We start from the raw sequence: 54,153 nt of genomic DNA, 5'->3' as shown, positions 1-54,153 counted from the left end.
TCTCGGTGATGATGCCGAAGAACGGCAGCGCGATGATGTAGACCTCGGGATGCCCGAAGAACCAGAACAGGTGTTGCCACAGCAACGGCCCGCCGTTCGCGGCGTCGAAGACGTGAGCCCCCAGGGCCCGATCCGCCTCCAGCATCAGCAGGGTTGCGGCGAGAATCGGGAAGGCGATCAGGACCAGGATCGAGGTCACCAGGATGTTCCAGGTGAAGATCGGCATCCGGAACATCGTCATACCGGGCGCCCGCATCGTGATGATCGTGGTGACGAAGTTGACCGCACCGAGGATGGTGCCCAGGCCGGCCATCCACAGGCCCATCACCCACAGGTCACCACCGACACCCGGTGAGCGCGTACCACCGGACAGTGGGGCATAGCCGGTCCAGCCGAAGTCCGCGGCCCCGCCGGGCGTCATGAAGCCGGACAGCGTGATCAGGCCGCCGAAGAGGAACAGCCAGTAGCTGAACATGTTGAGCCGTGGGAACGCGACGTCGGGGGCGCCGATCTGGACCGGCATGATCTCGTTGGCGAAGCCGACGAACAGCGGGGTCGCGAACAGCAGCAGCATGATCGTGCCGTGCATGGTGAAGAGCTGGTTGTAGACCTCTTCGTCGACGATCTGCAACCCCGGCTTGGCCAGCTCGGCCCGGATCAGCAGCGCCATCACGCCACCGATCAGGAAGAACGCGAACGAGGTCATCAGGTAGAGATGCCCGATCAGCTTGTGGTCGGTGGTGGACACCCACTTGCCGACCACACTGCCCAGGCTTCGTCTGCGCGGGAGCGTAGTCGTCGTCCCAGCGCCGATCCGTTCCACCAAGTCAGCCATCAACGTCTCCACTTGCACGATCCCTCCCAGCGCGCGAAGTGTCCAGTCGCAGCACGCAGGAAGACGGGACAGGTAGCAGCAGTGCTCCACCTGCCCGGCCCGTGGACGTGACAGCCGGCCTCGCTGAGAACGTGATGAACCTGGTTAATCTCGAAAGAAGAGTCTGGTTGATAGGCAAGACGGTGTCTTCTTGCTACCTTGACGACACATTGATCTGATTCATTCGTCGGAAAGAGTTCATGAAGATCACCCATGTCGAGACCCACCGAGTCCGGATTCCCGCCGCGAGTCCGCCGTTCAGCTGGCGTGCGGGTCTCGGCGGGAGCGCGCCGGACGCCGACGGCGCCGTGCTCCGGATCGGTACCGACGAGGGCGCTGAGGGGGTGGCGCTGTTCGCCCGTCCCGGTGGCGCCGCGCAGCTGGAGGAGCTCGTCGATCGGGTGTTCCGGGACGAGCTGGTCGGCCAGGATCCGTACCAGCGGGAGTGGCTCTGGCACCGGATCTGGGAGCTCGACCGGATCGAGGAGCTCCCGCTGCCCACGCTCGGCCTGATCGACGTCGCGCTGTGGGATCTCGCCGGCCGCGTCGCCGGGCAGCCGGTCTGGCAGTTGCTCGGTGGTCACCGGCGCTCGATCCCGGCGTACGCGTCGACCTCGACCTTCGCCACGACCGCGGAGTTCCTCGATGTGGCGACCCAGTGCCTCGAGGCCGGGTATGCGGCGATCAAGTTGCACGCCTGGGGCGATGCACGTCGCGATGCGAAGTTGTGCGCGGCCCTGCGCGAGCATGTCGGCGACGACGTGCCGCTGATGTACGACGGCTCAGCCGGCTTCGACCTGCCCGATGCGATCCGGCTCGGCCGCGCACTCACGGACCTGGACTACCTCTGGTACGAGGAGCCGATGCGTGAGTTCAGCGTCACGGCGTACGGGCTCCTGGCTCGGTCGGTCGGCGTCCCGCTGCTGGTCGCCGAGACCTCGGACGGCGCGCATCTGAACGCCGCCGACTTCATCAACTCGGGCGCGGCGACCTTCGGCGTACGGGCGAGCACAACCCTGCGCGGCGGGATCACCGGCGCGATGCGGATCGCTCACCTGGCCGATGCCTATCGGCTCCGCGCCGAGGTCCACGGCTCCGACATCCCCAACCAGCACCTCTGCATGGCCATCTCGAACACCACGTACTACGAGTCGCTGGTGACCTCGACCGACGTCCGCCGCGAGGCCTGTGTCGATTCCGATGGACTGGTCCACGCACCCCTTGCGCCCGGCATCGCCCTGCCCGCGCACCTCGCATACCCGGCAGCACTCCGCCATCTCGTCGCCGCGCCGTGACGACACCGATCCCCAAGGGCTGACGCCGCGCGGCCCTCGCGTCGGAACACGTGGGTAGCACCAGGGGAAGGCACTGGTGTGAGTGGTTCCCGGGCGACGAACAGTGGGGTCAGTGGATCCCGCCAGGGAATCCCTCGAGGAAACGGAACGTACATGTCCACCATCCATCTCACCGAGATCACCACCTCGACACCCGAGCAGTTCGTCGCCGGGCTGACCGACTTCGGGCCGGGCCGGTCGAAGCTGTTCGTCAACAGCTCCGACGACCACCTCTTGGTCCATGCCCAGGGCCCCGGGTACGCCGAGGTGACCGAAGGCAACGACAGCGCCTGGGAACGGCTGCGCTACGACTGGTCGAACCCGGACCACATTGTCCTCAAGACCATCGACTCCAACCTGTGGGGCGGAGCGTCCGGTCACACCTACACCCTGCGCCGCCGGACGGACGGCACGACCACGATCGACGCGTCGATCGTGCGCCAGGGCAAGAACTTCAAGGGCCGGATGCTCGGGATCGTGCTCGGCCTGTTCGGCAAGAGTGTGCTCGGCAAGCCGTTCCACGACTCCGTCAAGGCCATCGAGGCCCGCAACCTCCAAGCACCCACCACTGGCAACACAAAGGCGTGAACACGATGAACAAGCTGATCCAGTCCGTACGAAACCTGAGCCGCACCGTCGTCCTGACCGCACTCGGCGGCACCCTGCTGCTGGCCGGCACGACCACCGCACAAGCCACGATGGGAACACAAACCCCACCTAAACCGACGATCGTCCTGCTCCACGGGGCGTTCGCCGATGGGAACAGCTGGTCGGAGGTGACGGGCCGGTTGCAGCGGGACGGCTATCAGGTCGTCGCTCCGGCCGTCCAGCTGCGAGGCATCGCAGCCGATACGTCGTACCTGAGCGGGGTACTGGCGACCATCCCCGGTCCTAAGGTACTGGTCGGGCATTCGTACGGTGGCGCGCTCGTGAGTGAGCTGGCCGGTACCGAGGGCGTGAAGTCGCTCGTCTACGTCAACGCTTTCATTCCGCAGGCCGGTGAGACGCTGGGCGCGCTGAACTCGCAGTTCCCCGGCAGCGACCTGGGCTCGGCGACCACCCCGATCGCCTACCCCGGTGGACTCGATCTCGCGATCAAGCCCGACAACGCTCGCGCGGTCTTCGCCGCCGACCTCCCGGCCCGCCAGGCGTCCGCGTTCGTGGCCGCTCAGCGCCCGGTCGCCGCGGCTGCCTTCGGTGAGCCGATCGAGCGGACGGCCCCGGCGGCGCTGCCGAAGTACGCGGTCGTCTCGACCGGTGACCACGCGATCGCTCCGGCGGCCGAGCGCTTCATGGCCAATCGCGCCGGCGCGAGGATCGTCGAGGTCGACGGCGCCTCCCACCTGGTCATGCTCTCGCAACCCGACACGGTGACCAATGTGATCGAACGGGCCGCGCGCTGAGTGCGACGCCAGCCATCCCAGCAGGCCGGAGCCAACCGCTCCGGCCTGGCTCGCCCTCAGGGATGGATGTAGAGGCCTTCGCCGAGGTCCAGGCGCAGGGATTCGAGGATGACGAAGACGGTGCTGGTGATGAAGACGTCGGCGGCGCCGAGAACGCCGGAGTACTTCTCGACCACTGGCGCGGCGGCTTGGGCGGAGGCTGTGTCGAGGTAGGCCTTGACGGCCGCCCACACGTTGTCGCCGTACCTGGCGTAGAAGGGCATCGGGTCGACGGTGGCCAGCGCGGTGCGGACGTTGTCGACGATGTCGGCCAGGTAGTGCTGGTGCAGGGTGAGATCGTCGCGGGTGCCCAGCCGGCCCAGGTGGCCACCGATGAAGTGCTTCCACGGATAGTCGAGAGCGTTGTCCGGTGCGGCGATGGAGCCGGGTACGTCGACGTTGACGTTGAAGGCGGCGAACGACGCCCAGCCCGGAACCACCACGTCGATCAGCATCAGCGTCTCGTGGCCGGGCAGGTGGATGTAGATGTTGTCCGGCGTGTGGTTGGAACCGTGCCAGGCGAGATTGACGGTCTCGCCGCCGACCTCCAGAGCGTGCTTGGTGTCGAAGGTCAGGTCGGGCGCAGGCCGTGCAGGGTCGCCGGTGCGGGCCAGCAGCCGCTTGGTCTCGGCATGGCCGATCCGCACCACGTCCGGGCCGAACAGCGACGAGGCGCCGATATGGTCGGCGTGATGGTGTGAGTAGACGAGGTGGGTGACCTTGTTCGGTACGCCGTTCGCCGCCGCGATCTCGTCGATGGCGCGCTGCAGGTTGTGGCCGATGGTGGGTGGTGCGTCGAACAGGACGACACCGTCGGCGGTGGTCAGGAAGGCCGCCTGGTACCCGCCGTCGGTGACCCAGTAGAGATTCCTCTCCACCCGGCCGACGTAGTAGCCGTGTTCGTTGAGTGCGGGGCCTGTTGCGGATTGCGGTACCGGAGCATATTCGGGCAGTTCGATAGTGGACATGAAGCCAGGATCGGCACGGACCAGGTGACCGGCCATCACCGGAATCAGGTGATCGGGCAACTATCATTGCGGTGTGCCTGCGCTGATCGACCGCCATGACCTGGTCGTCGCGCTGGATCGTGCGGCGGCCAAGCGGGTAACGATCATCTCGGCGCCGGCCGGGAGCGGCAAGACCTCGCTGCTGCGGCTTTGGGCCGGGCAGCAGCAGCGTCCGCTCGCGTTCGTGACGGTGCGGCCCGACCAGCGGTTCTGGTTCGACGTACTGCGCGGAATCCACGCGGCGTGTGGATCCGACCCGCCGGTCGCGACACCGGGCGGCGGCGAGCGCGAGAAGGCTCTGTCCGAGCTCGCGACGATCGAGGGATCGTTCGTGCTGGTCGTCGACGACGCGCACGAACTCGAATCGCCCGGCGAGTTGGCCACCCTGCTGAGTGAACTCCCGCCTCTCGCGCACGCGGTCGTCGCCACCCGCGGCGAGCTGCCGCTCCAGCTGCACAAGCTTCGGCTCGCCGGTGAGCTGGCCGAGATTCGCGGTCCGGAGCTGCGATTCACGGTCGAGGAGACCGGGAAGCTGGTCGCGGCGGCAGGTCTCGCGCTGTCCGGCCAGGCTGTCGAAGTACTGCAGCAGCGCACTGAAGGCTGGGCGGCCGGGCTGCGGCTCGCAGTGCTGTCGCTGGCTGGGAATCCGGATCCGGAACGATTCGTCGCCGAGTTCTCCGGCAGCGATCGGACCGTGGCCGAGTACCTGCTGGCCGAGATGCTGGAGCGGCAGAGCCCCGAAGTACAGGATCTGTTGTTGCGCACCTCGCTGCTGGACAAGGTCAACGGCGAGCTGGCCGACGTGCTCACGGGCGGATCCGGTGCCGAGAGGGTCCTGCTGGAGCTGGAGCGGGCGAACGCCTTCGTCACGTCGCTGGACGTCGAGCGCACGTGGTTCCGCTACCACCAGATGTTCGCGGGCCTGTTGCGCCTGGAACTTCGGCGTACTCAGCCGGACAGCATCTCCGCTCTGCATCGGACCGCCGCCCAGTGGTTCGCGGAACATGCTCAACCCGCCGCCGCGATCCGGCATCTGCAGCGGGCAGGCGACTGGGCGGAGGCCGGACGGCTGCTGACCGGGCACGCGCTCAGTCTGACCCTCGATGGGGAGGCAGGGACGGTACGAACGCTCCTCCACGCCTTCCCGGCTCCCGGCGACTCACTCGCGCTGGTCCATGCCATCGACGAACTGAACCGGATGCGGCTCGACGAAGCGGCAGCGCACCTCGAGATCGCTCGATCGGCCGGCGAGCATCCGATGGTCGTCGCCGTCCTGGATCTGCAACTCGCCAGGCTACGGGGCGAGTACGACCGTGTCGTTGCGCAGGACAACAACCTTCCGGACGCCGATCTGCGCGCTGTCCTGCTTCAGAACCTCGGTGCGACCGAGGCATGGTCGCGGCGGCCGGCAGACGCGGAGCGCCATCTGTCCGAGGGCGCGGTCCTCGCCCGCGATCTCAACCGCCCGTACCTCGAAGTGGCCTGCCTGGCCTATCTGAGCTTCGTGGCCACCCTTCGGTCCCTTCCGCTGGCCCGCCGGCATGCCGAGGACGCGATCGCGCTGGCGAACCGGCACGGGTTGGACGACGAACCGGTGGTTGCGCCTGCCTACGCCACGCTCGCCTGGGTGCTGGTGTGGACGGGGGAGTTCGACCATGCCGAACGCTGGCTAGATCGCGCCGTACGCACGGTCAGCGAACCCGGCATCCAGTTGCTCACGCATGTCGTCGCCGGGATGATCGCGGCCGCCCGTGAGCGTCACCAGGAGGCGCTGGCCGAGTTCGGCGAGGCGGGCGGCGACCACGCGTTCTCGGGTCAGGTGGCCGCCTGGACGATCGCCACGCTGGCCCGCGCCGGAATGATCGACGAGGCACGGACGATGCTCGCCGCGACGGGTGACTTACGCACCGCCGCCGCGGCGATCCACCTGGCTGACCATGACGCGGCGGCTGCCCGCCGCGTACTCGAGTCCGACGCCGTTCTGGGGCTCGAGGGAAGCCTGATGATGGCGCTTGCCTGTTGCGACCTCGGCGACAAGGGCGCCGCCGTAGCCGCGATCGAGCACGCGCTCGACCTCGCCGAGCAGGATCGGCTGATCCTGCCGTTCGCGATGACCGGTGCGTGGCGGGTTTTGGAGGTTCTGCCGGCTTGGCAGACCCGGCACGCGGCGCTCGTGGCCGATGTCCTCGACGCTGTCCGCAGCGGTACGCCGCCGGCCCGTGGGCCGGTCGAAAGCCTCAGCCCTGGTGAGCTTCGGGTCCTCCGCTACCTGCCCACGAACCTGACCCGGCCGGAGATCGCCGCCGAACTGCTGCTCTCGCTGAACACTGTCAACACCCACATTCGCAGGATCTACGCCAAGCTCGGCGCCACGGATCGCAGTACCGCCGTCCAGCGCGGTCGCGAACTCGGTCTGATCTCCGGCACGCGTTGAGACCTGCGGCTCAGAGGCTGTGGACCAAGCCGCCGTCGCATCGGACGGCCGTTCCCGTCACGTACGACGACAGGTCGCTGCACAGGAAGGCGGCTACGGCAGCGAACTCGTGTACGGCGCCGAAGCGGCGCATCGGGACCTCGGCGGCCTCTTCGGCCTGGATCTCGGCTGCGGGCCGGCCGGTCCGGGCGGCCTTGGTTGCTTCGACGGCATCGCGGCGGGCGGTACGGAAGCCACCGGCCAGTAGGAGGTTCACGGTGACGCCCTCGGGTGCGACCTGGGTTGCGAGGGTTTTGAGGTAGCCGGCGAGGGCGGGACGGGCGATGTTCGACAACGCCAGCGCGGGCAGGGGCTCCACGATGTTCGTGGCCGAGACCGCGAGGATCCTGCCCCAGCCGCGTTCGCGCATTCCGTCGAGTACGAGGGACACCAGTCGCTGCTGTGGCTGGATCACCGACGCCATCGCCGTACCGATGTCCTCCGTTGTGACGTCCAGGGCGGTGGCCGGCCTGGGGCCGGGACCGTTGAGGACCAGGATGTCCACCGATCCGAACGCCTCGGTGGCGGCCTGGATGATCTGTTCGGGCCCGCCGTCGCTCATCATGTCCACGCCGACACCGATTGCCGACGGCAACTGTGCGGCGATCGACCTGGCCAACTCCGCCCGGCGGCCGGTCACCACGACGTTCGCGCCTTCCGCGGCGAGCGCCCTGGCAACACCTTCGCCCAGTCCGGAGGTGGACGCGCAAACCACCGCGGTCCGGCCGGCAATCTTCAGATCCATGAACCTGCTCCTTCGATCGTGCGGGTTGGAGGCGAGAAATGCAGCGGAGAACAAGCCCGCTGTCACAAGCCGGCGGTCGGCTCGGTCATAGCTGAGTACTGGTCGTCTACGTAGTGGGAGTGATCTGTGTGACCGTGTTCGAGGACGAGTCGGTAGTGGATGACGCCGCGCTGGCGTCGGCGCTGCCAGGCGACTTCCGTAGTGCCTTCGCCGAGGTGAACGGGACGACGTTGCACTACGTCGCCGGCGGCCAGGGGGAACCGCTGGTCCTGTTGCCTGGCTGGCCGGTGACGTGGCGGGAGTTCCGCCACGTGATGCCTCTGCTGGCCGAGCGGTACCGGGTGATCGCGGTCGATCTGCGGGGGATGAACCTGTCGGCCAAGCCGGACTCCGGCTACGACAAGCGGACGATGGCGCGCGACATCCTCGAGCTCGTTCACCACCTCGGCTACTCGAAGGCCGCCATCGCCGGGCACGACATCGGCTCGATGGTTGCCTTCAGCTACGCGATCAATCATCCCGAGGCCGTCACCGAACTGGCCGTCATGGAGGTCGGCCATCCGGATCCCAGCCTGTACGAGCTGAAGCTGCTGCCGTCGGAGGGTGCGCCGAATCTGTGGTGGTTCCCGCTCAACCAGATCCGTGGTCTGCCCGAGCAGCTGCTGGCAGGACGGATGCGGTTCGTCGTCGACTACGTGTTCGACAGCCATCTCGTCGATCGGAGCAAGGTCGGCGAAGGCGATCGGCAGGCGTATGCCCGTGCCTACGACAGTGCCGATGCCGTCCGGGCCGGGAACGGCTGGTTCCAGGCCTTCGACCAAGACGTTGCCGACTTCAGGACCTACGGCAAGGTGACGGTACCGATGCTCGGTCTCGCCTCGCCGGCGAACTTCGCGGGGATCCGGCAAACCTTGCCGCAGTCGGGTACTGACGTCCGGCTGGCGATGATCGACGGCTCCGGTCACTTCCTCCCGATCGAACAACCAGAGGCTGTGGCGCAGGCACTCATCGACTTCTTCGGCTGACAGTCCCAGGGTGCGCTTCTCCGCGTGTGCGTTCACACCTGCAAAGACAGAACACCACCACAACCTGTGACACCGTCGGCTCAGGGATCCTTGCCGGTCAGGTCTTGCCGGCCTTCTCCAGGCTGTTCGGTTCCGGGCGGCCGGGGTCCTCGGTGGTCGGTGTGTTGCCGGCGAAGTAGAAGCGGGAGAGGGCGGCGCGGATCCGGCGGCGATGGCGGTGCGGGCGGTCGACTCCGTTTGCGTCCGTGTCGTCGCCGCGGGCCACGGGGTGCCGGCTCTCGTGGGCGGTCAGTGCGTAGGCCTCGTACCGGGTGATGGGGTCGTGCTTCTCGTAGTACCGGCCGTCGGGGGAGCGGACGATGATGCCGGACTCGCGGCCGTGCAGCACGCGGTCGAGATCGGCGCGTTGCAGTGAGATGGCGATCCGGCGGGTGATCCAGAACGCCAGCACCGGGCCGAGGAAGATCAGCACGCGGCAGACCCAGGTGATCGTATTGATCGACAGCTGGAAGTGGGTTGCGACGAGGTCGTTGCCGCTGTTGAGCCACAGCACGCCGTAGAAGGTGATGATCGCGACACCGATGCCGGTGCGGGTCGGCTGGTTGCGTGGGCGGTCGAGCAGATGGTGTTCGCGGCGATCGCCGGTGACGAAGTTCTCGATGAACGGGTAGAGCGCGACGAACCCGATGAACAGCGGCGGCATCAGGAGCGCCGGTACTACGACATTCCAGCTGATCGTGATGCCCCAGAAGTGCGATTCGACTCCGGGCATCAGGCGGACGGCGCCGTCGAGCCAGGCCATGTACCAGTCGGGCTGGGAACCGGCGGTGACCTCCGCGGGGTTGTACGGGCCGTACAGCCAGACCGGGTTGATCTGCAGCAGCGCGCCCATCACTGCGAGCACTCCGAAGACGACGAAGAAGAAGCCGCCGGCCTTGGCCATGTAGACCGGCATCAGCGGGTAGCCGACGACGTTCTTCTCGGTCCGGCCGGGCCCTGGGTACTGCGTGTGCTTGTGGTAGACGACGAGGACCAGGTGGACCGTGATCAGGCCGAGCAGGATGCCTGGGATCAGGAGCACGTGCACGGTGAAGAACCGGGAGACGAACTCGTCACCGGGGAACTGGCCGCCGAAGATGAAGAACGACATGTACGTGCCGACGACGGGAGCGGCGAGGACCAGCCCTTCGGTGATCCGCAGCCCGGTGCCGGATAGCAGGTCGTCGGGCAGGCCGTAGCCGATGAAGCCCTCGATGATGCCGAGGAACAGCATCACGATCCCGATCAGCCAGTTGAGCTCACGCGGCTTGCGGAACGCGCCGGTGAAGAAGACGCGCAGCAGGTGCACGCTCATCGAGGCGACGAAGAGCACTGCGGCCCAGTGGTGGATCTGCCGCATCAGCAGGCCGCCGCGGATGTCGAAGGAGATCCGCAGTGTCGACTCGTAGGCCTCGGACATGTGCAGGCCCTTGAGCAGGCTGTACGAGCCCTGGTAGGTGACGTCGGCCATCGACGGCTTGAACCACAGGGTGAGGAAGATGCCGGTCAGGATCAGGATGACGAAGCTGTAGAGCGCGATCTCGCCGAGCATGAAGGACCAGTGGTCGGGGAAGACCTTGCGCAGGTTCTTCTTGCCGAGCTTGGCGATCCCCGTCCGGTCGTCGACCCAGCGCACCGCGGTGGGCAGATCCTGTCCCGCCATCGTCACCTCGTCCGGAGACCGAATGAAACTTATGCGTAAGTTATGCACGCGGTCAGCCGGCCTGTAAAGGTTCAGGCGTGGCTTGCACAAGTTCGACGCGGTCTCGCTGCTGGATTCGCGGTCGTGCGAGTTCAGTCGTGGGTGGCTGTCACGTGGTAGACGCGGCCACCCCAGCCGTCGTCGGGGAACGAGTCGGAGATCCGGACGTAGGCTGCTTTGTCCGGGCCGAGATGAGCGCTGAGGTCGAACGTCCTGGCCAGCTTGTTCTCACCGTCGTGGAAGGGCTGTGTCTCGGTGGCCACCGTGGTCCACTGCTGCCCGTCGCCGCTGACCTGTACGACGAACTCGTTGTCGATCGTCAGTGTCGCGGAGGCCGTGGTGGTGTCGGCCGGGAACGGGAAGCGGTAGACGAAGTACGAGTGCCCGTCGGCGAACCGGTTCTGGACGCCGTTGCTCTGTGAGCCGTCCGCGTCCCACAGCCAGGGGGTCTCGGCCGCCGTACCGGTGTCGAAGTCGGCGGTGTTCGCGATCAGGATGTCGGCTCGGGTGCTGAACGACAGTTGTGAGCCGGAGGTCGCGGTCGCGCTCACCGGGTAGCGGCCGTCCGGCGTACCGGCGGGGATCGTCACATCGAGCTGGACCGACGAGTGCACCGGTACGGCGTTGCCGTGCGGGCGAAGGAGCACCGTCGAGCGTGGGGGAGTGACGGCCCATCCCGACGGGGCAGTTGCCCGTACGGCGACCTGGAGCGGCTCACGTCCCGTGGCCTGGACGTCGACTGTCAGCTTCACGTGGGTGGCGGCGCCGGTCGACGGCATCACCACCGGCAGGGCCGGATCGGTGGTGGCCGACAGCGACCGCGTCGGCGGCGTGGACGGCACGGCAGCGATCAGCGCGCTGAGGGCACTGGCCTGGGTCCGCCAGTCGAAGACGTTCGGCTCGGCGCCTGACCAGCGCTCGCCCAGCCGATCGGCGGCGTCGCGGTCGTTGCCCCAGACCGTTGCGGCCTGCTGAGCAACGAAAGCGGTGTAGCGGTGATCGTGCGTGGTGTCGGCGAGGTCCATCCAGTAGCGCATGAAGATGCCCTTGAACTGCTTGCCGTTGTCGTCGCACGTGCGGCCGGGCGCATCGCAGTACTCCGTCAGGACACCGCCGGTCACCAGTCCGCCGGGAGCGATGGCCGCGTCGGCCAAGCGTCGTACCGTGGTCAGCAGCTTCGGATCATGGGTCGCTCGCCACAGTTCGAGGCCGGCCCCGATGGCCAGGCCCTGGTTGTAGCTCCAGACGGTGTCGCCGTTGCTGCTGCAGTCGTCCCTCAAACCGTCGTTGACCAGACCGGCGGAGTTGATCATGCCGCTGGCGGTGAACCAGTTCCAGCCCTCCTTCGCGCGACCGAGCCAGTGCTTGTCGCGCGGCAGGCGGTTGTGGAGTTCGGCGGTGAGGCGGATCCACAGGCCGTTGGTGACGGCGTTCTTGTAGGTACGTTCCCCGTTCCACCAGACGCCGCCACCACACGTGCTCGGGTCCCAGTAGCCCTCGACGTACTCCGCGATCGTGACCGCCATGTCGAGGTACTTGCGGTTCTTCGTCAGGTCGTACGCCTGGATCCAGGTCAGGCCCCACCACTCGGAGTCGTCGATGGCACGGCTGGTGAAGTTCCCGAGCAGCGGATCACCGGACAGGTACCCCGCCGGGAACACGCCCTTGTCCTTCTCGAAGGTGTTGTCCAGCTGAGGCAGGTAACGACGGTCGCCGGTGCGCTCCATGTAGTCGCCGACGGTCTGCAAGGCAACCGCGGAATTCCACCAGCTCGACGGAAACCACGCCTTGACCGGCTCGTACGAACTCATCAGCTCGTCAGCGGCAACCCGGGCCCGAGCGGTCGCTGCCGGACCGTCGGAGGCGGGCGCGGCACCAGCGGCCGGCGCGGACAGCGCCGCTCCGGCCAGGACTGCTCCAGCCACCAGTATCTGCAAAGTTCGGGCAGCACGAATCACGGCGACGATCTCCTCGACTACTTCGGGGCGGCTCGGGCGGAAGAGGTTGGAAACGTTTCAGTCTCCGACGAGAAGTATCGTCGTCCCAGCAGACAACGCTGTCAATGCCCCGGAGTCACCTGTCCGCCGCCCTGTCCCGGGTGGCCGGCGCATGGTTTGGCAGGGAGCGGGTACGGAGGGTTTGCTGCTGACCGTGGTCCGGAGGTGGGCCACGCCGTGACGTTGTTCTGTCGCGAGGTCGAGATGAGTTTCTTTGTCAGTTCAGTGCCCACCCAGTGCTGGTCCGCCCGGGATCGCGCGGCGCGCGAGTCCGCGACGCAGGAGTTGTTCGAGCGGCGGGAGCGTAGTACCGGCGAAACCGAGCGGCAGCAGCTGCTCGAGGCGATCGTCGAGCTCAACATCGAGATGGCGCGGGGGATCGCGCAGCGGTTCCGGCACAAGGGTCCGGAGGTGGAAGACCTGGAGCAGGTCGCTTATCTGGGGCTGGTGAAGGCGGCGCACGGCTACCGGCTCGACGCCGATACGCCGTTCATCGGGTATGCGATTCCGACCATCCGGGGCGAGGTCAAGCGGTACTTCCGGGACTGCGCGTGGACGGTGCGGATTCCGCGCCGGCTGCAGGAGTTGCAGGGGATGATCGCGGCGAAGCTGCCGGACCTGGAGCAGGAGCTGGGGCGGGAGCCGAACTCGGCCGAGATCGCCGAGCGGCTGGGCGTGGAGGTTGAGGAGGTCGAGCGGGCAAGGGTCGCTCATGGCTGTTTCACGGTGCTGTCGCTGGATCGCCCGGAGACGGATGCCGGTCTGTCGCTGGCCGACGTGGTGGCCGCCGAGGACGACCGGGCGCTGGATCAGCTGGAGGCGATCGAGGTACTCCGGCCGGTCTTGGCGGACCTGAGCGATCGGGATCGGGAGATCCTGCAGTTGCGATTCGTGGAAGGCCTGGCGCAGACCGACATCGGCGCTGAGCTGGGCGTCAGTCAGATGCAGGTCTCGCGTCTGCTCCGCCAGATCCTGGACAGCCTGAGGAACAAGCTCGCCCCGGTCCGGTCAGCCGCCTGATCGGCACCCGGTTCGGACCCGGTGACGCGGGTACCTGCGGTCTATGGATGACACGAAACTTCTGGAGGCAACGCGGCGACTGTCGAAGTCGCTGACAGCGGGCGACCTGGACCACACGCTGGGTCGCATCACGGCGGCGGCGGTCGAGGTGCTTCCAGAGGTGGAGTACGCCAGCATCACGGTGAAGCACAGCGACGGGCGGCTCGAGACCGCGGCGCCCACCGCCGACTTGTTGTGGGGCGTGGACGCGGCGCAGTACGAGCTTCAGGAGGGGCCGTGCTACGAGGCCGCGACCGACAGCGTGCACGTCCTGTCTCCCGACCTCGCCGCCGATCCGCGCTTTCCGCGCTACGCCGCGAGCGCGGTGGCCGCCGGGATCGTCGCGCAGGCAGGTCTGCGTCTGTTCGACGCGCCCCAATCGCAGGGGGCGCTGAATCTGTACTCGACGGTGGTCGGCTCGTTCGAGGATCTCGGCGCGATCGGGGCGCTGTTCACGCACCAGTCGGCGATGGCGATCGGCTATGCGCGCGAGATCGAGAACCTGCAGGACGCGCTGCGGACCCGGCGGACCATCGGTCAGGCGATCGGCATCCTGATGGAGCGTTACTCGCTGACCGATCAGCGTGCGTTCGCCTTCCTGGCCAGGCTGTCCCAGAACGGGAACGTCAAGCTCAACCGGATCTCCGAGGAGCTCGTCGCCGACGTGGAACGCCTCGGTGAAGAGCGTCTCAAGGCGGACTGAGATCTCGGCTCCGGGGTACGGGAGGGTCTGCGAAGCCGTCAGGAAGGAGATTCCGGTGCAACGGATCGATGCCGCGCCACTGGGCGACGAGGAACTGCAGGGGCTCGACGCGTACTGGAGGGCAGCCAACTACCTGTCCGTCGGGCAGATCTACCTGCTCGCCAATCCGTTGCTGAAGGAGCCGTTGCGGCCTGAGCACATCAAGCCGCGGCTACTCGGGCACTGGGGGACGACGCCTGGGCTCAACCTGATCTACACCCATCTCAACCGGGTGATCCGGCAGCGCGAGCGCGAGCTGATGTATGTGATCGGGCCGGGCCACGGCGGTCCCGCGATCGTGGCGAACAGTTGGCTCGAGGGCAGTTGGACCGCGACCTATCCGAACACCGGGCAGGATCTCGCCGGGCTGACCAGGCTGTTCAGGCAGTTCTCGTTCCCCGGTGGGATTCCGAGTCACGTGGCGCCGGAAGTACCGGGGTCGATCAACGAGGGTGGCGAGCTGGGCTACTCGCTCAGCCACGCGTACGGCGCTGCCTTCGACAACCCGCGGCTGGTGGTGGCCTGTGTGGTCGGGGATGGTGAGGCGGAGACGGGTCCGCTGGCGACCTCGTGGCACTCGAACAAGTTCCTCGATCCGCGGCGCGATGGCGCTGTGCTGCCGATCCTGCACCTGAACGGCTACAAGATCGCCAATCCGTCGGTGCTCGCGCGGATCGGCGACGAGGAGCTGACCGCGCTGCTCCAGGGCTACGGTCACGAGCCCTACCTGGTCGAGGGCTCGGAGCCGGAGGAGGTCCACCAGGCACTCGCGGCCGCGATGGATCGCTGCCTCGACCGGATCGACGAGATCCAGCGCGAGGCCCGTACGACGGTCGCGGACGTCGCCCGCGCCGCGTGGCCGATGATCGTGCTCAAGACGCCGAAGGGCTGGACCGGTCCGCACACGGTCGACGGCGAGCAGGTCGAGGACACCTGGCGGGCGCATCAGGTGCCGCTGTCGGGCGTACGGACGAACGAGGATCATCTGCGGCAGCTGGAGGATTGGCTGCGGAGTTATCGGCCGGAGGAGCTGTTCGAGGAGACCGGCCGGCCGGTCTCGAGCGTCTTGGCGCTTGCGCCGTCGGCGGACCGGCGGATGGGGTCCAGTCCGCATGCCAACGGTGGGTTGATCACGCGTGATCTGGAGTTGCCGGCGATCGCGGAGTACGCCGTACCGGTGAAGGCGCCCGGTGCTGAGGACGGTGAGCCGACGAAGGTGCTGGGAGCGTTCCTGCGAGACGTCTTCACCGCCAATCAGGCGCATCGCAACTTCCGGATGGTCGGGCCGGACGAGACCGAGTCGAACCGGTTGTCCGCGGTCTACGAGGTGACCGCCAAGGCGTGGAACGCGGACCGGCGCGACACCGACGTCAACCTGGCCACGGACGGGCGGGTGCTGGAGATGCTCAGCGAGCACACCTGTCAGGGGTGGCTGGAGGGGTATCTGCTCACTGGGCGGCACGGGTTGTTCTCGTCGTACGAGGCGTTCGTGCACATCGTGGACTCGATGGTGAACCAGCACGCGAAGTGGCTGAAGACCGTCAACCGGCTCGACTGGCGGCGGCCGATCCCCTCGCTGAACTATCTGCTGACCTCGCATGTGTGGCGGCAGGACCACAACGGCTTCTCGCACCAGGATCCGGGCTTCATCGATCACGTGGTGAACAAGAAGGCCGAGGTCGTCCGGGTCTATCTGCCGCCGGACACGAACACGCTGCTGTCCACTATGGATCACTGCCTGCGGACGAAGAACTACATCAACGTCGTTGTCGCAGGCAAGCAACCGCAGCCGAACTGGCTCGACTGGGACGCGGCGGCGCTGCACTGTGCTCGCGGAATCGGGGTCTGGGACTTCGCCGGCAACGACGACGGCGAGCCGGACGTGGTGATGGCCTGCGCCGGCGACGTACCGACCCTGGAGACGATGGCGGCGGTCGACCTCCTGCGCGAACACCTGCCGAAGTTGAAGATCCGGGTCGTCAACGTGGTCGACCTGATGCGGTTGCAGGACGCGACCGAGCACCCGCACGGGCTCACCGACTCGGACTTCGACGCGCTCTTCCCGCCCGGTACGCCGGTGATCTTCGCGTACCACGGTTATCCCTGGCTGATCCATCGGCTCACGTATCGCCGCAACAACCACCAGGACCTTCACGTGCGCGGTTTCATCGAGGAGGGTACGACGACCACGCCGTTCGACATGGTCGTCCGCAACAACCTCGACCGGTACCACCTGGCAATGGACGTGATCGACCGGGTCCCGTCGCTGGGCACCCACGCGATCTCGACCCGTCAGTGGTTCACCGACCAGCGAACCCGGCACCACGCCTACGTAAGGGAGCACGGCGAGGACCTACCCGAGGTCCGCGACTGGCGTTGGAGCCGCTGAACGGGCTTGGTACGTGAGCACGAATACCGACGACGGCACCCGCTGACCGCTCACCCGGGCTCGCCGTGCGCCTTCCGGCGGATGATGACGACGAGGTCGATCGCGGCGACGACGGCCAGCGCGACCGCGACCACGATCAGAATCACCGGCAGCCCCGCGTAGCCGAAGACCACCGCGGCACCGCCGCAAACGACCAGCCCGTAGACCGCAAGCACAAGCCGCAACGTCAGCGCACTACGCGGACGCCGCGATGCTCCGCCCGGTTCACCCGAGCCTCCAGAGCGATCCATACCTCCCATGGTGCCCCGCCGGCGCTGGTTCGTGGCCTCGAACAAGCCGAGGTGCGGGCTGGGCTGCGACGTCAACGGATTGATGACGGATGGGGTTGTCAATGGATCGATGACGCGTTATAAAAGTCGTGCGTGTTGACACCGACGAACGACTAGTCAGGAGGTGGAACGATGTTGATGCGCACCGACCCGTTCCGTGAGTTCGATCGGCTGGCCCAGCTGGTGACCGGTGGTAGTGCCCCGGGGACCTGGTCCAAGCCGAGTCCGATGCCGATGGATGCCTACCGCTCGGGTGACGAGTACGTCGTGGTCTTCGACCTGCCCGGCGTCTCGGCCGACGCGATCGACCTCGATGTCGAGCGGAACGTGCTGACGGTGAAGGCCGAGCGCCGGCCCGCGGCGCTGGCCGAAGGCGTCGAGATGCAGGTGGCCGAGCGGCCGCTGGGGGTGTTCTCCCGGCAGTTGTTCCTCGGCGACACCCTCGACACCGAGCGGATCGAGGCGGCGTACGACAACGGTGTGCTGACCTTGCGGATTCCGGTCGCGGCGCAGGCCAAGCCGCGCAAGATCAGCATCAGCGCGCCGGCTGACAGCCCGCAGCAGATCGACGCCTGACCCGAGCCTGCGGCCACTTCGACGCGAGGGCCCGACCATGACCGAGCACAGGACCGTGAGCGGGCCGGACGACCCGGACGCGCTGGCCTTCGTGCGGGAGGTCGTCACCGGGCCGGCCGGCCGGGAGCCCGAGGATTTCCTCGAGGCACTGGCCCGGATCCGGGACCTGCGCGAGCAGCTCACGCAGTACGAGCCTCAACTGATCGACGCGGCCCGGCGCCGCGGGGTGAGTTGGGCGCAGCTCGCGCCCGCGCTCGGAGTGGCCAGCAGGCAGGCGGCTGAGCGGCGCTATCTGCGGCTCAGCCCGAACGCGACTGATCCATCGATGAACGGTGAGCAGCGGCTCCAGGCCGTGCGCGATCAGCGGGCCGGCGACCGGGCGGTGGCGACCTGGGCCAGACAGAACGCCGCCGACCTGCGCCGGCTCGCCGGGCAGATCAGCTCGCTGGACGATCTGGACCCGGTGGTACAGGCAAGTGTCGATCAGATCAGCGTGGCGCTGGGCGACGACGATTCCCTGGCGTTGCTCGGGCCGTTGGCCGCTGCGCAGACTGGTCTCAGCCGCGATCATCCCGCGCTGGCGGATCGCATCGCGGACGTCACCGATCAGACCGACGAGGTACGCCAGGGCAGTCGGCACCGTACCGCCGACCGAGCCTCGACAGAGCAGAAGGGGTAGCGATGAAGCTGTTGTTCGAGATCCGTCCGGTCGAACATCTGGAAGCCAGTGTCGACTATTACCGCGCGCTCGGCCTGGAGCCGCTCGGCTGGCCCGACGACGACACCGCTCTCCTTGCCCCGCGCGATGGGGCGCCGACGATCGTGCTCGTCCGCGACCCCGCCGAAGCCGCCCTCGGCAGCGGGGGAGTGTACGACGTCGGCGACGTGGACACGTTCTTCGACGACCACCCCGACCTGGACTGGCTGATCGCCCCGATTACCTGTCCACTCGGCCGGTACGCCGTATTCGCCGACCGCACCGGCACCTGCATTCGCCTACTCGACCCAGACCCTCACCTGGGCACCGCGGCGTTCGACGCCTTCTCCCTCTACGCGATGGCCGGCTGATGGCGGCCCCGGCCGCTGCTCGTCTGAACGGCCGGGGCCTCCGGATCAGGCTCCCCGCGCGAGGCGCCTGCCCGTAACGGCCCAGTACCCACGGTGACCGCAGATAGTACGCATACGCTCGACGAGGCCACCGCTCAACCTCCGGAACTAATCGGGTTCTGTGGTGAAGCCCGGGACGACGGTCTCGACCGGGGCTCCTTCTATCTCCAGTGGGGACTCGAGGCTCGCCACGGCCGACTCCATCGTTTCGTGGAGGGCGAACACCTTGTGCAGATGGGTGATCTTGAAGATCTTCTGCAGTCGCGGACCGGCAGCGACGAGCAGTAGTGCACCACCTTCGGCAGCCGCTTCTCGATGAGCGCCGAGCAGGACGCCGATACCGCTGGAGTCCATGAACTCGACCCCGCTCAACTCGACCACCACCGGCCGTGCTCCGAGGACGGCCTTGAGCTCAGCGGTAAGAGCCGGTGTGGTCTCCATATCCAGATCGCCGGCCAATTCGACCACTACCAGGTCGTTGGTCGCGTCGATCCGGATGATCAGGGGGTTTTCGTCGTTGCTCACGACGCAGTCTCCTAGCTGGCCACGCCACGCGGCTACTGGCAGAACCGCTCGATGGACTCTACAAGACCGCCGGCGTCGAAACGCTGCCGATGGTCAGTGTCAGTTCGGGCGTTCGGGGCCGGCCGTGTCCAGGGGGACCTTGTGGGGTGGGACGAGATCGAGGTGGGTGGTTTCGCGGGGGAGGATGGCGTCGAGGAGCCAATCGGTGGCGGTGCGGACGCGGTTGCCAGGCATCGACAGCAGGTGGTAGCCGCGGGTGACCGCTTTGGCAGCGAAGCCGGCCAGCGGTAGGTGGAGTGGGTTGGCTGCGGCTTGGCTGCCGCCGAGGTCGACCACGAAGCCGAGATCGTTGTGGCTGTAGGGCCGGCGGGTGCCCATCCCCAGTGACGCGGCGATGTTTCGGGCGGCTTGCTTGCCTTGGCGCTCGGCATGCTGTGCCGTCATCGGGGTGACCTCGCCGGGCCTGGTGAGGTCCGGTACTGCGGCCGCGTCGCCGCAGGCGAACACCTCGGGATGACCGGGGACGGTCAGGTACTCGTCCACGACGAGGCGCCCCTTGTCCGTCTTCAGGCCGAGTCCTTCGACGACGGGGTCGGCGCGGACGCCGACGCACCAGATCAGTGACTGGGTTGGTACGAACGAGCCGTCCGACAGCCGTACGCCGTCCGCGGTCGCCTCCTCGACGGTCACGCCCATCCGGACGTCGACGGAGCGCTCGCGCAGTACACGGTCGGCTGTCTTGCTCAACCGTTCGTCGAGCTCGGGTAGTACCCGGTCGGCAACGTCGAGGAGCATCCAGCGCATCGTTTGGTCGTGCAGGCGGGGACGCCGCTTCTTGAGCAACTCGGTGTAGAGCACGCCGTGGGCGGCGACCTCGGTGCCCGTGTAGCCCGCGCCGACCACGACGAACGTGCACAGCGCGTCTCGCTCGGCCGGGTCGTCGGCGGCGTCGGCTAGTTCGAGCTGTTCGGCGAGGTGGTCACGCAGGTAGACGGCTTCGGGTACGCCGCGGAAGCCGTGTGCGTGCTCGGCGATTCCGGGGATGGGCAGCAGTTTGTTCACGCTGCCGACGGCGATCACCAGCCGGTCGTACCCGAGTTCGCCGCGTTCGCCGGCCGGCTCGGCGTACCGGACTGTTCGTTCGGTGAGGTCGAGGCCGTCGACCTCACCGAGTACGAGCTGCACGCCGGGCAGGGTGTCCGCGATCGAGACCGTGACCCGGCGCGGCTCGAGGATGCCGGTCGCGACCTCCGGTAGCAGCGGTACGTACAGGAAATAGTCGGTCGGATTGACGATCACGACCTCGGCGGTGTCCCGCGTCAGCCGGTTGAGCGTTCTGGCAGCGTGATACCCGGCGAAACCCGCTCCGACAACGACAATCCTCGGTCGACTCATCCCACCCGGGTACCTGATCTGTGCCCGCCGCAAACCCTGGCCGGATTGGTCTGGGTGGCCGGGGGTATCGGTAGGTATGAAAGCATTGACTTGGCAGGGCAAGCGGAAGATCGAGTACTCCGAGGTGCCGGATCCGGTGATCAAGGAGCCGACGGACGCGATCATCGAGGTGACCTCGACCGGGATCTGCGGGTCGGATCTGCATCTGTACGAGGTGATGGCGCCGTATCTGGAGCCTGGTGACGTGCTCGGGCACGAGCCGATGGGCGTCGTGGTCGAGACCGGCGCCGAGGTGCCGAACCTGAAGGCGGGGGATCGGGTGGTGATCCCGTTCGGGATCGCCTGCGGTAGTTGCTTCATGTGCGACCGCGGTCTGCAGTCGCAGTGTGAGACGACGCAGGTGCGCGATGAGGGGATGGGTGCCGCGTTGTTCGGCTACACCCGGCTTTACGGGCAGGTGCCGGGCGGGCAGGCGGAGTACCTGCGGGTGCCGCAGGCGCAGTACGGGCCGATCGTGGTTCCTGAGGGGCCGGCTGATGATCGGTTCGTGTTCTTGTCGGATGTGTTGCCGACAGCGTGGCAGGCGGTCGAGTATGCCGCGGTACCCGAGGGCGGGACGTTGGCGGTCATCGGGCTGGGTCCGATCGGGGACATGGCCGCGCGGATCGGTCTGCATCGTGGCTGTCGGGTGATCGGCATCGATCTGGTGCCCGAGCGGCTCGGGCGGTCGCAGGCGCGTGGGGTGGAGACGCTCACGTACTCCGCTGATGTGGCTGAGCAGGTACGCCACTTGACCGGCGGTCGCGGCCCGGATTCGGTGATCGACGCCGTCGGCATGGAAGCTCATGGATCCCCGAAGGCGCAGGCCGCGCACAAGCTGGTCGGGCTGATGCCGAGTGGCCTGGCCGAGAAGATGATGGAGACCGTGGGCGTCGATCGGCTGGCGGCGTTCTATCTGGCGATCGAGCTGGTACGCCGGGGTGGCACGATCTCGTTGAGCGGTGTCTACGGCGGGGCGGCTGATCCGTTGCCGATGCTGACCATGTTCGACAAGCAGATCTCACTGCGGATGGGGCAGGGCAACGTGCGCCGCTGGGTCGACGACATCCTGCCGCTGCTCACCGACGACGACCCGCTGGGCGTCGACGCCTTCGCGACCCACCACGTACCGCTGTCCGACGGCCCGGCGGCGTACGCGATGTTCCAGAAGAAGCAGGACGGCGCCGTGAAGGTGTTGCTGAAGCCGTGACCCGCGTTGCCGTCATCACCGGCGCTCGCTAGTTGTCTGTGGCGGTGTGGTGGCGGGCTACGCGGGCGCGGTTGCCGCAAGGCGGGCCGCACCAGGCTTGGTTGGTGCGGCGCTGGAAGAAGAGCTGGCCGCAGCCGGGTGCGTCACACAGGGCGAGGTCTGGTCGCGGGCCGGCCAGTACGTCGCGCACCTCGGCGGCGAGGCGGGCCAGCAGGAGCGAGAACGGTGCCGGCGAGCCGACTGTGCGCGAGACGACGGATCCCGCTGTCTCGAGCACGGTCACCTCGGGGCAGTCGAGGAGGGCTTCGTTGAGGGTCCGTACGTCGGCAGCGTGCCAGTCTCCGTGACCCGTAACGGCACGGAGCAAGCGTAGGGAGGCATCGCGAAGGGGCAGGAAGCTTTGCAGATCATCGTCCGTGACGGTCGTGGGCCGTGGCGCGGGGAGCGCGGCGGCGTCCAGCCAGGAGCTCAGAGCGTCGACCGAGGTGATCAGTTCGTACTCCGTCCAGCCGCGCCTGATCACTGTGTTCGCGAAGTCGAGTGCCGGGTAGCCCTCCAGCCAGGCCCAGGTCAACTCGATCTCCTGGCAGGGCTCCTGGTACCCGTCTACGCGGTCGGGTTCAGCAGTTTGCTGCTGTTGTCGGCGCGGCTCGGTGATCGGTTGGGGCATCGTCGCGTGCTGGTGATGGGCCTTGTGCTGTTCGCAGTGGGGTCGGCGGTCGCTGCTGCCGCGCCGGTGATGGCGATGCTGGTGGCCGGGCGGGCGATCCAGGGTGCGGCGGCTGCGGTGACCGTGCCGAACGCCCTGGTTCTGCTGACCAGGGTCGCCGAGACGCAGGCTGCTCGTGATCGCGCGCTTGGCGCTTGGAACGCCTGCGGAGGATTGGCCGGTGCGACGGGTCTGCTGGTCGGCGGTCTGACGACGTCCGCGGTGAGCTGGCGCGCCATCTTCTGGGGCAATCTGGCGGTCGCGACGGTGTTGATCGCAGTACTGCTGCGGCTGGTCGAGCGGGATCGGCCGAACCGGGCTGCGTCGGCCTTCGACCTGCGGTCGGTCATGCTGCAGGTGGTTTCGGTTGGGGCGATCGTTGCTGCCGCCAATACTGCTGCCAGGGCGTGGGCCCTTCCGGCTGCGTTGGTGCTGGTGGGGGTGCTGGCCACAGTGTGGTTGGTGGTTCATGAACGTCGTACGACGTCACCTTTGGTGCCGGTCGGTTTGTGGCGGCCGCCGTTCGTGGCGGGACTGATCGGATCGTTCGGTGTCACGGCGACGACGAGCTCGCTGGTCGTGGTCGGGACTCTGTATCTGCAGCAGGCTGAGGGATTCAGTCCGGCGGCCGCAGGGCTGCTCATCCTGCCGTTCAGTATCTCGGTGGTGATTGCGGCGGGACTGGCGGGCCGGCTGATGCCGCTGGTCGGGGCGCGACGGGTGGTGACGCTCGGGTTTCTGCTGATTGGCGGTGGGGCGATCATGGCCTTCGTTTGGTCCACGACGGAGGCACTTCTGATCGGGCTCACCTTGGCAGGCCTGGGGAACGGGGCCGGCGCCGTCGCGGCGTACGAGCTCGGGACCGCAGTACCGGTTGAAGAGCAGGGGAGCGCGGCCGGTCTGCTGAACACGGCCGCGCAGGTCGGTACTGCAACGATGGTGGCCGTCACCATTTCGGTGGCCGGCCGCGGCGACGTCATCGACTATCGCGCAGGCTGGCTGACGGTCGCGCTGACGGCGGTCGCCGTATCGATCGGCGCCAGAACCGTCAGTTCCACCAGTAGAAGTGGTAGCCCCCACCGCGGTAGTAGATCTTGCTGACGATGTAGTTCTTGACGAGCACGTAGTCGTACCACTGCGTCGCGCACGCGTCGTAGTCGTAGTCGCAGGCAACCTCGCCTTCGGCCTGGACTCCCGTACCGACCGTGGGCTAGGCATCGGTGGTCGGTGCTTCGAGTGGGGTGGTGGCAGGGCCGTCGAGGATTTCCCCGTCGGGATCGAAGCGGGAGCCGTGGCAGCTGCAGTCCCAGGTGGTGTCGGCGGTGTTCCAGGTCAGGGGGCAGCCGAGGTGGGTGCAGATCGGTTTGATGGTGTGGAGGTTCGCGTCCTGGTCGCGGTAGCCGCCGATGGTTCCGTTGCCGGTCTTGAGGAGTCCGCCTTGGCCGGCTTCGAGGTGGTCGAGGCCGCCTCTCAGGATCCGCTGGGCGTGGCCGAGGGTGAAGTTCTTGCCCACCTTGAGGTTGTCGGTGATCAGCTTGGCGACGGCGCGGGTGTCGCCGAACCGGGTTGCGTCGTACAGGTTGGCGGCGGGGTGGTCCCGGCCGGCGATGAGGTCGTTGATGATGCCGGCCGCAACGGTTCCGTTGCTGAGTCCCCATTTGTGCATGCCGGTGGCAACGAAGATGGAGCGGCTGCCCGGAGATCTGCCCACGTAGGGCAGCAGGTCCGGAGTGCTGTAGTCATGAGCTGACCAACGGTACTCGGGTTCGATCGCGGCGTTCCAGGTCGAGTTCACCCAATCGACCAGGCTTTGGTAGGCGGCCTCGGTCTCGTTGGTCGATCCGACCTCGTGGTCGGAGCCGACGACGATCAAGCCGTTCGGTCCGCCGCCTGGCCAGGGGCGGGTCGAGTGCGTGGGGGAGTCGACCGAGATCGCCATACCGGTGGGTGCTTCGACCGGAAGCCGGACGGCGATGCCGTGGGACTGATTGGGGCGCGTCCGGGCGAAGTAGGCGCCGGTGATGCCGATGGGGAGCAGCGTTGCGAGTACTGCTTGATAGGCGGTGATCACGCCGCCCTTTGCGGTGCTGACGTGAACGGCTCCGTCCCTCGTCGACCTTGCCGGCTCGGGTGTGCTCGAAGATCCGGCCGCCGGTGCGCTCGAAGGCCGTCGCCAGGCCGGCGAGGTAGCGTGCGGGGTGCAGTTGGACCTGGTTGTCGAAGCGGAGGGCGGCGGCCGCGGGGACTCCGACTTCTGCGGCGTCGACCAGATGCGCGGGGAGGCCGAGCGATGACGCTGCGGCCGCTTCACTGTCCAGGGCGTCGGCGGATTTGGTGGAGTAGACGTAGGCAGGGGTTCTGAGGAACTCGCAGTCGATGCCTTCGGCATCGATCAGGGCGGCTACCTGTTCGACCGCTGCCTGGTTGGCGGTGGCGTACTGGCGCGCTTTGTCCGTCCCGTGGCGGGCGACCAGGGGCGCGTAGATGGCGCCGTGCTGAGAGGTGACCTTGCCGGTCGTGTGGCCACTGGTTCGCGAGCCGATCCGTTGGGCTTCGATCAGGGCGACCTGTGCGCCGTCCCGGGCGAGCAGTAGCGCTGTCGTCAGTCCGATCAAACCGCCGCCGATCACCAGCACATCGGCGGTCGTGTCGCCTTGCAGGGCGTCGTACCGGGGCATTTCGGCGGTCGCTGTCCACACTGAAACCATGCTCGCCCGGTACCCGGCCCCAATCGAGGTGATCCCGCACAATCGGAGCATGTCGAGTCGAGCTGAAGTCATCCAGCGATATCGCGCCTATCTCGAGGCCTGCAATCTGCGGGCCTGGAACGAACTCGGGTCGTTTCTGGCCGATCCGGTGCTGGTGAACGGCGTCGTCAGATCCCGCGCGGAATACGTCGCCGACGTCATCCGCACCACCACGGTCTTCCCGGACTATCGATGGGAACTTCGCCGTGCCATCTACGAAGGCGAATGGCTGGCAGTGCACCTTCATGACACCGGCACCCGGCGCGGGGAGTTTCTAGGGGCGCCAGGCGACGGCTCGCCGGTCGAGACCGACGAGTTCGACATGTACCGCATCGTCGACGGCCTCATCCTGGAGGTCGAAGGCACGGCCGACAACGCCCGCCTCTGCCGGTAGTCGCCGTCGAGGGCGTTTGATCAGTCGCCGTACTTCGCGCGGACGTAGGCGGGGAGGGCGTACCAGAGGGTGAGGAAGCAGGTGAGTACGCCGGCGAGGATCGCGAACGCGACCGGTCGGGACAGGACGGCGTCGAGGGCCAGGAGGACCCCGCCGGCGATGGCCGCGATCAGGAAGACGAGGCCTGCGCCGATCAGGTGGTGGCTGATCGGGACGAGGCGGTCGCGGAGGCCTTGCCGGTAGACCATGCGGTGGAACGAGACCGGCGCCAGGAACAGGGCGACGGCGATCGCCGATGCGGTCATCGTGACGGCGTACGCGTGGTGGGTGAACTGGTCAGCGGCCTGGAATCCGCTTTGGTAGGCGATGGTCAGCAGGAAGGCGAACAGGATCTGGGTGCCGGTCTGGGCCAGGCGGAGTTCCTGCAGGAGTTCGTTCCAGTGCCGGTCGAGACGCTCGCCGGCGTCTTCTTCCTCACGGACGTACGGTTGGCGGGCCATCACGTGTCCTCACAAGACGGTCAGGCGGGCAGGTTGGTCGGTGCGTCAGGCGTGGTCGCCGTCGAGGAGTTCGTGGAGTTGGGCGACGGCGTCGGTGATGTCGTCGTAGTCGTTCTGGGCGGCGCGGGACTCGGCACTGATGACGCCGCAGCGATGGACGCGGCGGAAGTCTCCGTAGGGGAACTTGTAGTGGCCTTTGGTCTCGTCACCCATCTCGGTGTCGATGCCCAGGTACCACAGCCCGTACTCGTCCCAACCGTGCTTGTCGAGGTACTCGTTCTCCTGGTCGGCGGTTGGCGCGTGCTCGCTCCAGTCGTCCCGTTCGTCCTTGACCGTCTGGCCGTTGCCGATCAGGTCCTTCGCATGCGCGAACGCGGTCTTGTTCAGCTTGACCGTCATTTCCATCTCCTCCTCAACTGGTCGTCGTCTGCTCGAGTGAGGTCTTGATGGCGTCGACGGCGCGGCGAAGTTCGTCGTCGACGGCTGGGTCGTCCGGGTGGTCGGTGTCCAGCCGGACGGTGAGGAGTGAAGTGCCGTCGGCAACGAAGCCGACTTCGAGCTCGCCGTGGTACCCGGTGTCACTGGGTGCGCCCCAGCGGAGCGTGCGGTTCTCCTCGACGACGTCGATCCAGGCCTCGCTGCGTACGGTGTGGCCGGGCGGTTCGTCGGCGGTGACCTCGACCTCGTGGTGCACGGCCTGGTTGGGCCGGCGGGCCTCCATACCCTGTGCCTCGGCCGGTGCTGGCGTGGTCTGGTGTACGCCGGTCAGCCGGGGCAGGTAGTTCGGTAGCTGCTGGAGGTCGGACACGTAGTCGAACAGGATGTTCGGCGCGACGTTCACGGTCGCTGACGCTTCATGGTGTGCCATCGGGGCTGTCCTTCATGCCGGAGCGGGCCTCGGCGCCGCTGATGCCGGTGTCGGCTTCGTCGCCGGCGACCCGGCCGACGAACTCGCCGCTCGGGCCGGTGCCGGTGGTGGCCGGCGTGTCACCACGCGGGTCGCCGCCTTCGGTCCTCGTCATTGCTGTCGACGTGTCGGCCGGCGCGTCCGCTTCGTTGAGGGCGTGCGAGGTACGCCAGCGCTTGAATCGGTCGATGATCGACATGACGGTCACTCCCATTGTCGACGAACACCCTGGCCTGCCTCAGGTGCCCAGCAAGACAGTTCGGAAACGGCGGTTGGCCTACTCGCCGGCCTCTTGCTGGAGCTTCTTCTGCAGGGCGTCCTTGTCGAGGGAGGAGACGCCGGAGATGTCTGCATTGCGGGCCTGCTGGAGGAGCTGGTCGCGGGTGATGTCGTCGGGCTGGTCGCCGAGGTGCTCCTTGCGGCTGGCCGCGAAGGCTTCGGCCAGTTCGAGGCGGCGATCTTGGCTGAGGTTGGCGCGCATACCGGGGAGGACCTTGGTCTCTTCTTCTTCGACGTGGTGGGTGACGGCGTCCACGAGGTTCTGGAGGACCTTGTCGAAGTCGGCTGACTCGGGGTCGGTGTCGGCGAGTTTGGCCAGGAGCTGGTCGGCCTCGATGTGTTCTTCCTGGCTGTGCGCGACGTCGTCCGCCTCGCCGGCTTCGGCGGCGGCCGCCGGGTAGACGGCGGACTCTTCGGCGCGGCTGTGCGCCGACAGCAGGGTCGTTAGGACTGGTACCAGGCCCTTGCGCTTCTCGGGGTGGTTCTTCAGTTCGTCGAACAGGCGCTCGACCTCGCGGTGGTCCTGCATGATCAGATCGACGACATCGGCAGCCATGCCAGTATCCCTTCGCCCGGCCGCGCGTCCATCAGCGCGACTCCAGGTCGCCGGTACCCGGCGGCAAAACGGACGAGTGAAGCGGCGTCGGCTGCTGACGCGGAGGCGATCTCGCTCGGCGCAGTCGTGCATGGCTTTTGATGATCGGGTACGGAGGGCGTGTTGGTGACCGTGGTCCAGAAGTGGGCCACGCCGTGAAGTTCGGGCGTCGCGACCGACGCGGGGGACGGCGACGAGTGGCCGGCGATCCGCGAGAAGGTGCTGGCGGCGGAGGTCGGGGCTGGTGTCGGTCGCCGCGGCGTGGCAGTCTGAAAACGGCGGTCCGTTGGGCAGTCAGCGGCCGGATCGGTGGTTTCGGTTTGGCGGGAGATCGATGATGGCTGTGGGTGGCGTAGATACGTATTACGACTACGACGAGAAGCAGTGGAAGAGCCGAAGACTCGGTGGCGGGCCGATCAGTCGTGGCCCGGTCTGCCCGACGCCCAAGAGTGCGTCCGCGGAGGATGCGCCAGATGCGCACCGGCACCGGCCTGGCCGACTCAAGCCGGCTGACCGCCGTACGAGCGTCTGATCTCCTCACTGCGCCGGGGTTGCGACGCCCCGGTCGATCGTCGGCTTTTCGATCGGCTGGGAGTGGGCACAGGGCTGGCAGAAGCTGAGGGAAGAAGTGAGATCGATGCTGCTGCCACAATCTGTCAGCAACGCGGCCGAACCGTGGACTGCGACAGAGCTCGACCGCCTTGAAGAGTTGGCCCGTTGCAACATTCCGCCGTGTGTGATCGGCATCAGGCTTGGTCGCCCGGAGATCGCCGTTGCGCAGAAGGCGGCACAGGCCGGTATCACGCTCGAGCCGGCGAACCAGCCGCCGTACGGCAAGAGCACGGCTGAGCCCAACCCGATCCAGCCGCTGGGTTCGCCAGAACAACCGGACGCGCCGGCCGGCCCGGATCCGATTCGCCCCTTGGGCACTCCTGAGCACGAAGAAGCGGACACACCGGAGCCGGACGAGACCTCCCCGTCCGGCTGACTTTCGCTAGAAGCCCGGTAGGAAGAGGCAGAAGATGTGGCCGGCCGGGTCGGTGAGTTTCGCGAACTGGTCGTGGTCGCCGATCTGGTCCGGTGCCGTGTAGCCGAGCGCGGCGGACCAGAAGGCCGCGGTCCGGTCCATGTCGGTGGAGTTGACGACGATCGTCGCCAGGCGGAGGTCTCCGATTGCGGAGGGTTTTGCAGTCACTGCTACTCCCTGAGGTGATCAGACAGTCGATTCGGCCAGCCAGTACCCATAATCGAATCGGGGTGCGGCACCGTTCACTTTCTGTGCTGATCTGCTTGCTGGCTTCGGTGGCTTCGGTAGCGGGCGAGGATGATTCCGCCGACGACCACCAGCAGGACAGCGAGGACGGCCAGGAAGATCAGGGGTGTTCCTGTCCAGTCGTTCGCATCTCCGTCGACGTCCCCGCCGGGGAGCGGGCTGGCGCTGGCGGCGGACGCGGATGTGCCGATGACTACAGCTGCCGTGTCGGCGCTGTTGCTGTCGGCAAGTAAGACGGTAGCCGAGGCCAACGAACTCCCGCTGATCATCACGACGGCAATCGCCGCCAGCAGCGCCCCCCAATCGAGCAACCGCGATCGACGGGCGTGGCTCTCAGGTGATGCGATATCCGTGGCCATGCTGATGCGGTTACCGCGGTCTACCTGACTGAAACCCTGGGCATCCCTGAGCGGCTGAAACTTATGCACGGCCGACCGGGGGTGGTCTGGGACCGGTTGGGGATCCCAGACCACCCGTGTGCCGTCAGGCGGTCGTGTAGCGGATTACGTCGTTGCGGAGGAGGGAGCCGGAGACCTTCACGATGCGCAGGGTGTGGTCGGTGTTGGTGAGGCCGGACCGGGTGAAGATGCTTTGCAGGGTGCCGCGGGTTGCGGTTTGCAGGTTGACTCGCTGGATGAGGACGTTGTCGACGTACACGTCGGCTTCGCCTTGGTCGGGGGCTGTGGCGGTGAGCCAGGTGACGGTCGTGCCCTTGAAGGCGAACTCGAGGGCTGCGCCGTTCGCGGTCGTTGCGTGGATGTCGTTGTGGTAGTCGCTTCTGAAGGTGAAGTTCAGGTTGGTGTAGCCGGTGGGCTGGGCCGCGAGGTAGCTCTTCTTGAGTGTGACCGCCGCACCGGAGGTGGTGTAGTCGGTGCCGTTGACCAGGGTCGTGCTGCCTCGCTGGATGGAGGTCAGGTCGCTCGCCGGTCGGCCGAGCTGTACGACGACGTCCGCCTGAGCAGATGTCTTCTTGTCGAAGACGGCGGTGTCGGGGGTGAGAAGACTTGGCTGCCGTACGTCGAGCCGGTCGACGAGCATGAACTGGCCGGACTTCTTCACGCCGCGGATCGTGTGGGTGCCGTTCGTCAGCCCGGAGATGCTGTAGACGACCTGCTGGGCACCGCGGCCGCTGGCCTGGCCGGCGTTGACGGTCTGCTTGAAGATGCCGTCGATGTAGATGTCGACGTCGCCTTGTGACGCGTGGGTTTCGGTGATGTAGTCGACGCCCGTTCCGGTGAAGGTCGAGCTGAAGGCGTCGCCGTTGGCTTCGGCGTACTGGACGTCGTCGCGGTAGTCGCCGAAGCCGCGGCCGGTGCTGTTGCCCCATGAACCGGTGTAGGTGATCTGGGCGTCGTTGTCGTTGAGTGAGATGGTGCGGACACCGCCCGGCGTGCGGACGTTGAACTTGTCGAGCAGCATGAACTGGCCGGTCTTCTTCACGCCCCGGATGGTGTGGATCCCGTTGGTGAGGCCGGAGATGCCGTAGACGACCTGCTGCGCGCCGCGACCGCTGGCTTGGTACGTGCTGACGGTCTGTTTGAAGACGCCGTCGACGTAGATGTCCACGTCGCCTTGTGACGCGTGCTTCTCGGTCACGTAGTCGATGCCGGTCCCGGTGAAGGTGTACGAGAATGCGTCACCGTTCGTCTCGGTGTACTGGACGTCGTCCTGGTAGTCGCCGAGTCCGCGGCTCCAGCTACGGCTCCAGGTGCCGGTGTAGTTGATCGCGGGGTTGTCGTTGTTCACCTCGGTGGTACGGACGCCGCCGGCGGGCGCGGTGCCGCCGGCCGTGGTGTCCGCGACCGTGAGCGCCAGCGAGTCCGTGATCGTCGTGACCTCACGGCCACCGTTGCGCTGCCAGGTTCCGGCGTATGCGACGCGCTGATCGTCGTCGTTCACGTTGATCGTCGAGCCTGCCTGCGGGGTGACTTTCAGCAGCCGTACGCCGTGCGCCGGTACTGCGGTCGCCGTGAACCCTGATGCGAAGCTGCCGAGATCCTGCTTGGCCCAAAGGTCACGCACCTGCGCCCCGCCGGTCAGGCCGAGGTCGGACCAGTTCGCGGTGACCGTGGATGCTGAGCCTCCGAGGTTGAACAGGGCAACGGTGTAGCTGTTGTCCGCGTTGAGTGAGTACCAGACCTGCTGGTCGGTGGCGGTCGACACCGGCTGTGCTGGGCGGCCCGCTTGGTTGACAGCGAGCACTTCGGTGTTCGTCAGCAGACTCAGGCCGAACTGGTCGAGCTGGGTGAGGTCGTTGCCGACATAGAACGGTGCCGCCGACACGGCCCACAGCGTCGCCGCAGTCCGGCGTTCGTCCTGGGTCAGGCCGTCCATCGCGCCGTTACCCACGTTCAATGAGTCGAGGTCGTTCCAGCCGCCGGGGCCGCCGTGCCGCCACCATTCGGCGAGCTTGGGGAACAATCTGCTGATGTTCGGCCAGGCGGTCAGGGCCTGCCCGGGGCAGTAGCACTCGACGTCCCAGTCGACCCGCCAGCCGTTCGCGTACTGCTTCCAGTAGTCGGCGTAGTTGAGGTCGAGCGCCCAGGACAGTTCGAACCAGATCCCGTGCGGCGTCAGCGCCTGTGACCAGCCGGCCACCTCGGCGCGCGCGTCGAGCGAGAGGTCGCTGTGCCCGGAGCCTGGGGTGACGCTGTCGAACTTGAGGAAGTCGATGCCCCACTCGGCGTACAGGTCGGCGATCGAGTCGAGGTAGGCCTGAGAGCACGGCTTGGACATGTCGATGCGGTGCCCGAAGCCCCAGTAGTCGGCCTGCTGCAGCGGTTGGAGTGCGAGGTCACCAGTCCGGCACTCCGGGTGCCCGAAGACCGGGAGATTGGCCTGTTCGAGGGCGGGCGAGATGCCGGGGATGCTGTAGATCCCGACCTTCTGGCCGTTGGCGTGGATGTAGTCGATGACATCGGAGAAGCCGTTCGGGAACAGCGTCGTGCTGGGTTTCGGGCGGCCGTAGGCGTCGACACCGTCGTTCCAGCCGGCGTCGATGTTGATGTACTTGTACCCGTACGGCTGGAGCTTCTGGTGCATCGCATCGGACTGTGCCTTGAGCTGGGCGGCATTGATCCAGGTCCCTCCGTTGTTGGAGTAGACCTGCATGCTGTAACTGCTCCAACCCATGTACGGCGTCCGCGCGGCCTCACCAGCAGGTCCTGTCAGCGGCTGCACAGTCGTGATGTCTGCCGCTGCCGGCGCAGCGATCGAGGTCGACGACAGGCCTGGAGGGATGAGCGCGGCAACCACCAGCGTCGCCGCAGCCACACGTAGGCGTCTGCGTCCAGGGGAAATGGCCATGGCGGGGTGACCTTTCTGTCGGTCCGGAGCTGCCGGACATCGCCGCTAGTTACTTCACGGCGTTCAGAAAGTCTGCACGTCACTGCCCTGCCTGGCTATGGCTCACCGAAAAGTCGGCCGGCCACCGCCGGTCCGGCCCGTCCCGGCAGGCGACGAAAGCCGCCGATCCCGGGGGTCGGTGACAAACAAATGACGGCGGCGTCATCTGCGGGCCGGGTAGTGGTGGCTCCGCCACGCTGGCGAACGACAGACGTGAGTCGGGAGGACTCGCGCGTGTCGACAGGTGGGGGAGGGGCTGTGAGAGGACAACGGACATCCGCGCCCAGGTGGTTGCGGGCGGTGGTCGGGTTCGGGATGATCGCCGCGCTCGTCTCGGTGGGGCAGGCGTCGGGGGGTGCGGCGCCCGCGGCGGCCGCCGGGCCCGGCAGCCTGACCCTGCACGTCGAGAGCGCGCGGTCGGTCAACTCGGGACCCGGGTTCGTCCACGAGGGCGATCCGGTGCCGCACTACAAATGGCTGATCAATGTCGACGACACCGGTGATCCGGGGACCCGGTCGAACCAGCTGATCGGGCAGTGCCTGCCGAGTACGGCGCCGGGCGGGTCGGCCGATCCGGACTTCGCCGACAGCTGCCCGTGGCCGTCGACCAGGAACACGTCCGGCTTCGCGCCGATCGTTGCCCAGGGCACCGAAGCGGACCTGGACGACGACACCGCGCTCGGCAACCTGCCGGCCGGGAAGTACCTGATCTCGGTCACCGCCGACGGCTTCAAGATCGACGGTCAGCACTTCACCGTCGGCTCCGGCGCGACCACGCACGCCGTCGTCCGGATGAATCCGACACCGCTGCCGCTGACCACCCTGCGGTTGCAGGTGTTCAACGACAGCGTGCCCGTCGACGGCACCTACGAGGTCGACGCCGAGCAGGGGCTGGCCGGCTTCACCGCCACCCTGACCGACGTTCTCGGCCTGGTCAGCACCGACTACTACGGCAACGCGCTGTGCACCGTGTACAAGCACGCGAACGCCAACGGCAGCGGGCCGATGCTGTTCGACGCCGACAACAAGCCGATCGTGGACACCACCCGCACCACCGGCAAGTGCGTCAGCGACGCCACCGGCCAGATCGTCATCCCGAACATGGGACCCAACCGCTACGCCGCGACCGTCGCACCGCCCGCGCCGGCCGCCGGCCAGACCTACCAATGGGTCCAGACGACCACCCTGGAGGGTGGTCACGACCACGACATCTGGCAGCAGGAAGGCGAGACCGGGTACGACACCGAGCAGGTGCGCGGCCGTGAACTCGTGCCGTCGGTCCAGTTCGGCTTCGTCCGGACCCGGGCCATCACCCCGCCGGCCGGTACGCCGCCGACCGGTGAGATCAAGGGTGTCGCCATCGCCGGCCTGCCCTACATCGGCGGCCAGAACGGCCAGGTCGTGCCCGAGACCGGGTTCGCCGGCGCCAAGTCCGACGGGCCGATCCCGAACCCGTGGGTGGCGCTGTCCGACCTGGACGCTGGTGACGCGGCCGTCTACGTCGGTCGCGGCGCGGCCGACGGCAGCTTCGACATCAAGAACGTGCCCGACGGGACCTACCAGCTGACCCTGTGGGACGACGACCAGGACTACATCCTGTGGAGCTTCAACGTCGAGGTGCACAACGGCGACGTCACCGACGTCGGCAACAAGATGCTGGTCGGCTGGTTCAGCCACGTCCACGGCAGCGTCTTCGTCGATGCCAACGGCAACGGCAAGCGCGACACCGGTGAGCGGGCCGTGCCCGGCTTCGGCCTGACCGTCCGCGAGCGCGACAACTCGCTGATGGACCAGTACACGAACACCACGACCACCGATGCCAACGGCAACTACGACATCAAGGAGACCTACCCGCTGGGCAAGTGGCTGATCCTGGAGGGCTTCAACACCCGCTACAAGACCACCGGCATCACCTACAAGGGCGCCAACGAGACCAAGGCGACCACCCAGCTGGGCAGCCTGGTGGACATCAACTTCCTGCCGATCATCGGCCTGCGCGGCCAGATCGACTGGGGCGTCCAGCCGTACGATCCGGGCACCAACGGCGGCATCGTCGGAACCGTCACCTACGACACCACCCGCAACGAGCTCGATCCGGCGAAGGCCGCCACCGAGCCGTACCAGCCGGGCATCCCCGACATCCCGGTCCGCTTGTACCTGCCGAAGGCCTGCACCGCGACCACGCCGACCGAGCTGTGCCGGCAGGGTTACGAGACCGAGCCCAAGCAGGTGCCCGACGGCAACGGCGGGCTGCAGGACAACCCGAAGTACGGGGCGTTCGTGAAGGGGCCGGAGGTCCAGGACGCCTACACCTCGGAGAAGTGGGCGCCGCCGCGGGGCTGTACCGCCCGGATGTACAACGGGCAGCCGCTGACCGACCAGCAAGCACTGCCGGAGTTCGGCGCGGCCGCGAACAGGATGTGCGTCGAGGCGCCGATGATGGGCCTGGCGGTCGGTGCGAGCGATGCTCCCGGTGGAAGCCAGACGGTGAACGGGAACTACGGCTTCACCACCTCGAAGATCAACCTCTACCCGCCGACCGACACCGTGCACAACCCGGACGGGCTGGCGCTCTACGCGCCGCTGCCCGCCGGTGAGGAACAAGATCTGCCGGCCCGCGACTACATCGTCTCGGTCGACATCCCGAACGACCCGGTCGACGGCAAGCCGATGTACAAGTCCACCGCCGAGGAAGACGTGAACGTCTTCGACGGTGACAGCTACCTGCCGCAGGAGAACTACCCGCCGGCCACCCCGGCCGCGGCCGAGGACCCGGCCGGACCGCCGGATCCGACGCCGGTACCACCGGATCAGCCGCCGTCGCAGCAGGCGGGCATCATCTCGCCGTGCGCCGGACCGCTGCACACGGTCAACGTGACGAACGAGGCGTTCAACGCCGGTGGCGGCAGCCCGTTCCAGGGCTACGAGCGGCCGTCCTGCGACGACAAGCTCGTCGGCCTGCGGGCGAACCAGGCGACCGCACCGAACTTCAGCCTGTTCACCGAGGTGCCGATCCCGACGCACTTCTGGGGCCTGACCCTGAACGACCTCGGGCTCACCCTCGACAAGCGCAGCGTCAACTACGGCGAGGCGCAGGGCCTGCCGTTCGTCCCGGTCGGTCTGTACGACTGGTCCGGACGGCTGGTGGACACCGTGCACACCGACTTCAACGGCCTGTACGAGGCGCTGGAACCGTCGACGGGCACCTACAACTGCCCACTGCCGGCCGGTCCCTGCCCGAACATGTACCGCTTCGTCGGTAACGACCCAGGCCAGCCAGGCGCGCTCAACCCGGACTACAACTCGAGGTTCCGGACGATCGCGACCAACTTCCAGGCCTGGCCGGGCCTCTACACGGTCACCGACGAGGCGCCGACCCAGGTTGCCGCGACCGTGCTCGCACCCGACACCACGACGGTGAATCCGACGATGTGCGATCTCGGTGGCACCGTGCCGCAACTGCTGGCGGTGAGCCGGCCGTACATCAGGAGAGGGGATCCGAACCGGTCGGTCACCATCAGCGGCCTCGGCTTCGGCGCCGCGGGCGCACCCGACCAGGTGACCCTCAACGGGACAGCGATGACCGTCACCAACTGGACCGACAAGAGCATCACCTTCACCGTGCCGAACGGGTTCGCTCTCGGCGCGGCCGAGCTGGCGATCACCGGTCACAGCGGGCTGAAGAGTGTGAACGGTCTGACGTTGCAGGTGCTGGCGGCGGCCAACGCGTCGACACCGGGGACGGACCCGAACAACCCGGTCCTGATCGAGGTCGGTCCGACCAAGACGTACAAGACCGTGCAGGCCGGCCTCGAGGCGGCGCGGCCGAACCGGGTGATCCGCAACCCGCGCGGTCAGGTGATCACGCCCGCGCGTCCGTACTGGCTGGTGGTGATCTGGCCGAACGCGCAGACCAGCACCAACCCACGGGGTGACTACAACGAGAACGTCATCGTCCATCACCAGGTCCGGATCCAGGGGGTCGGCCCAGGTGGCTTCGACTCGGACAACACCTGGGTACCGGGGACGATCCTGGACGGTTCGGGCTTCAACCTGGACAACCCGAACGGCACCGCCTGGATCAACCTGCTGAGCAGCCTGACGTACTCGGGCAACCCGGCGGTCCCGGACTCGGCCGTGGTCACGGTGCTCGACGATCCTGCCCTGGCGGGCCTGACGCCGAACAGCTGGCCGGTCACGCTCGACGGCATGAGCATCACCGGCGGAGCGCAGGCCGATCTGCCGGGCAACGTCAACGCGCTCACCGGCGCGGTGACGACGCCGTACGGCGCTGCGGGCGCACTGGTCACCCAAGGCGGTGGCGTCTATGCCCACGCGAACGTCCGCAACCTGCGGGTGACCGACAACGTCATCCACGGCAACGGCGGCTCGTACGGCGGCGGCATCCGGATCGGTACGCCGTACGTCGGCAACAACCAGAACTTCAACGCGACCATCGCGCGCAACCAGATCCGTGACAACGGCGGCACCAACCTGGCCGGCGGGATCGGGTTGTTCACCGGCAGCGACGGCTACCGGATCGACGCCAACGCGATCTGCGGCAACTTCTCCGCGGAGTACGGCGGCGCGCTGACCGCCTTCGGCTACATGGTCAACGGCGGTGGCAGCTCCGGCGGCACCGTCACCGACAACCGGATCTGGTTCAACGCCTCGTACGACGAGGGCGGCGGCGTGATGATCGCCGGCGAACTGCCGGCCACCCCGACGGCGCTGTCGCCGGGTACCGGTCCGGTGACCATCGAGGGCAACACGATCCAGGCCAACCTGGCCAACGACGACGGTGGCGGCATCCGCTTGCTGCAGACGAGCGGATCGCACATCTCCCGCTCCGACCCGCAGACCATCCTGATCGCCGACAACACCATCGCCGACAACGTGTCCGCCCACGAGGGCGGTGGCGTGGCCATCGACGACTCGGCCTTCGTCAACTTCGTGAACAACACGGTGACGAAGAACCTGACCACCGCCACGGCGGTGACCAGCAACGGCGATCCGGCGCCGGCCGGACTGTCCACCGCCGCGAACAGCGATCCGTTGCAGGCGAGGCTGCGCAACACCTCGCTGTTCCCGGGCTCGCAGACGCTGGCGAACACCACGTTCAGCAAGCCGACGCTCCTGAACGACGTGTTCTGGGACAACCGGGCCGGCAACTTCAGCGGCGGCTGGGTCTACGGCATCGGCGGCAAACTGCCCGACGGCACGGACAACACCGTGAACTCGTGGGACATGGGCGCGGCCGACGTGCCCGGGGCGTTGCTCACCCCGACCCACTCGGTGCTGCAGGACGAGACCGGCTCCGCGCCGGATCCGTCGAACTCGCTGGTCGACCCGGGCTTCGTGTCGCCGTACGAGGTCAGCGTCAACATCCTGGCGGTCCGGTCGTACCCGGCCTTCCGGGAGGCAGCGATCGTGGCGCAGCTGCTGCCGCCGAACCTGATGGGCGACTTCCATCTGGCCACGGCGACACCGGCCTCCTCCGCCCGCGGGCTGGGCGCCGCGAGCACGGTGGTCCGGTGGGGAACCCCGACGTCGGGGTTCAGCTACACGGTCAGCGCCCACAGCCCGGACATCGACGGGCAACCCCGCCCGACCGTCACCGGGGTCTTCCCCTTCGTGCAACGCCGGTACGACGCCGGCTCCGACCAGATGGTGCCCTGAGAGCCGCGCGGCCCGCCCCGAACCCCCCGGCGGGCCGCGCCTTCTTCAGCGCACATCGACCAGTACTACGGGAGATCCCAATGACTGATGCAGTTGTGCCGCGCGGACTGTCGCGGCGTTCCTTTCTCACCAGTGCGGGTGTCGTCGGCGGTGCCGTCCTCGGCGGTGGCCTGCTCAGCTCGAGCCAGGTGCTGGCGGCGCCGAACCGCGCCACCGTCGCGCACCCGATGAAGCAGGTCCACCTGGCCGGTACCGACGGCTGGGTGGCGATGCCGGGCGATGCCCCGCCCGACCCACCCTTCTTCCCCGACCCGCTCGCGCCCAGCCCGTTCAACACCTATGTCTTCGGCTTCCGGGACGTGACCGGGATGAGCTCCAACCTGGTCGCCGCCCAGCGCGGCAAGGCACAGGTGAGTGCTCCGATGATGGCCTTCGACGAGGACGACGACGTCTACCTGACGCTCACCAACCTCGGCCTGGCCCAGCGGCCGGACCTGTTCGACGGGCACACCCTGCACTGGCACGGTTTCGTCAACGCGATCCCGTTGTTCGACGGCGTGCCGGAGCTCTCGCTGGCGGTCCCGATCGGGCGGGACCTGACGTACTTCTACCGGCCGCACGACGCCGGCACGTACATGTACCACTGCCACTTCGAGGACGTGGAGCACGTCCAGATGGGGATGACCGGGATGGTGTTCGTCCGCCCGGCCCAGAACCGCACGCCGCTGCATCCGGGCGAGCGGTACGCCTACAACGACGGCGACGGCTCGACGGCGTACGACCGGGAGTTCGCCTTCATGCTGACCGAGCTGTGGTCGGCGGCCCATTACCGGGACGCGCACATCCAGGTGAACGACTGGACCGACTACGACCCGAGCTTCTGGCTGCTGAACGGCCGGGCCTACCCGGACACCGTCGCCGCCAACGGCGATCCGCTCAGCACCGCGGCCGGCCGGTTGCAGTACCAGCCGATCTCCTCGCTGATCCGCTGCAACGCCGGTGACCGGGTGCTGCTGCGGATGTCCAACCTGGGCTACCAGAACCACGCGATGACCGTGGACAACCTCGACCTGACGGTGATCGCGAAGGACGCCAGCCTGCTGAAGGGGCGCGACGGCACCACCAACTACCTGACCACGAACATGGTCGAGATCGGGCCGGGCGAGAGCCGGGACGCGTTGTTCGTCGCGCCCGGACCCGGCGAGTACCTGCTGTACGACCGCAAGTACTCCTATCTCGAGAACGGCGGCGGGGCCGGCTACGGCGGGATGATGACGAAGATCGTCGTCGGACCACCCGGCACCTATCCCGCCCAGACCGCGGCGAACGCGTGAGGGGGGCGATGACGATGAAACGACTCTCGATCCAGCGGCTGCTGTCGCTGACGGCGGCCGCGGTGCTGGTGATCGCTCCGGCCGTGGTGTGGACCCAGGCCTCGGTGGCGGCGATGTCGGAGGGGCTGCTCTGCGACACCGATCCGAACCAGACCTTCTCGCTGACCGCGAGCGACGGCTACGTCTCCACTCCGGACGGCAACTCGATCTACATGTGGAGCTACGGCAACAGCAAGCGCGGCTTCCAGTCGCCCGGTCCCACCCTGTGTGTGGAGTCGGGCCGGCCGGTCACCGTGGTCCTGCACAACAAGTTGCCTGAGGCCACTTCCATCGTGTTCCCCGGCCAGCAGTCGGTGAAGGCGAACGGCAACCCGGCACAACCCCAGTTCGACTCGGGCGGGTCGCTGACCTCGCTGGTCCAGTCCGCGGCCGCCACGGATGGGTCGGTCACCTACACCTTCACGGCGGGCAGCCCCGGCACGTACCTGTACGTGACCGGTACCGACGTCGACAAGCAACAGCAGATGGGCCTGTACGGCGCGCTGGTGGTCCGGCCCGCCGGACACGCGAACCAGGTGAACGACCGGCCCGACTCCGCCTTCGCGAACGGCAAGGAGTACGTCTACCTGCTCTCCGAGATCGACCCGGACGTGCACCTGGCCGTCGAGCGCAACCAGCCGGTCGAGCTGAACGGCTCCAAGTCGCGGTACTTCCTGATCAACGGCCGCAGCATGCCGGACACGCTGGCGCCGAACAACGCGCCCTGGCTACCGGGCCAGCCGTACGGCGCGCTCGTGCACATCAAGCCGTACGACGCCGCGACGAACCCGTTGCCGGCCACCATCCGCTACCTCAACGCAGGCAGCGTCAACTACCCGTTCCACCCGCACGGCAGCGACGAGCGCGTCGTCAACCGCGACGGGCATGCCCTGCAGGGGCCGGACGGCCAGGACCTGTCGTACGAGAAGTACGACCTGGACGTCGGTCCGGGCCAGACCCTCGACGTGCTGATGGACTGGCGTGACGTCGAGCACTGGAACGCGACCACCAACCCGATCCCGACCCAGATCCCGGCGATCACCGACCAGTTGCTGGTCGGCCCGGACACCTGGTTCTCCGAGAGCGGCTACCTCGGCACCAAGAACGCGGTGCCGTCGAACCTGACGCAGAACAACGAATGTGGCGAGTACTACCACATCGCGCACAGCCACGCGCTGGAACAAGCGACCAACTACGGGGCGGCCTTCGGCGGCATGATGACGGTCTTCCGCATCGACCCGCCGGCCGGCTGCACAGGCCAGTGAGGACTCCGACGATGACGAACAGATTCCGTGTCGCCGCTGCGATCCTGACGGCCGCGACGCTCGGCGTGACGCTCTCGCTGCACGCGACGGCGACGCCCGCACCCACTGCCGCGCAGCAACTTCCCGCGCGGGCATCGGTTGCCGTCGGCAAGCTCACGCCGAGGGGCTGCACCTTTGGCGCGGGCACTGCCGCCTGCGACCTGTACGCCATGACCGGCACGGCCACCCTGCTGGGTGTGCCGGTCCCCATCTGGGGCTTCTCCTCGACCGGGGCGGCCGCCTCGGCGACCGCACCCGGCCCGGTGCTGGTGGTCCACCAGGGCGACCAAGTGACCGTCACGCTCCACAACGAAGTGGCCGGCCAGAGTGTTTCGCTGGCGTTCCCCGGTCAGCCGCTGCCCACCGGGGGAGAGGACACCACCGGGATCGCAGCGGGCGCCACTCGTGCCTACAGCTTCACGGCGGGTCGCCCGGGAACCTTCCTCTACGAAGCCGGGCACACCTCCGGTGGCGCTCGGCAGGTCGCCATGGGTCTGGCCGGCGCGTTAGTGGTGCTGCCCGCCGACGGCACGGCGTACGGGACCCAGCCGGCCGGTTATCCGGCGTCCGGGTACGACGACGACGCGGTGGTCGTGCTGAGTGAGATCGACCCGGCGTTCAACGCCAACCCGGCGGCGTTCGACCTGCGCAAGTTCAGCCCGAAGTACCGGCTGATCAACGGCAAGCCCTACCCGGCCAGCGATCCGATCGCGACCGACCAGGGGCACAAGGTGCTCGTCCGGTACGTGAACGTGGGCTCGCTGACGCACCCGATGACGGTGCTCGGCGGGCTGCAGACCGAGATCGCCCAGGGCGGCCATCCCGCGCACTACGCGACCACGGTCGCGGCCGAGAGCATCGATCCCGGCCAGACCCTGGACTCACTCGTCACGATGCCGACCGGGCCGGAGGCCAAACTGGCCCTCTACGAGACGGCCAGGCACCTGGACAACAACGGCCAGCACACCGCCGATCCCAGCCAGCTGGCGTTCGGCGGCATGCTCACCTTCCTGGACACCAACGCCCCGCCGCCCAGTACGGACGGGGTGGGGCCGGTCTCGAGTCACATCAAACTCGCGCCCAACCCGTCGACCGGCCTCACGCCGGTGACGGTGACGGCCGACCTCAGTGACGCAACGACCGGCGGCTCGGCGGTCAGCCAGGCCGAGTTCGTGATCGACGACGCGGTGACCACCGGCGTCGGATTCGGTACGCCGATGTCGCTGCCCGGCAGCGGCGTCAGCATCACCGGCGCGACCGGCACGATCAGTACCGCGGTCCTGGCCGCCCTCGACGCCGGCCGGCACACCGTGTTCGTCCGGGCGCTCGATGCCGTCGGCAACTGGGGCGTCGTCGGCTCGGCGATCCTGAACCTGCCGAAGACGGGTCCGCAGACCATCAACGGATCGATCGCGGACGTACCGGCCAACGGCGCCGTCACGGTCAGCATCTCGGCGACCGGTGACGACACCGACGCGGGTGGACTCATCACGGACGCCGAGTACTTCCTCGACACCGTCGGCGCCGACGGAACCGGTACACCGCTGACGCTGAACCGCAGCGCCACGGTGGTGGCCGAGGACGCCGACCTGTCGCCGGCCGTGCTCAGCACGCTGGGCGAGGGCGAGCACCACGTGTTCGTGCACAGCAAGGACTCGCTGGGGTTGTGGGGACCGCCGCTCGACATCTCGTTGCCGATCGACGTGACCGGGCCGGCCGTCGACGCGGCCAGTGTCGGGCCGAACCCGACCAACGCCGTGCTCGCGGACAAGAGTCACCCGGGCAGCCTGCTGGTCTCGGCGCAGATCACCGACAAGGACGCCGGTGGCGCGCTGCAGAGCCTGCTGACCGATGCGGAGGCGTTCCTGGATCCGGCCTCGCCCAACCCGGCGGGCGGAACAGGGCTGCAGATGCTTCCGGTCGACGGCACGCTGAACTCCACCAGTGAGGCGTTCTACGGGCTGATCCCGCTCACCCAGGTGAAGGCACTTGCCGACGGCACCCATCACGTCTATGTCAGAGGACAGGACGCGGCCGGCAACTGGGGTTCGCTGTTCGCGGTGAACCTGGTGGTCGACAAGACGGCGCCGGTACTCGGCGCGCTGACCGCCTCGCCGAACCCGACCAACGGAGCAACCACGCTGACGCTGACAGCGCCGGTCACGGACGCTTCGCTGATCGCCAAGGCGGAGTACTGGCTGGGCGGCACCGATCCCGGTGTCGGCAAGGGCATCTCGCTCCCGGTCAGCGTGGTCGCCGGCAAGGTCCAGGTGACCGTGCCGCTGGCCTCGGTGCCGCCGGGCAACCAGGTGTTCAACCTGCGGGTGCAGGACCTGGCCGGCAACTGGAGCAAGTCCGTGAACACCACGGTCTCGGTGCAACGGCCGAACGCGATCTTCTCCGACAACTTCGAGTCGGGTGGCTTCGGGTTCTGGGGCGCGACCACCGGTGGTGTCCTCAACACGACCACGGCCGCGCTGCCGACGGCGATCGAGCCAGGGAGTACCCGTGGTCTGCAGGTCACGCTGCCGGGTAACGGGTACCTGACCGACCTGACGCCGAACGCCGAGACGTCGTACCACGCGAGGTTCGTGTTCAACCGGAACACGCTGACCTCGGGGACCAACGTGAACACCGCGTTGAGCCTGTTGCAGGGCCGGACCGCCGCGAACGGTCAGGTCTACGCGCTGGAGTACCGGTTCACCGCCGGCTCTGCGCAGGTCCGGACGATCCTCGATCGCAGCGGCGCAGGGGCTCTGACCGGCAACTGGGTCACCCTCACCGCCGGTCCGCACACCTTGCAGGTCGACTGGACCTCGGGGCCGGCCACCGGTACGGGCGCAGGATCGCTGCGGCTGTCGGTGGACGGTGTCAGCCGGTCACTGCAGACCGGTAACACCAGCACCCTGCGGATCGACACGGCCTGGCTGGGGGTGTCGGCCGGGATCAGTGCGAGCTCCACTGGACGGGCGTACTTCGACAGCTTCGCCTCGACCAGGTACACGATGCCGTAGCGGTAAGACCGCCGGGGCCCTGGGCGTTCAGGGCCCCGGCGCCGTCCTTGGGAGGGGACCGCCATGCTGGACACGATTCACCGTGAAGCAAGCCCGACGCCGCGCCGCCGGGTCAATCGTCTCGTCATCCTGATCGCCGTCCTGGCGGTGGCCCTGGTCGCCGGCGGGCTGGTCGCGGTCAAGCTCTGGGCCTCGGGTGACCCCGCGGCGTTCCCGCAGAGCTCGACGATCGAGGAGAAGTACGGTGTGCGCTTCTCCCGGGTCGCCGTCGTCGGCGACGGGGGACTGGTCACGCTGACCTACGTCGTCCTGGACAGCGAGAAGGCCACCCGGTTCCAGTCGGACGTTCAGCATCCGCCGGAGCTACGCAGCGAGGACCGCGACGGTGGGACGAAGCGGGTGTCGGTGATGAAGCAGGGACACAGCCTGCGATCCGGCCAGACGTACTACTTGGTGTACCAGAACACCAAGGGCGCCTTGCGGCACGGCGAGAAGGCCACGATCAGGCTGGGAGACCTCAGCCTGCTGCATGCTCCGGTGCTCTGATGTCCGCGACATCGGCCCGCCTCCGCCGGCTCGCCGGTTTGCTGCTGCTCGTCGGCGTGCTGGTCACGTGGTCTCCGCAGACCGCGAGCGCCCATGCCTACCTCACCTCGACCAGTCCGGCCGACGGCTCCTCGTTGTCGGTGGCACCTACCCGGCTGCGGCTGGCGTTCAGCGAGACGGTCGTTCCCGCCGCGACGCAGATCGACGTGGTGGCAGAGGACGGCAAGCACTACCCGGTTAGCGATGTACGAGTTGTGGGCGAAGGCGGTGAAGAGCCGTCGGAGGTACTGGCCACCCTGCCCACGCTGCCCAAGGGCGCCTACCGGGTGTCCTGGCAGACGTTGTCGGCCGACGACCTGCACCGGACTGCAGGCGTCCTGGTCTTCGGCATCGGCCACGCGGTGGCTGCTGCCGGTCTCGATGAACCGGTTCCTGCTCCGGGCGAGGTCGTCCTGCGCTGGCTGGTGTTCGGCGCGTTGGCCCTCGCACTCGGCGGTGCGTTGATGGGTCGCCTCGCTCGGCGTCAAGCGGCCACCGCCGGCGCCGGATGGTCGCGGGTGGCTCATCGCGGGGAGTTGGCCGGCGGCAGCTCGGGTGCCGTTGGAGCCCTTCTGCTGTTGGGATATCAGACTTCGAAGGCAGGCTCCACGGAGCTGCTCAGCAGTTCGTACGGCCTGCGATGGGGTCTCCGCGAGGCAGGCTTCCTGCTGCTGGTGGGCGCTGCTGTCGGGTGCCGCTACCGGGGTCGTGGGCCGGTACTGGTCCTGGGCGCGGCTCTGGTCGCGCTGGGCAGCGCGTTGACCGGACACTCGGGTGCCGGTCAGGGGGTGTTGTCCACGCGGGTGGTTGCCGACGCGATCCATCTCACCGCGGCAGCCACCTGGGCAGGCGCGGTGCTGGTCGGACTGTGGTTCGCCTGGTCCGTGCGCGATCGGCGACCGCGGCTCGAACTTCTCGCTGTACTGCGGGCCTTCGGGCTGCCCGCCGCCGCTTGCGTGAGTCTGATCATCGCCTCAGGCATCTACCTGACGAGCGGGGTGGTCGGCTCGGTCGACGCCGCGCTGGTCACGTTCTACGGCCGGGCGCTGCTGCTGAAGATCGGTGTCTTCGCGGTGATCGGTGTCCTCGGTCTCATGAACCACTTCCGGTTGCGGCGAACGGCGGGTGCGGCGCTGCGGCGTTCGGCCCTCGCGGCGGAAGCGGGTTTCGCTGTAGTCGTGCTCGGACTGGCCGCGGTCATCACCAGTGGCCAGCCCGCGGTCGAGCCGCAACTCGTCAAGGACCCGGCGGCCGAGGTGGTACCGCTGCAGGACTCCCGGGTCGCGGATCTTCAGCAGACGCTGGCGGTCCGGCCGAACCTGCCCGGCCGGAACCTGGTGATGGTCGATGTCTTCGACACCAGGCGACCGGCTCCCGCGCCGGTCCAGCAGGTGACCGTGGCGGTGGTCGATGCCGACGGCACCGATTCGCCGCCGGTACGGGCCGAGCGGCTGGCGGACGGTCGCTGGTCGGCAGCCGTGGTGCTGAACAGCAGTGGGGCTGCCCGGGTCGAGGTGACGGTACGGCGGCCTGGTCTGCCGGACGCGGTGCACGCCTACAACTGGGCGGTCGGTGGGACGAACGCGACGGCGAGGACGGCGCTGGTGTCCACCGCTCCGATCAAGAAGGAGCTGACGATGCTCTGGTTCGCAGTGACGATCCTGCTGGTCGGCGGTTGGTGGGTGGCGATGCTGGTCCGGCTCCGCCGGGTATCCCGTCGAGACACCGTGGTGGTCAGCTCTCCACCGGACCGAAGTCCTGCCGACGTGGCAGGGTGAGCTCGAACAAGGCCCCGCCCTCGGGCGCCGTCGAGGCGGTGATGTGGCCACCGTGTGCCTTGACGGTGGCCTGCGCCATCGGCAGCCCGAGGCCGCTGCCCATCGGCGCAGTCGGTGGGCGCCGGTGCCAGAACCGGTCGAAGACGTGCGGCAGGTCCTCGGCCCGGATGCCCGGCCCGGAGTCGGCGACGCCGATCACGTACCACCGGCCGGAAACCCCACCGGACAACCTGATCCGGTCGCCGGGCCCGGTGAAGTGGACGGCGTTCTCGATCAGGGCGTCCAGCGCGAGCTCGAGCCAGACCGGATCGGCCAGCACCGGCATCGACGGCAACCGGTCGACCAGCCAGTCCCGGTCGGCGCTGTCGCGCCAGTTGTTCCCGATCTGGTCGAGGAACTCACTCAGGTCGAGCTCCTGATGCCGGACGGCCCGGCCCGAGTCGAGCTTGGCCAGCGCCAGCAAGCGGGTGGACAGCGCGGACAGCCGGTCCACCTGGCGCATCGCGATGGCGAGGTCCTGGCGGGACTCGTCGCCGGCCACCACCGGCTCGAGCAGCTCGAGATGACCGCGCGCGATCGTCACCGGGGTGCGCATCGCGTGCGAGGCCTCCCGGAAGAACTGCCGTTCGCGGTCGAAGACGGCGAGCCGTTCCTCGGCCATCAGCTCGACCTGCTGCTGGGCGGCGACCCGGCGGCGCGCGTGCCAGACCATCGCCAGGAACAGCATCGGCATCAACGGGATCTCGGCCCACTCGGCCCGGCTGCTGCCGTCCTGGAGCTGGTGCACCACCAGGATCCAGCCGGTCAGCACGGTGATCGCGAAGGTGATCAGCAGGGTCTGCAGCAGCGGCCAGACCCGGAAGCCGTAGACGAGCGTGAGGGCCAGGAACAGCAGGTGGTACGGGATCACCTCGCGCTCGATCATCAGGTTCATGGCGACCAGCATCCCGAGCACGAAGACGGCCAGCAGGGCATCGACCAGCCGGTACCACTGCGGCCGCCGCAGGCCCTGCCGGAGCCGCGGGAGCCGCCCCGCGAGCCCGGCGTCACGCGATCTGAAGCTGATAACCGACATTGCGCACCGTCTGGATCACGTCTCTGGTCATCTTCGCCCGCAGCCTGCGGACACAGACATCGACCACGTTGGTGGCCGGGTCGAAGTCGTAGCCCCACACCGCCGAGAGCAGCTCGCTGCGCGAGCAGACCGTGTCCGGCTTGCGCATGAAGTGCTGCATCAGCAGGAACTCCCGCTCCGACAGCACCGCCTCGCTGCCGTCCACCCGCAGCCGGCGGGTCCGGACGTCGAGCGCGATCGGCCCGGCCCGGAGAACGAACTCGTCCGGGTCCCGGTCGGTCGACTCGCGCAGCCTGAACCGGATCCGGGCCAGCAGCTCGCGGATCGCGAACGGCTTGGCCAGGATGTCCACGGCGCCCTGCTCGAGACAGCGGACCCGCGCCTGGACGTCCGCGACCGCGGACAGCACCAGGATCCGGGTCGAGGGGCTGCGTGCCAGCACCCCGGCCATCACGGCCTCACCGTCGACCTCGGGCATCCGCAGGTCGAGCACCATCAGGTCCGGCTTCCTGGTCAGCGCCATCCGCAGACCGTCCATCCCGTCGGTCGCGGTCAGCACCTGATAGCCCTCGGCCTCGAGCCCGCGCCGGACGAAACGGACCAGCTCGGGTTCGTCGTCAACCACCAATATCGTCGTCATCTGACCCCCAGGCCCGGCCGGAGCCGGTCCCACATCCCCTTGAGTCCGCAGGCGCGGACCCCCCAAGGACATATTGACTCTCCGTCACGGTCTGCGGAAGAGCCCGCAGTCATTCGGTCCCGGGTCGTGCGACGTACCTTTGCCTCGTGTCGACAGTGCAGAAGCGGAGCTGGGCCGAACAGGTGATGGGGTTGCCCATCAGCTTGCTGGCCAGGGGCCCGGCGGCCCGTACGGCGGCCGCGGATGCCGCTGCCCAGGCGGTGTATCGAGAGCTACGAGAGGTCGACCTGACCTTCTCGCCGTACCGTCCGGACAGCGAGGTGAGCCGGCTGGCGCGGGGAGAACTGAGCTGGGAGGCCGCTGCTCCGGTGGTCCGCGAGGTCGCCGACCGCTGCCGGCGGGCCCGTGAGCTCACCGGTGGTCTCTTCGACGCGGAGACACCGGCCGCCGGCTGGGATCCGTCGGGGCTGGTGAAGGGCTGGGCCGCGGAGCGGGCGAGCAGATTGCTGATCGAGGTCGACGGCGCCGACTGGTGTCTCAACGCGGGTGGCGATGTCGTGGTGCACTGCCCGAGCGGCGAGCCGTTCGTCATCGGCATCCAGGATCCGGGTGATCCTGGTGCGGTGGTGGCTACTGTGCGTAGTACCGGCGATGCGGTCGCGACAAGTGGGACGGCGGCGCGCGGAGCCCATCTCTACGATCCACGGAACGGGGCAGCAGTGGTCGGCAACTGGGCTTCGGTGTCGGTGACCGGGCCGTCGCTGGAGTGGGCGGATGTGCTCGCCACGGCGGCGTTCGTCGCCGGGGACGACTGGCCGCGGGTCGTCTCGCTGCTGCCTGGGTATGCCGGACTCGGAGTGCACACCGACGGCACCCTCCGGGCGATGCCCGGTTGGCCACGCGTTCAGCCGGGCGACGCCGGATGACCGCGACACGACTCCTGCTGGTGGAGGACGACCAGGACCTGGCCGGGCTGCTCGGGCGGGTGCTCGGTGACGAGGGCTACCTGGTGACGGCCGCGCCGGACGGCCAGCGCGGGCTGCATCTCGGGCTGAGTCAGGAGTTCGACGTGATGATCGTCGACCGGGGGTTACCGGCCATCGAGGGGCTCGACCTGATCACCCGGCTGCGCAGCCGGGGCGTCAGTACGCCGATCCTGGTGCTGTCGGCGCGCGGAACCACGGCGGAGCGGGTCGACGGGCTGGACGCGGGGGCGGAGGACTACCTCGCGAAGCCGTTCGAGTTGACCGAGTTGCTGGCTCGGCTGCGCGCTTTGCTCCGGCGTCATCCCGATCGGGCGGAGCATCTCGTCGTACCGGGTGGGCGGCTCGACCTGGCCGGGCGGACGGTACGGCGTACCGACGGTGGCCTGGTCGAGTTGTCGGAGCGGGAGTCGGCGTTGCTGGCCTTGCTGGCGGCGCGGCCGGGAGTCGTCTTCAGCCGGGCCGAGTTGCTCGCGCGGGTCTTCGACGAGGCGGAGTCCGAGACCGTCGTCGACACCTACGTGCACTACTGCCGGCGCAAGCTGGGCCGTGGAGTGATCAGCACGGTCCGCGGGCTCGGGTACCGGCTCGGTCGCTCATGAGCGCTCGTCCGATCGGTGACCAGGTGCTCGTCCGCCGGGCCGCGCGTGAGGTCGCGGTCCAGGTGGCCGCGCTGGTCGGAGCGGCGATGCTGCTCCTGGTCGTGCTGGTGACGATCGTCGTCGTCCGCGGCCAGGCCGGAGCGGCCGACGACCTGCTGCGGAACACGTTGCGCACCGCTGACGACGTCGGTGACCCACCCTCGGGGATCTGGCTGGTGATGGACACCCCGAAGGGCCTGGAGAGGTCGGCCGGCCTGCCCGGCGAGCTGGACCCCGCCTTGGCCGGATTGCGCACTGCGGCAGGGCCGGCGGTGCGGTTGACGAATGTGCGGGAGGACGACGAAGCGGAGTACCGGATCGCCACCGTTCGCCGCGACGGGCGGCCGATCCAGGCCGTCCTGGACCTCACGACGGCCCATCAGCAACGGGCGCGACTGCTGCAGGCGATGGGGTTCGCGACTGCTGTCGGGCTGGTGTTCGCGGCGCTGCTCGGCATTCTGCTGGGGCGGCGGGCGGTCCGGCCGCTAGCGCAGGCGCTTGCCCTGCAACGTGCTTTCGTCGCCGACGCGGGTCATGAGTTGCGGACACCGCTGACGCTGCTGAGCACCCGTGCGCAGGTGCTGAACCGGGCCTTGCAACGCAGTGATTTGAGCGAGGAAGTCCTACGCGACTCGCGCGGTGTCGTCCAGGACACGCAACGGCTGGGCGAGGTGGTCGAGGACCTTTTGGTGGCGGCGGACCCGCGCAGCGAGGAGACTCGTGAGCCGGTCGACCTGAACCGGTTGGCGGGCTCGGTGGCCGACAGCGCCCGAGCTCATGCCACCGCGGCCGGGGTCACCCTGCTGCATGGCGCGACGGATGAGGACTGCACCGTCCTCGGGTCCCACACCGCGCTCCGGCGGGCAGTCCTCGCCCTGGTCGACAACGCGATCGACCACACGCCGGACGGGGGAGAGGTCCGCGTCGGCGTCCGCCGGTCGGGGCGCGACGTAGTACTGCAGGTGAGCGACACCGGCCCCGGTATCCGGCCCGAGGACGCCGAGCGGGTGTTGCGCAGATTCGACTCCGGCGGTCATCGCTCCGGCCGGGCCCACTACGGTCTCGGCCTCGCCCTGACCCATGACGTGGCGAACCGGCACGGCGGCCAGCTCCGGTTGGTGCGTAGCGATACCGGCGCGACGTTCGAGCTCGTTCTTCCCGCGGCTCCAAGGAACGGCTAAGAATCCCGGCGCATCCTCGGGGTATCCGACCCGATGGAGCCGCAGTGACCGACCGGCAGTTGTCCCGATGACCTCCCTGTTGAATCCTGCGCGGGCAGCACACACCCGCCACCGGACCCGCCGTACTCCGCGCTGGTGGCGTGACGTCGCGGGGATCGCTTGCTGGGCGAGCGTGCTGATCGTGATCGCGCTCTGGTTGTCGGGGCGTGGTGCCCAGTTGCTCGCCGCCGGACCGGCAGACCTCTTCACGTCACTGGGCCGGATCACCGGATTGGTCGCCGCCGATCTGCTGCTGGTCCAGGTGATCCTGATGGCCCGCGTACCGGCGATCGAGCGCAGCTACGGCCAGGACGAGCTGGCTCGCCGGCACCGGTTGGTGGGGTTCGCCTCGTTCAACCTGCTGATGCTGCACGTCGCGCTGATCCTGATCGGCTACACCCTGCGCGATCACAACGATCTGCTGCACGAGACCTGGAGCGTTGTCACCTCGTACGGCGGGATGCTGCTCGCCGTGGCCGCTGTCGTCGCTCTGACCCTGGTGGTGGTCACCTCGGTGCGGATAGCGCGCCGCGCCTTGCGGTACGAGTCCTGGCACCTGCTCCACCTCTATGCCTATCTGGGCGTGGGCCTGTCCATCCCACACGAGATCTGGACGGGTGCCGACTTCACCACCTCGTCGCTCGCGCGGGTCTACTGGTGGTCGGTCTATGCGATGGCACTGGCGGCCGTGCTCGTCTACCGGCTCGGGCTTCCGCTGTGGCGCTCGTTGCGGCATGGCATCACCGTCAGCTCGGTAGTACGCGAGAGCCCGGACGTGGTGTCGGTCCACCTCACTGGGCGAGGGCTGCACCGGTTGCCGGCCAAGGCAGGCCAGTACTTCGTCTTCCGCTTCTTGGACGGGTCGGGCTGGTCGCGGGGCAACCCCTATTCGCTGTCGGCGACCCCGTCGCCACGGCAGTTGCGGGTGACCGCCAAGGAGGCAGGTGACGGCAGTCGGCGACTGGCCTGGTTGCGGCCGGGCACGAAGGTGCTGATCGAGGGCCCGTACGGCCGGCTCACCGGTGAGCACCGGGTCACCTTGAAGGTCGCGATGCTTGCCTGCGGCATCGGTATCACGCCGCTGCGGTCCTTGCTGGAAGACCTCGACTACGCCCCGGGCGACGCCGCGCTGGTCTACCGTGCGCACGGCGAGGAGGACCTCGTCTTCCGCGCCGAGCTCGATGAACTGGCTGCCAGGCGAGGGATCGAGGTGCATTACGTCCTCGGGCCGCGGTTGCGTGACCGGCCGTCGTGGCTGCCGCAGAACGCCTCCAACTGGACCGATGTCGACGCCCTGCGGAGCCTGGTGCCGGGGATCGAGGGATACGACGTGTTCGTCTGTGGGCCGGATCCCTGGATGGACGCAGTCTGCACAGCGGCCTTGGCGGCCGGGCTTCCGCCGGACCAACTGCACCAGGAGAGGTTCTCGTGGTGATCGATCAGGAAGGTGGCCGATGAGACGCGGTGTCGTCCGGACGATGTCGGTCGTCACGCTGGCCGTGGTGGGACTGGGCCTGCGGGCCGGTTCCCAGTCGGACGGTTCGCCGGCGCCGTCGTCCATCAGTACGCCGGCCGGGAGGCCGCGGCACGTCCGGCCCCGGCCCTCCCCGGCGCCGACGGTCGCACCGCGCCTCCCGGCCGGTTCCCCCACCTCGAGTACGTCGAAGAAGCCGGCCCCGAGCGCGACGACGGCTGCTGCCGGTTTCCAGGGCGATCTCGTCGATACGCAGTACGGGCCGGTCCGGGTGCGGATCACCGTGCAGCACGGCCGGATCAAGCGGGCGCAGGCGATCGAGCACCCGCAAGGCGACGGCACCACGGATGGGATCAACGCGTACGCCGTACCGGTCCTGGACCGGGAGGTGGTCACCGCCCAGTCGGCGCACATCGACGCGGTGTCCGGCGCGACGTTCACGTCCCAGGGGTATCGCCAGTCGTTGCAGTCGGCCTTGGACGCCGCTCACCAGGCCGGTGCGCTGTGAGAGTCGGCCATCTGCGGCGGAACAGCATCGTGCTGGGCGCGACGACCGCAGTACTCGGCCTGCTCTTCCTGTACCCGACCAGTACCAACCGGGTAGGCGGCCCAGCCGCTCCTGCCGCCTCGGCGGGAGTAGTCAGCACCGTGCCGGGTCACGGCGGACAGCGGACGACCGTGGTCAACGGTCAGTCGGCCTTGACCCGCTACGGTCCGGTCCAGCTCCAGGTCACGATCAACTCGTCGCGGATCACCGCGGTGAAGACCCTGACCGCACCGTCGTCCGGCGACCGCGACCGCGCGATCAGCGCCTTCGCCCTCCCGATCCTCCAGCGAGAGGCCCTGACCGCCCAAAGCGCCACCATCGACACAGTCTCCGGCGCCACCTTCACCTCCGACGGCTACCGCCGCTCCCTCCAGTCCGCCCTCGACACAGCCCACTTCACCAAGTAGCCGCGATGAGGCGACCTGGTCAGCCGACGAGCTGGTAGATGATCAGGCTGACCGCGATGTAGTGCAGGACGTACGCGGCCACGGTGCAGGCGTGGAAGACTTCGTGGAAGCCGAACCAGCTCGGTGACGGATTCGGTTTCTTGATCCCGTACACGACCGCGCCGGCCGAATACACCAGCCCGCCCGCGGCGAGCAGAACGACGATCGCGGCACCGCCGCGATGGTAGAAGTCCGGCATCCAGAACACCGCCACCCAGCCGAGCGCAAGGTAGATCGGCGTGTAGAGCCAGCGCGGCGCCGACAGCCAGAACACCCGGAAGAAGACGCCGAGGAGCGCGCCTCCCCAGACCGCGGTGAGCAGGGCGACGCGATCGCCTCCGGTGAGCAGCAGGAGACCGAACGGGGTGTAGGTGCCGGCGATCATCACGAAGATGTTCGAGTGGTCCATCCGCCGCAGTACCGCCGAGGTCGCCGGGCTCCAGTGGCCCCGGTGGTACAGGGCGGAGGCGCCGAACAGCACAGAGGACGCGGTGGCGAAGACCACCGCCGCGACCCGTGCGACGGCCGACGGCGCCGCCACGATCAGCACCACACCGGCCGCGATCGCCAGTGGAAAGGTGCCGGCGTGCAACCAGCCGCGCAGCAGTGGTTTGACGACGTCGGGGAGGGCAGGGT

At 68.0% G+C, this 54,153-nt stretch carries 48 protein-coding genes and 1 pseudogene (1 of these 49 only partly in view); 27 read left to right on the top strand and 22 right to left on the bottom strand.

Annotated elements, in window-relative coordinates; genetic code table 11:
- A partial coding sequence (locus tag ABD768_RS37515; RefSeq protein ID WP_344848906.1) for a cytochrome c oxidase subunit I occupies positions 1-835 on the bottom strand: 835 nt, incomplete at its 3' end.
- A 239-nt stretch (positions 836-1,074) separates the two neighbouring features.
- Between ABD768_RS37515 and ABD768_RS37510 the strand changes: the two genes are divergently transcribed.
- The 3 genes from ABD768_RS37510 to ABD768_RS37500 all read left to right on the top strand — a co-directional run bounded on the left by ABD768_RS37510 (position 1,075) and on the right by ABD768_RS37500 (position 3,611).
- Entirely contained in the window at positions 1,075-2,169 is a 1,095-nt protein-coding gene (locus ABD768_RS37510) for an enolase C-terminal domain-like protein (RefSeq protein ID WP_344848904.1), read from the top strand.
- Between the two features lie 153 nt (positions 2,170-2,322).
- Positions 2,323-2,796, top strand: coding sequence for a hypothetical protein (locus tag ABD768_RS37505; protein ID WP_343965163.1), 474 nt, complete (start codon positions 2,323-2,325; stop codon positions 2,794-2,796).
- Positions 2,797-2,801: 5 nt separating this feature from the next.
- Entirely contained in the window at positions 2,802-3,611 is an 810-nt protein-coding gene (locus ABD768_RS37500; protein ID WP_344848901.1) for an alpha/beta fold hydrolase, read from the top strand.
- A 56-nt stretch (positions 3,612-3,667) separates the two neighbouring features.
- On the opposite strand, the gene ABD768_RS37495 is transcribed toward ABD768_RS37500, so the two are convergent.
- Positions 3,668-4,618, bottom strand: coding sequence for an MBL fold metallo-hydrolase (locus tag ABD768_RS37495; RefSeq protein ID WP_344848899.1), 951 nt, complete (start codon positions 4,616-4,618; stop codon positions 3,668-3,670).
- 73 nt (positions 4,619-4,691) lie between these two features.
- Here ABD768_RS37495 and ABD768_RS37490 point away from each other — a divergent pair, with 73 nt between their 5' ends.
- Positions 4,692-7,091 carry a winged helix-turn-helix domain-containing protein gene (locus ABD768_RS37490; RefSeq protein ID WP_344848897.1) on the top strand — a complete coding sequence of 800 codons (2,400 nt, stop codon included), beginning with the start codon at positions 4,692-4,694 and terminating at the stop codon, positions 7,089-7,091.
- Positions 7,092-7,101: 10 nt separating this feature from the next.
- On the opposite strand, the gene ABD768_RS37485 is transcribed toward ABD768_RS37490, so the two are convergent.
- A complete protein-coding gene (locus ABD768_RS37485) occupies positions 7,102-7,875 on the bottom strand; it encodes an SDR family oxidoreductase (RefSeq protein WP_344848895.1) in 774 nt (257 codons plus the stop codon).
- Between the two features lie 128 nt (positions 7,876-8,003).
- Here ABD768_RS37485 and ABD768_RS37480 point away from each other — a divergent pair, with 128 nt between their 5' ends.
- Positions 8,004-8,900 (top strand): alpha/beta fold hydrolase, encoded by an 897-nt coding sequence (locus ABD768_RS37480; RefSeq protein ID WP_344848893.1) that lies wholly within the window; start codon positions 8,004-8,006, stop codon positions 8,898-8,900.
- Between the two features lie 97 nt (positions 8,901-8,997).
- Here ABD768_RS37480 and qcrB read toward each other — a convergent pair whose 3' ends face one another.
- Together qcrB and ABD768_RS37470 are read right to left on the bottom strand one after the other, a co-directional pair.
- Entirely contained in the window at positions 8,998-10,602 is a 1,605-nt protein-coding gene (qcrB, locus tag ABD768_RS37475) for a cytochrome bc1 complex cytochrome b subunit (protein WP_344848891.1), read from the bottom strand.
- Positions 10,603-10,733: 131 nt separating this feature from the next.
- Entirely contained in the window at positions 10,734-12,566 is a 1,833-nt protein-coding gene (locus ABD768_RS37470) for a glycoside hydrolase family 76 protein (RefSeq protein WP_344848890.1), read from the bottom strand.
- A 276-nt stretch (positions 12,567-12,842) separates the two neighbouring features.
- On the opposite strand from ABD768_RS37470, the gene ABD768_RS37465 reads away from it, so the two are divergent.
- The 3 genes from ABD768_RS37465 to ABD768_RS37455 are packed head-to-tail and all read left to right on the top strand — an operon-like array spanning position 12,843 to position 16,828.
- Positions 12,843-13,658, top strand: coding sequence for a sigma-70 family RNA polymerase sigma factor (locus ABD768_RS37465; protein WP_343965152.1), 816 nt, complete (start codon positions 12,843-12,845; stop codon positions 13,656-13,658).
- A gap of 43 nt (positions 13,659-13,701) precedes the next feature.
- Entirely contained in the window at positions 13,702-14,400 is a 699-nt protein-coding gene (locus ABD768_RS37460; RefSeq protein WP_343965150.1) for a GAF and ANTAR domain-containing protein, read from the top strand.
- Between the two features lie 55 nt (positions 14,401-14,455).
- On the top strand, positions 14,456-16,828 hold the full coding sequence (locus tag ABD768_RS37455) for a phosphoketolase family protein (RefSeq protein ID WP_343965148.1): 2,373 nt from the start codon (positions 14,456-14,458) through the stop codon (positions 16,826-16,828).
- A gap of 50 nt (positions 16,829-16,878) precedes the next feature.
- Here ABD768_RS37455 and ABD768_RS37450 read toward each other — a convergent pair whose 3' ends face one another.
- Positions 16,879-17,118: a DUF6343 family protein gene (locus ABD768_RS37450; RefSeq protein ID WP_343965146.1), complete on the bottom strand. Its 240-nt coding sequence runs from the start codon at positions 17,116-17,118 to the stop codon at positions 16,879-16,881.
- Between the two features lie 171 nt (positions 17,119-17,289).
- On the opposite strand from ABD768_RS37450, the gene ABD768_RS37445 reads away from it, so the two are divergent.
- Genes ABD768_RS37445 through ABD768_RS37435 form a run of 3 tightly spaced genes read left to right on the top strand, consistent with a single transcriptional unit; the run spans position 17,290 to position 18,801 of the window.
- Positions 17,290-17,733 carry an Hsp20/alpha crystallin family protein gene (locus ABD768_RS37445; RefSeq protein WP_343965144.1) on the top strand — a complete coding sequence of 148 codons (444 nt, stop codon included), beginning with the start codon at positions 17,290-17,292 and terminating at the stop codon, positions 17,731-17,733.
- Between the two features lie 37 nt (positions 17,734-17,770).
- On the top strand, positions 17,771-18,412 hold the full coding sequence (locus ABD768_RS37440; RefSeq protein WP_344848886.1) for a hypothetical protein: 642 nt from the start codon (positions 17,771-17,773) through the stop codon (positions 18,410-18,412).
- A gap of 2 nt (positions 18,413-18,414) precedes the next feature.
- Positions 18,415-18,801 carry a hypothetical protein gene (locus tag ABD768_RS37435; RefSeq protein ID WP_343965140.1) on the top strand — a complete coding sequence of 129 codons (387 nt, stop codon included), beginning with the start codon at positions 18,415-18,417 and terminating at the stop codon, positions 18,799-18,801.
- 147 nt (positions 18,802-18,948) lie between these two features.
- Here the strand turns inward: ABD768_RS37435 and ABD768_RS37430 are convergent, their stop codons facing one another.
- Entirely contained in the window at positions 18,949-19,365 is a 417-nt protein-coding gene (locus ABD768_RS37430) for an STAS domain-containing protein (protein ID WP_344848883.1), read from the bottom strand.
- A gap of 99 nt (positions 19,366-19,464) precedes the next feature.
- Positions 19,465-20,760: an NAD(P)/FAD-dependent oxidoreductase gene (locus tag ABD768_RS37425; protein ID WP_344848881.1), complete on the bottom strand. Its 1,296-nt coding sequence runs from the start codon at positions 20,758-20,760 to the stop codon at positions 19,465-19,467.
- 76 nt (positions 20,761-20,836) lie between these two features.
- Between ABD768_RS37425 and ABD768_RS37420 the strand changes: the two genes are divergently transcribed.
- Positions 20,837-22,009 (top strand): zinc-dependent alcohol dehydrogenase, encoded by a 1,173-nt coding sequence (locus ABD768_RS37420; RefSeq protein ID WP_344848879.1) that lies wholly within the window; start codon positions 20,837-20,839, stop codon positions 22,007-22,009.
- Positions 22,010-22,037: 28 nt separating this feature from the next.
- On the opposite strand, the gene ABD768_RS37415 is transcribed toward ABD768_RS37420, so the two are convergent.
- Complete coding sequence (locus tag ABD768_RS37415) at positions 22,038-22,679, bottom strand: CGNR zinc finger domain-containing protein (protein WP_344848877.1); 642 nt, start codon at positions 22,677-22,679, stop codon at positions 22,038-22,040.
- Here ABD768_RS37415 and ABD768_RS37410 point away from each other — a divergent pair.
- On the top strand, positions 22,638-23,819 hold the full coding sequence (locus ABD768_RS37410; RefSeq protein WP_344848875.1) for an MFS transporter: 1,182 nt from the start codon (positions 22,638-22,640) through the stop codon (positions 23,817-23,819). The genes ABD768_RS37415 and ABD768_RS37410 overlap by 42 nt on opposite strands.
- Positions 23,820-23,928: 109 nt before the next feature.
- Here the strand turns inward: ABD768_RS37410 and ABD768_RS37405 are convergent, their stop codons facing one another.
- Positions 23,929-24,789 (bottom strand): FAD-dependent oxidoreductase, encoded by an 861-nt coding sequence (locus ABD768_RS37405; protein WP_344848873.1) that lies wholly within the window; start codon positions 24,787-24,789, stop codon positions 23,929-23,931.
- A gap of 100 nt (positions 24,790-24,889) precedes the next feature.
- Positions 24,890-25,396, bottom strand: a pseudogene (locus tag ABD768_RS37400) (NAD(P)/FAD-dependent oxidoreductase); the annotation flags it as partial.
- A gap of 28 nt (positions 25,397-25,424) precedes the next feature.
- On the opposite strand from ABD768_RS37400, the gene ABD768_RS37395 reads away from it, so the two are divergent.
- Positions 25,425-25,859 (top strand): ester cyclase, encoded by a 435-nt coding sequence (locus ABD768_RS37395; protein WP_344848870.1) that lies wholly within the window; start codon positions 25,425-25,427, stop codon positions 25,857-25,859.
- Positions 25,860-25,879: 20 nt separating this feature from the next.
- Here ABD768_RS37395 and ABD768_RS37390 read toward each other — a convergent pair whose 3' ends face one another.
- The 5 genes from ABD768_RS37390 to ABD768_RS37370 form a co-directional block, all read right to left on the bottom strand.
- Positions 25,880-26,359 (bottom strand): DUF6328 family protein, encoded by a 480-nt coding sequence (locus tag ABD768_RS37390; RefSeq protein ID WP_344848868.1) that lies wholly within the window; start codon positions 26,357-26,359, stop codon positions 25,880-25,882.
- A 45-nt stretch (positions 26,360-26,404) separates the two neighbouring features.
- Entirely contained in the window at positions 26,405-26,758 is a 354-nt protein-coding gene (locus ABD768_RS37385) for a hypothetical protein (RefSeq protein ID WP_344848866.1), read from the bottom strand.
- Between the two features lie 13 nt (positions 26,759-26,771).
- Positions 26,772-27,227: an SRPBCC family protein gene (locus ABD768_RS37380; protein ID WP_344848864.1), complete on the bottom strand. Its 456-nt coding sequence runs from the start codon at positions 27,225-27,227 to the stop codon at positions 26,772-26,774.
- Complete coding sequence (locus ABD768_RS37375; RefSeq protein ID WP_344848862.1) at positions 27,214-27,465, bottom strand: hypothetical protein; 252 nt, start codon at positions 27,463-27,465, stop codon at positions 27,214-27,216. The genes ABD768_RS37380 and ABD768_RS37375 overlap by 14 nt, the downstream gene beginning before the upstream one ends.
- 78 nt (positions 27,466-27,543) lie before the next feature.
- The gene (locus ABD768_RS37370; RefSeq protein WP_344848860.1) at positions 27,544-28,101 is read right to left on the bottom strand and encodes a hemerythrin domain-containing protein; all 558 of its coding nucleotides are present in this window, start codon (positions 28,099-28,101) and stop codon (positions 27,544-27,546) included.
- 676 nt (positions 28,102-28,777) lie between these two features.
- On the opposite strand from ABD768_RS37370, the gene ABD768_RS37365 reads away from it, so the two are divergent.
- The gene (locus ABD768_RS37365; RefSeq protein WP_344848858.1) at positions 28,778-29,128 is read left to right on the top strand and encodes a hypothetical protein; all 351 of its coding nucleotides are present in this window, start codon (positions 28,778-28,780) and stop codon (positions 29,126-29,128) included.
- A gap of 6 nt (positions 29,129-29,134) precedes the next feature.
- Here the strand turns inward: ABD768_RS37365 and ABD768_RS37360 are convergent, their stop codons facing one another.
- The 3 genes from ABD768_RS37360 to ABD768_RS37350 form a co-directional block, all read right to left on the bottom strand.
- Positions 29,135-29,335: a VOC family protein gene (locus ABD768_RS37360; protein WP_344848856.1), complete on the bottom strand. Its 201-nt coding sequence runs from the start codon at positions 29,333-29,335 to the stop codon at positions 29,135-29,137.
- 74 nt (positions 29,336-29,409) lie between these two features.
- Positions 29,410-29,772 carry a hypothetical protein gene (locus tag ABD768_RS37355; protein WP_344848853.1) on the bottom strand — a complete coding sequence of 121 codons (363 nt, stop codon included), beginning with the start codon at positions 29,770-29,772 and terminating at the stop codon, positions 29,410-29,412.
- Positions 29,773-29,896: 124 nt separating this feature from the next.
- On the bottom strand, positions 29,897-32,719 hold the full coding sequence (locus tag ABD768_RS37350) for a X2-like carbohydrate binding domain-containing protein (RefSeq protein WP_344848852.1): 2,823 nt from the start codon (positions 32,717-32,719) through the stop codon (positions 29,897-29,899).
- Between the two features lie 297 nt (positions 32,720-33,016).
- On the opposite strand from ABD768_RS37350, the gene ABD768_RS37345 reads away from it, so the two are divergent.
- From ABD768_RS37345 to ABD768_RS37320, 6 genes are all read left to right on the top strand, one after another.
- Positions 33,017-38,437: a hypothetical protein gene (locus ABD768_RS37345; RefSeq protein WP_344848850.1), complete on the top strand. Its 5,421-nt coding sequence runs from the start codon at positions 33,017-33,019 to the stop codon at positions 38,435-38,437.
- Between the two features lie 80 nt (positions 38,438-38,517).
- The gene (locus tag ABD768_RS37340) at positions 38,518-39,771 is read left to right on the top strand and encodes a multicopper oxidase domain-containing protein (protein ID WP_343965107.1); all 1,254 of its coding nucleotides are present in this window, start codon (positions 38,518-38,520) and stop codon (positions 39,769-39,771) included.
- Positions 39,772-39,785: 14 nt separating this feature from the next.
- Positions 39,786-41,075 (top strand): multicopper oxidase domain-containing protein, encoded by a 1,290-nt coding sequence (locus tag ABD768_RS37335; protein WP_344848847.1) that lies wholly within the window; start codon positions 39,786-39,788, stop codon positions 41,073-41,075.
- Positions 41,076-41,086: 11 nt separating this feature from the next.
- The gene (locus ABD768_RS37330) at positions 41,087-44,128 is read left to right on the top strand and encodes a multicopper oxidase domain-containing protein (protein WP_343965103.1); all 3,042 of its coding nucleotides are present in this window, start codon (positions 41,087-41,089) and stop codon (positions 44,126-44,128) included.
- Between the two features lie 63 nt (positions 44,129-44,191).
- A complete protein-coding gene (locus ABD768_RS37325; protein ID WP_343965101.1) occupies positions 44,192-44,674 on the top strand; it encodes a hypothetical protein in 483 nt (160 codons plus the stop codon).
- Positions 44,674-46,491: a copper resistance CopC/CopD family protein gene (locus ABD768_RS37320; RefSeq protein WP_344848845.1), complete on the top strand. Its 1,818-nt coding sequence runs from the start codon at positions 44,674-44,676 to the stop codon at positions 46,489-46,491. Before ABD768_RS37325 ends, ABD768_RS37320 begins: the two co-directional genes overlap by 1 nt.
- Here ABD768_RS37320 and ABD768_RS37315 read toward each other — a convergent pair.
- Complete coding sequence (locus tag ABD768_RS37315; RefSeq protein WP_343965097.1) at positions 46,448-47,566, bottom strand: sensor histidine kinase; 1,119 nt, start codon at positions 47,564-47,566, stop codon at positions 46,448-46,450. The two genes, ABD768_RS37320 and ABD768_RS37315, sit on opposite strands and share 44 nt — an antisense overlap.
- Positions 47,538-48,206: a response regulator transcription factor gene (locus tag ABD768_RS37310; RefSeq protein ID WP_343965095.1), complete on the bottom strand. Its 669-nt coding sequence runs from the start codon at positions 48,204-48,206 to the stop codon at positions 47,538-47,540. Before ABD768_RS37310 ends, ABD768_RS37315 begins: the two co-directional genes overlap by 29 nt.
- A gap of 146 nt (positions 48,207-48,352) precedes the next feature.
- Between ABD768_RS37310 and ABD768_RS37305 the strand changes: the two genes are divergently transcribed.
- The 6 genes from ABD768_RS37305 to ABD768_RS37280 all read left to right on the top strand — a co-directional run bounded on the left by ABD768_RS37305 (position 48,353) and on the right by ABD768_RS37280 (position 53,478).
- Entirely contained in the window at positions 48,353-49,132 is a 780-nt protein-coding gene (locus ABD768_RS37305; RefSeq protein ID WP_343965093.1) for an FAD:protein FMN transferase, read from the top strand.
- Entirely contained in the window at positions 49,129-49,791 is a 663-nt protein-coding gene (locus tag ABD768_RS37300) for a response regulator transcription factor (protein ID WP_343965091.1), read from the top strand. The genes ABD768_RS37305 and ABD768_RS37300 overlap by 4 nt, the downstream gene beginning before the upstream one ends.
- Positions 49,788-51,011: a sensor histidine kinase gene (locus ABD768_RS37295; RefSeq protein ID WP_344848842.1), complete on the top strand. Its 1,224-nt coding sequence runs from the start codon at positions 49,788-49,790 to the stop codon at positions 51,009-51,011. The genes ABD768_RS37300 and ABD768_RS37295 overlap by 4 nt, the downstream gene beginning before the upstream one ends.
- Before the next feature lie 67 nt (positions 51,012-51,078).
- Positions 51,079-52,485, top strand: a complete 1,407-nt coding sequence (locus ABD768_RS37290; protein ID WP_344848840.1) for a ferredoxin reductase family protein — start codon at positions 51,079-51,081, stop codon at positions 52,483-52,485.
- Between the two features lie 19 nt (positions 52,486-52,504).
- On the top strand, positions 52,505-53,032 hold the full coding sequence (locus ABD768_RS37285; protein WP_344848838.1) for an FMN-binding protein: 528 nt from the start codon (positions 52,505-52,507) through the stop codon (positions 53,030-53,032).
- The gene (locus ABD768_RS37280; protein ID WP_343965083.1) at positions 53,029-53,478 is read left to right on the top strand and encodes an FMN-binding protein; all 450 of its coding nucleotides are present in this window, start codon (positions 53,029-53,031) and stop codon (positions 53,476-53,478) included. Before ABD768_RS37285 ends, ABD768_RS37280 begins: the two co-directional genes overlap by 4 nt.
- 19 nt (positions 53,479-53,497) lie before the next feature.
- Here the strand turns inward: ABD768_RS37280 and trhA are convergent, their stop codons facing one another.
- On the bottom strand, positions 53,498-54,153 hold the 3' portion of the coding sequence (gene trhA, locus ABD768_RS37275) for a PAQR family membrane homeostasis protein TrhA (RefSeq protein WP_344848835.1). 16 nt of this gene lie beyond the right edge of the window; only the last 656 of its 672 coding nucleotides appear in the window; its start codon lies beyond the right edge, outside the window; its stop codon occupies positions 53,498-53,500.

Source organism: Kribbella ginsengisoli (genome assembly GCF_039537185.1).
Lineage (GTDB): Bacteria > Actinomycetota > Actinomycetes > Propionibacteriales > Kribbellaceae > Kribbella > Kribbella koreensis.
The sequence above is the reverse complement of the archived record's forward strand: the minus strand, read 5'-3'. Positions and strand labels throughout refer to the sequence as shown.

Excerpts from the sequence above, each read along its gene's own strand:
- ABD768_RS37320 (WP_344848845.1), top strand. The coding sequence starts at position 44,674 with ATGTCCGCGACATCGGCCCGCCTCCGCCGGCTCGCCGGTTTGCTGCTG.
- ABD768_RS37440 (WP_344848886.1), top strand. The coding sequence starts at position 17,771 with ATGACCGAGCACAGGACCGTGAGCGGGCCGGACGACCCGGACGCGCTG.
- ABD768_RS37355 (WP_344848853.1), bottom strand. The coding sequence starts at position 29,772 with ATGGCCACGGATATCGCATCACCTGAGAGCCACGCCCGTCGATCGCGG.
- ABD768_RS37415 (WP_344848877.1), bottom strand. The coding sequence starts at position 22,679 with ATGCCCCAACCGATCACCGAGCCGCGCCGACAACAGCAGCAAACTGCT.
- qcrB (WP_344848891.1), bottom strand. The coding sequence starts at position 10,602 with ATGGCGGGACAGGATCTGCCCACCGCGGTGCGCTGGGTCGACGACCGG.
- ABD768_RS37505 (WP_343965163.1), top strand. The coding sequence starts at position 2,323 with ATGTCCACCATCCATCTCACCGAGATCACCACCTCGACACCCGAGCAG.
- ABD768_RS37335 (WP_344848847.1), top strand. The coding sequence starts at position 39,786 with ATGAAACGACTCTCGATCCAGCGGCTGCTGTCGCTGACGGCGGCCGCG.
- ABD768_RS37350 (WP_344848852.1), bottom strand. The coding sequence starts at position 32,719 with ATGGCCATTTCCCCTGGACGCAGACGCCTACGTGTGGCTGCGGCGACG.
- ABD768_RS37495 (WP_344848899.1), bottom strand. The coding sequence starts at position 4,618 with ATGTCCACTATCGAACTGCCCGAATATGCTCCGGTACCGCAATCCGCA.
- ABD768_RS37295 (WP_344848842.1), top strand. The coding sequence starts at position 49,788 with ATGAGCGCTCGTCCGATCGGTGACCAGGTGCTCGTCCGCCGGGCCGCG.
- ABD768_RS37510 (WP_344848904.1), top strand. The coding sequence starts at position 1,075 with ATGAAGATCACCCATGTCGAGACCCACCGAGTCCGGATTCCCGCCGCG.
- ABD768_RS37500 (WP_344848901.1), top strand. The coding sequence starts at position 2,802 with ATGAACAAGCTGATCCAGTCCGTACGAAACCTGAGCCGCACCGTCGTC.
- ABD768_RS37380 (WP_344848864.1), bottom strand. The coding sequence starts at position 27,227 with ATGGCACACCATGAAGCGTCAGCGACCGTGAACGTCGCGCCGAACATC.
- ABD768_RS37365 (WP_344848858.1), top strand. The coding sequence starts at position 28,778 with ATGCTGCTGCCACAATCTGTCAGCAACGCGGCCGAACCGTGGACTGCG.
- ABD768_RS37340 (WP_343965107.1), top strand. The coding sequence starts at position 38,518 with ATGACTGATGCAGTTGTGCCGCGCGGACTGTCGCGGCGTTCCTTTCTC.
- ABD768_RS37315 (WP_343965097.1), bottom strand. The coding sequence starts at position 47,566 with ATGTCGGTTATCAGCTTCAGATCGCGTGACGCCGGGCTCGCGGGGCGG.
- ABD768_RS37445 (WP_343965144.1), top strand. The coding sequence starts at position 17,290 with ATGTTGATGCGCACCGACCCGTTCCGTGAGTTCGATCGGCTGGCCCAG.
- ABD768_RS37290 (WP_344848840.1), top strand. The coding sequence starts at position 51,079 with ATGACCTCCCTGTTGAATCCTGCGCGGGCAGCACACACCCGCCACCGG.
- ABD768_RS37485 (WP_344848895.1), bottom strand. The coding sequence starts at position 7,875 with ATGGATCTGAAGATTGCCGGCCGGACCGCGGTGGTTTGCGCGTCCACC.
- ABD768_RS37370 (WP_344848860.1), bottom strand. The coding sequence starts at position 28,101 with ATGGCTGCCGATGTCGTCGATCTGATCATGCAGGACCACCGCGAGGTC.
- ABD768_RS37390 (WP_344848868.1), bottom strand. The coding sequence starts at position 26,359 with ATGGCCCGCCAACCGTACGTCCGTGAGGAAGAAGACGCCGGCGAGCGT.
- ABD768_RS37285 (WP_344848838.1), top strand. The coding sequence starts at position 52,505 with ATGAGACGCGGTGTCGTCCGGACGATGTCGGTCGTCACGCTGGCCGTG.
- ABD768_RS37450 (WP_343965146.1), bottom strand. The coding sequence starts at position 17,118 with ATGGATCGCTCTGGAGGCTCGGGTGAACCGGGCGGAGCATCGCGGCGT.
- ABD768_RS37425 (WP_344848881.1), bottom strand. The coding sequence starts at position 20,760 with ATGAGTCGACCGAGGATTGTCGTTGTCGGAGCGGGTTTCGCCGGGTAT.
- ABD768_RS37460 (WP_343965150.1), top strand. The coding sequence starts at position 13,702 with ATGGATGACACGAAACTTCTGGAGGCAACGCGGCGACTGTCGAAGTCG.
- ABD768_RS37385 (WP_344848866.1), bottom strand. The coding sequence starts at position 26,758 with ATGACGGTCAAGCTGAACAAGACCGCGTTCGCGCATGCGAAGGACCTG.
- ABD768_RS37420 (WP_344848879.1), top strand. The coding sequence starts at position 20,837 with ATGAAAGCATTGACTTGGCAGGGCAAGCGGAAGATCGAGTACTCCGAG.
- ABD768_RS37465 (WP_343965152.1), top strand. The coding sequence starts at position 12,843 with ATGAGTTTCTTTGTCAGTTCAGTGCCCACCCAGTGCTGGTCCGCCCGG.
- ABD768_RS37435 (WP_343965140.1), top strand. The coding sequence starts at position 18,415 with ATGAAGCTGTTGTTCGAGATCCGTCCGGTCGAACATCTGGAAGCCAGT.
- ABD768_RS37330 (WP_343965103.1), top strand. The coding sequence starts at position 41,087 with ATGACGAACAGATTCCGTGTCGCCGCTGCGATCCTGACGGCCGCGACG.
- ABD768_RS37300 (WP_343965091.1), top strand. The coding sequence starts at position 49,129 with ATGACCGCGACACGACTCCTGCTGGTGGAGGACGACCAGGACCTGGCC.
- ABD768_RS37375 (WP_344848862.1), bottom strand. The coding sequence starts at position 27,465 with ATGTCGATCATCGACCGATTCAAGCGCTGGCGTACCTCGCACGCCCTC.
- ABD768_RS37325 (WP_343965101.1), top strand. The coding sequence starts at position 44,192 with ATGCTGGACACGATTCACCGTGAAGCAAGCCCGACGCCGCGCCGCCGG.
- ABD768_RS37310 (WP_343965095.1), bottom strand. The coding sequence starts at position 48,206 with ATGACGACGATATTGGTGGTTGACGACGAACCCGAGCTGGTCCGTTTC.
- ABD768_RS37395 (WP_344848870.1), top strand. The coding sequence starts at position 25,425 with ATGCTCGCCCGGTACCCGGCCCCAATCGAGGTGATCCCGCACAATCGG.